This is a genomic window from Deltaproteobacteria bacterium (assembly GCA_016208165.1).
Classification (GTDB): domain Bacteria; phylum Desulfobacterota; class Desulfarculia; order JACQYL01; family JACQYL01; genus JACQYL01.
Genome location: JACQYL010000117.1, coordinates 1 through 57,671, shown reverse-complemented (window position 1 = coordinate 57,671; position 57,671 = coordinate 1). Strand labels below are relative to the sequence as shown.

General features: G+C 54.5%; 44 protein-coding genes (1 of these 44 running past the window's edge). 38 read left to right on the top strand and 6 right to left on the bottom strand.

Annotated features, from left to right (window positions below; translation table 11 throughout):
- The 3 genes in view from HY788_20875 to HY788_20865 are tightly spaced (at most 38 nt apart) and all read right to left on the bottom strand, a layout consistent with a single transcriptional unit that may run on beyond the window.
- A protein-coding gene (locus HY788_20875; protein ID MBI4776597.1) for a chemotaxis response regulator protein-glutamate methylesterase crosses the window boundary here: on the bottom strand, window positions 1-507 show its start. Its footprint begins 519 nt before the window's first position; the window shows 507 of its 1,026 coding nt (coding positions 1-507); the start codon lies at window positions 505-507; its stop codon lies off the left edge, out of view.
- 26 nt (window positions 508-533) lie between these two features.
- Entirely contained in the window at window positions 534-1,373 is an 840-nt protein-coding gene (locus HY788_20870) for a protein-glutamate O-methyltransferase (GenBank protein ID MBI4776596.1), read from the bottom strand.
- Window positions 1,374-1,411: 38 nt separating this feature from the next.
- Window positions 1,412-3,691 carry a chemotaxis protein CheA gene (locus HY788_20865; GenBank protein MBI4776595.1) on the bottom strand — a complete coding sequence of 760 codons (2,280 nt, stop codon included), beginning with the start codon at window positions 3,689-3,691 and terminating at the stop codon, window positions 1,412-1,414.
- A 484-nt stretch (window positions 3,692-4,175) separates the two neighbouring features.
- Here HY788_20865 and HY788_20860 point away from each other — a divergent pair, with 484 nt between their 5' ends.
- The 4 genes from HY788_20860 to HY788_20845 are packed head-to-tail and all read left to right on the top strand — an operon-like array spanning window position 4,176 to window position 7,017.
- The gene (locus tag HY788_20860) at window positions 4,176-4,490 is read left to right on the top strand and encodes a hypothetical protein (protein MBI4776594.1); all 315 of its coding nucleotides are present in this window, start codon (window positions 4,176-4,178) and stop codon (window positions 4,488-4,490) included.
- A gap of 6 nt (window positions 4,491-4,496) precedes the next feature.
- The gene (locus tag HY788_20855; GenBank protein MBI4776593.1) at window positions 4,497-4,955 is read left to right on the top strand and encodes a hypothetical protein; all 459 of its coding nucleotides are present in this window, start codon (window positions 4,497-4,499) and stop codon (window positions 4,953-4,955) included.
- Complete coding sequence (locus tag HY788_20850; protein ID MBI4776592.1) at window positions 4,952-6,715, top strand: flagellar hook-length control protein FliK; 1,764 nt, start codon at window positions 4,952-4,954, stop codon at window positions 6,713-6,715. Before HY788_20855 ends, HY788_20850 begins: the two co-directional genes overlap by 4 nt.
- A gap of 8 nt (window positions 6,716-6,723) precedes the next feature.
- Window positions 6,724-7,017: an EscU/YscU/HrcU family type III secretion system export apparatus switch protein gene (locus tag HY788_20845; GenBank protein ID MBI4776591.1), complete on the top strand. Its 294-nt coding sequence runs from the start codon at window positions 6,724-6,726 to the stop codon at window positions 7,015-7,017.
- Between the two features lie 13 nt (window positions 7,018-7,030).
- Here the strand turns inward: HY788_20845 and HY788_20840 are convergent, their stop codons facing one another.
- Window positions 7,031-8,341, bottom strand: a complete 1,311-nt coding sequence (locus HY788_20840) for a flagellar hook-basal body complex protein (protein ID MBI4776590.1) — start codon at window positions 8,339-8,341, stop codon at window positions 7,031-7,033.
- 533 nt (window positions 8,342-8,874) lie between these two features.
- Between HY788_20840 and HY788_20835 the strand changes: the two genes are divergently transcribed.
- The 19 genes from HY788_20835 to HY788_20745 all read left to right on the top strand — a co-directional run bounded on the left by HY788_20835 (window position 8,875) and on the right by HY788_20745 (window position 30,630).
- Window positions 8,875-9,663, top strand: coding sequence for a flagellar hook-basal body protein (locus HY788_20835; protein MBI4776589.1), 789 nt, complete (start codon window positions 8,875-8,877; stop codon window positions 9,661-9,663).
- Window positions 9,664-9,703: 40 nt separating this feature from the next.
- Window positions 9,704-10,492, top strand: coding sequence for a flagellar basal-body rod protein FlgG (gene flgG / locus HY788_20830; GenBank protein MBI4776588.1), 789 nt, complete (start codon window positions 9,704-9,706; stop codon window positions 10,490-10,492).
- Window positions 10,493-10,518: 26 nt separating this feature from the next.
- Window positions 10,519-11,508: a flagellar basal body P-ring formation protein FlgA gene (gene flgA / locus HY788_20825; GenBank protein MBI4776587.1), complete on the top strand. Its 990-nt coding sequence runs from the start codon at window positions 10,519-10,521 to the stop codon at window positions 11,506-11,508.
- Window positions 11,508-12,227 carry a flagellar basal body L-ring protein FlgH gene (locus HY788_20820; GenBank protein MBI4776586.1) on the top strand — a complete coding sequence of 240 codons (720 nt, stop codon included), beginning with the start codon at window positions 11,508-11,510 and terminating at the stop codon, window positions 12,225-12,227. Before flgA ends, HY788_20820 begins: the two co-directional genes overlap by 1 nt.
- Window positions 12,228-12,255: 28 nt before the next feature.
- Window positions 12,256-12,684, top strand: coding sequence for a hypothetical protein (locus tag HY788_20815; protein ID MBI4776585.1), 429 nt, complete (start codon window positions 12,256-12,258; stop codon window positions 12,682-12,684).
- Between the two features lie 28 nt (window positions 12,685-12,712).
- Complete coding sequence (locus tag HY788_20810) at window positions 12,713-12,943, top strand: hypothetical protein (GenBank protein ID MBI4776584.1); 231 nt, start codon at window positions 12,713-12,715, stop codon at window positions 12,941-12,943.
- Complete coding sequence (locus HY788_20805) at window positions 12,931-13,947, top strand: hypothetical protein (GenBank protein MBI4776583.1); 1,017 nt, start codon at window positions 12,931-12,933, stop codon at window positions 13,945-13,947. The genes HY788_20810 and HY788_20805 overlap by 13 nt, the downstream gene beginning before the upstream one ends.
- Before the next feature lie 70 nt (window positions 13,948-14,017).
- Entirely contained in the window at window positions 14,018-15,934 is a 1,917-nt protein-coding gene (locus tag HY788_20800; protein ID MBI4776582.1) for a hypothetical protein, read from the top strand.
- Window positions 15,935-15,993: 59 nt separating this feature from the next.
- A complete protein-coding gene (locus HY788_20795; protein MBI4776581.1) occupies window positions 15,994-17,142 on the top strand; it encodes a flagellar basal body P-ring protein FlgI in 1,149 nt (382 codons plus the stop codon).
- 22 nt (window positions 17,143-17,164) lie between these two features.
- On the top strand, window positions 17,165-17,524 hold the full coding sequence (locus HY788_20790) for a rod-binding protein (GenBank protein MBI4776580.1): 360 nt from the start codon (window positions 17,165-17,167) through the stop codon (window positions 17,522-17,524).
- A 108-nt stretch (window positions 17,525-17,632) separates the two neighbouring features.
- On the top strand, window positions 17,633-17,947 hold the full coding sequence (gene flgM, locus HY788_20785; GenBank protein ID MBI4776579.1) for a flagellar biosynthesis anti-sigma factor FlgM: 315 nt from the start codon (window positions 17,633-17,635) through the stop codon (window positions 17,945-17,947).
- 55 nt (window positions 17,948-18,002) lie between these two features.
- On the top strand, window positions 18,003-18,506 hold the full coding sequence (locus tag HY788_20780; protein ID MBI4776578.1) for a flagellar protein FlgN: 504 nt from the start codon (window positions 18,003-18,005) through the stop codon (window positions 18,504-18,506).
- 18 nt (window positions 18,507-18,524) lie between these two features.
- The gene (flgK, locus tag HY788_20775; GenBank protein MBI4776577.1) at window positions 18,525-20,252 is read left to right on the top strand and encodes a flagellar hook-associated protein FlgK; all 1,728 of its coding nucleotides are present in this window, start codon (window positions 18,525-18,527) and stop codon (window positions 20,250-20,252) included.
- 21 nt (window positions 20,253-20,273) lie between these two features.
- Complete coding sequence (gene flgL, locus HY788_20770; GenBank protein ID MBI4776576.1) at window positions 20,274-24,551, top strand: flagellar hook-associated protein FlgL; 4,278 nt, start codon at window positions 20,274-20,276, stop codon at window positions 24,549-24,551.
- Window positions 24,552-24,674: 123 nt separating this feature from the next.
- Window positions 24,675-24,932, top strand: coding sequence for a carbon storage regulator CsrA (gene csrA, locus HY788_20765; protein MBI4776575.1), 258 nt, complete (start codon window positions 24,675-24,677; stop codon window positions 24,930-24,932).
- The gene (locus tag HY788_20760; protein ID MBI4776574.1) at window positions 24,922-25,344 is read left to right on the top strand and encodes a flagellar assembly protein FliW; all 423 of its coding nucleotides are present in this window, start codon (window positions 24,922-24,924) and stop codon (window positions 25,342-25,344) included. Before csrA ends, HY788_20760 begins: the two co-directional genes overlap by 11 nt.
- Window positions 25,345-25,354: 10 nt before the next feature.
- Window positions 25,355-26,107 carry a LysM peptidoglycan-binding domain-containing protein gene (locus HY788_20755; GenBank protein MBI4776573.1) on the top strand — a complete coding sequence of 251 codons (753 nt, stop codon included), beginning with the start codon at window positions 25,355-25,357 and terminating at the stop codon, window positions 26,105-26,107.
- 368 nt (window positions 26,108-26,475) lie between these two features.
- Window positions 26,476-27,843: a diguanylate cyclase gene (locus tag HY788_20750; protein MBI4776572.1), complete on the top strand. Its 1,368-nt coding sequence runs from the start codon at window positions 26,476-26,478 to the stop codon at window positions 27,841-27,843.
- 207 nt (window positions 27,844-28,050) lie between these two features.
- Complete coding sequence (locus HY788_20745) at window positions 28,051-30,630, top strand: glycosyltransferase (GenBank protein ID MBI4776571.1); 2,580 nt, start codon at window positions 28,051-28,053, stop codon at window positions 30,628-30,630.
- 170 nt (window positions 30,631-30,800) lie between these two features.
- Here the strand turns inward: HY788_20745 and HY788_20740 are convergent, their stop codons facing one another.
- On the bottom strand, window positions 30,801-32,141 hold the full coding sequence (locus tag HY788_20740) for a radical SAM protein (protein ID MBI4776570.1): 1,341 nt from the start codon (window positions 32,139-32,141) through the stop codon (window positions 30,801-30,803).
- Window positions 32,142-32,717: 576 nt separating this feature from the next.
- Between HY788_20740 and HY788_20735 the strand changes: the two genes are divergently transcribed.
- The 11 genes from HY788_20735 (at window position 32,718) to HY788_20685 (ending at window position 52,585) form a co-directional block, all read left to right on the top strand.
- Window positions 32,718-33,152, top strand: a complete 435-nt coding sequence (locus HY788_20735; GenBank protein ID MBI4776569.1) for a MerR family transcriptional regulator — start codon at window positions 32,718-32,720, stop codon at window positions 33,150-33,152.
- A gap of 103 nt (window positions 33,153-33,255) precedes the next feature.
- Window positions 33,256-35,151, top strand: coding sequence for a tetratricopeptide repeat protein (locus tag HY788_20730; GenBank protein ID MBI4776568.1), 1,896 nt, complete (start codon window positions 33,256-33,258; stop codon window positions 35,149-35,151).
- Between the two features lie 248 nt (window positions 35,152-35,399).
- Entirely contained in the window at window positions 35,400-36,671 is a 1,272-nt protein-coding gene (locus HY788_20725; GenBank protein MBI4776567.1) for an NAD(P)H-dependent oxidoreductase, read from the top strand.
- Window positions 36,671-37,792 (top strand): hypothetical protein, encoded by a 1,122-nt coding sequence (locus HY788_20720; protein ID MBI4776566.1) that lies wholly within the window; start codon window positions 36,671-36,673, stop codon window positions 37,790-37,792. The genes HY788_20725 and HY788_20720 overlap by 1 nt, the downstream gene beginning before the upstream one ends.
- 227 nt (window positions 37,793-38,019) lie before the next feature.
- Complete coding sequence (locus HY788_20715) at window positions 38,020-39,036, top strand: ATP-grasp domain-containing protein (protein MBI4776565.1); 1,017 nt, start codon at window positions 38,020-38,022, stop codon at window positions 39,034-39,036.
- Window positions 39,037-39,158: 122 nt separating this feature from the next.
- The gene (asnB, locus tag HY788_20710; protein MBI4776564.1) at window positions 39,159-41,126 is read left to right on the top strand and encodes an asparagine synthase (glutamine-hydrolyzing); all 1,968 of its coding nucleotides are present in this window, start codon (window positions 39,159-39,161) and stop codon (window positions 41,124-41,126) included.
- Window positions 41,098-42,066, top strand: a complete 969-nt coding sequence (locus tag HY788_20705; protein MBI4776563.1) for a radical SAM protein — start codon at window positions 41,098-41,100, stop codon at window positions 42,064-42,066. The genes asnB and HY788_20705 overlap by 29 nt, the downstream gene beginning before the upstream one ends.
- Before the next feature lie 37 nt (window positions 42,067-42,103).
- Window positions 42,104-43,318: a DegT/DnrJ/EryC1/StrS aminotransferase family protein gene (locus HY788_20700; GenBank protein MBI4776562.1), complete on the top strand. Its 1,215-nt coding sequence runs from the start codon at window positions 42,104-42,106 to the stop codon at window positions 43,316-43,318.
- A gap of 95 nt (window positions 43,319-43,413) precedes the next feature.
- A complete protein-coding gene (locus HY788_20695) occupies window positions 43,414-45,027 on the top strand; it encodes an FAD-binding protein (protein MBI4776561.1) in 1,614 nt (537 codons plus the stop codon).
- Between the two features lie 67 nt (window positions 45,028-45,094).
- Entirely contained in the window at window positions 45,095-48,694 is a 3,600-nt protein-coding gene (locus HY788_20690) for a tetratricopeptide repeat protein (GenBank protein ID MBI4776560.1), read from the top strand.
- A gap of 1,083 nt (window positions 48,695-49,777) precedes the next feature.
- Entirely contained in the window at window positions 49,778-52,585 is a 2,808-nt protein-coding gene (locus tag HY788_20685) for a hypothetical protein (protein MBI4776559.1), read from the top strand.
- A 289-nt stretch (window positions 52,586-52,874) separates the two neighbouring features.
- On the opposite strand, the gene HY788_20680 is transcribed toward HY788_20685, so the two are convergent.
- Window positions 52,875-53,045: a hypothetical protein gene (locus HY788_20680; GenBank protein ID MBI4776558.1), complete on the bottom strand. Its 171-nt coding sequence runs from the start codon at window positions 53,043-53,045 to the stop codon at window positions 52,875-52,877.
- 343 nt (window positions 53,046-53,388) lie between these two features.
- On the opposite strand from HY788_20680, the gene HY788_20675 reads away from it, so the two are divergent.
- From HY788_20675 to HY788_20660, 4 genes are all read left to right on the top strand, one after another.
- The gene (locus tag HY788_20675) at window positions 53,389-54,960 is read left to right on the top strand and encodes a hypothetical protein (protein MBI4776557.1); all 1,572 of its coding nucleotides are present in this window, start codon (window positions 53,389-53,391) and stop codon (window positions 54,958-54,960) included.
- A 15-nt stretch (window positions 54,961-54,975) separates the two neighbouring features.
- Window positions 54,976-55,920 carry a Gfo/Idh/MocA family oxidoreductase gene (locus tag HY788_20670; protein MBI4776556.1) on the top strand — a complete coding sequence of 315 codons (945 nt, stop codon included), beginning with the start codon at window positions 54,976-54,978 and terminating at the stop codon, window positions 55,918-55,920.
- A gap of 16 nt (window positions 55,921-55,936) precedes the next feature.
- Window positions 55,937-56,518 (top strand): N-acetyltransferase, encoded by a 582-nt coding sequence (locus HY788_20665; protein MBI4776555.1) that lies wholly within the window; start codon window positions 55,937-55,939, stop codon window positions 56,516-56,518.
- Window positions 56,519-56,581: 63 nt separating this feature from the next.
- Entirely contained in the window at window positions 56,582-57,295 is a 714-nt protein-coding gene (locus HY788_20660; GenBank protein ID MBI4776554.1) for a TVP38/TMEM64 family protein, read from the top strand.
- Window positions 57,296-57,671 lie beyond the last annotated feature (376 nt).

Here is a 57,671-nt window from a genome sequence, read left to right as displayed (position 1 = left end):
TTCCGTTCCTCCTGTGGACGCTCCGATGGCAATGACTTTGTGAGTGGTTTCAGACATAGCCTTGCTGTAAGCCAGAGGTTTGGAGGGCGGTTCATCCTTGGGACCGGGTCTAACCAGTTTGGCTCTCGCCGCTGCGCGTATTTTATCAGCCAGCTGTTCCGACATCTCCGCCACGGAGAAAGAAGAACCCGGTTTGCTCATGACTTCCACGGCGCCGGCGTTAAGCGCCTCTATACCGGTGACGCTGCCTGCGGGCGTCAGTGAACTCAGGATCACCACGGGCAACGGGTAATATTTCATCAGCTTGCGGAGAAACGTAATTCCGTCCATACGTGGCATCTCGATATCCAGCGTAACGACGTCCGGTTTGAGTTGGACGATTTTGTCTCGCGCCACGTAGGGATCGGGAGCGGTGCCGACCACCTCGATATCGGCTTCTTTGGATAATGACTCAGAAATAACCTTCCTTACAACCGCTGAGTCGTCTACAACCAGAACCTTTATCATACCTTTGAATCCTGCAGCTTTAGTTCCTATTTCCTGTAAATGCTCGGGCCGACGTACTTGAAAGGATGCCGTACGCCCGTCAGACTCTCCGAGTGCCCGACGAAAAAGTATCCTCCGGCAGCGAGAAAATCAAAAAATCGCGAAACCAGTTGTTCCCTGGAAGGCTGATCGAAATAGATCATTACATTTCGACAGAAAATCACATCGAACGGACCCTTCATGGGAAAAGGCTTCATGAGATTGAGTCGAGCGAAATGAACCAATTTTTGGAGTTCGTCCTTAGCCTTGTAAAATCCCCTCTGATTGCTTACGCCTTTTTGAAAATACTTGTGGATCAGGAGCGGATCAATGGTCTGGACTCGCTCTTCCGGATAGACGCCCCTCATCGCGGTTTCCAGAACCCGGGTGGAAATATCGGTAGCCAGAATCTTGAAGTCTCTCAGTAGTTCTGCCTGGAGACCTTCATGAAAAACCATGGCAAGCGTGTAAGGCTCCTCGCCCGTCGAACAGCCTGCGCTCCAAGCTCGAATCCTTCGGGATACCCGGCTTCTGTTCAGCTCCGGAATCACTTCATGAGTTAAGAAGTCGAAGTGCCTGGATTCTCTGTAAAAACTGGTCAGGTTGGTCGATATGGCGTTAATGAGACCAACAACTTCACTTCCGGATTCGTCGCTCAGGACGAACTTGAAGTAATCGTCAAAGCTGCCGAAGCCCTTGAGACGCATCTGTTTTCCCACTCGGGCCCTGACCATCTCCTTTTTGCCCTCGTGGAGGTTGATGCCGCAATATGAGTAGACGAAATCCGAAAAGGTTTTGAATTCAGTATCTGTAATTTCCATTTGTTCCGCGTCGACCGGTTCCGTCATCCTTCCTCATCGTCCTCTGTATCCTACTCGGAAGAATACTAATCATTCTCATGAATGTCCATCACGCCCTTGATGTCCAGAATCAGTCCCACCCGGCCGTCTCCGAGAATCGTTCCACCGCTGAAGCCCTTCACTTTACTCAGGCGGTGTCCCAGACTCTTGATGACGACTTCCTGCTTTCCCACTACGTCATCCACCATAAGGCAGGCTTCTCGGTTTTCGTATTCCACGACCGCGAGAATCGCATCCTCGAGGCTGGTTTTTTCCGTTTTGATATCAAAAATCCGGTGCAGACGGATCAGGCTGAAAATCTTGCCTCGGATGTTTATAGCCTCGCCCTTTCCAGACACGGTAATGTATTGGTCCTTTCGGGCTTGAAGCGATTCCTTCACCGATTGAGCCGGAATAATATATCGTTCTCCCCCTACCATGACAACAATGCCGTCGATGATGGCCAGCGTCAAAGGCAGCTTGATGATGAATGTCGAGCCTCGGCCGGGAGTGGACTTTATCTCCACGATTCCTCGAACTTTTTCGACGAACTTCTTGACCACATCCATTCCCACACCCCTTCCGGAAATGTCGGTGATCCTTTCCGCCGTCGAGAACCCCGGAAGGAATATGAAGTTGAAGACTTCATTATCCGAATAGTCGCCGCCCGGCTTGACGAGTCCTCGGTCAATCGCCTTTTTCAGAATTTTGTCACGATCCAGTCCTCGACCGTCCTCCGCAATCTCGATAAACAGATGGCCTCCCTGATGATAGGCCCTGAGTTGGAGCGCGCCGGAAGGTGATTTCCCTGCCGAGACTCGTTCGTCCGGTGATTCCAGCCCATGATCCATGGCGTTGCGGACCATGTGGACGAGGGGGTCATAGACCTGGTCCACCAAGTTCCGGTCAATCTCCGTGTCCTCGCCCGCCATGGTGAGATCGACCAGTTTGCCGGATTTTCGGGACAGATCACGCACAAGGCGAACCATTTTCTGGAAAGTCTGCCGAATGGGCACCATCCGCATACTCATAGCGGTTTTCTGAAGCTCGGAAGTGATCCTGTTCAACTGGGAGAAGTCCTTGACAAGCTTCTGGTCGCTGGTTTGCTGAATCACCGGATTTTCCGCAACGAGAGCTTGGGCGATGACCAATTCACCTACCATGTCCACAATGTGATCGAGTTTCTCGGTGGCCACCCTGATGGTGGGCTCAGCGGATTTCTGCCGGTTCAGCGCTTCGTCCACGTCTTTGCCGGTGACTTTGCCTTCCGCCGAAAGGATTTCCCCGATCTTCTTGGAGGGAGTTTCCTTCTGCATTTCCAGGGCGGAGTCTATGTCTTCGGGGGTAACCCGCTTCATGTCCACCAAGATCCGGCCGATCGGCTCTCTAACATCCTCGTCCGGCGCGGGAACCTCAGGCTGGTACGTATCCGACAGCAGCGCATGGATGCGTTGTATGCCCGGATCGACATCGTAATCGGGTTCATAGGGGATGCTCTTGTCCAGATTGGCTCGGATCCCCTCGAGCATTTCCCGGAGGAAGTCAAAACCTTCGAAAAGAAAGTCCCCGATTCTCTGGTCGAAGTGAATACGATCGTTTCGAACTTCGTCCAAAAGGTTTTCCGACTCGTGTGTATACCGGTTCATTCGCCGAAGGTTCAGGAAACCGGAGACTCCCTTCGCCGTATGGAAACAGCGGAATATAGCGCCGATGATTTCCTTGTTGGTCGGATCCGACTCCAACTCGACAACGAGGGGTTCCACCTCTTCCAGGTTGGAGAGGGTTTCCGTAATAAATTCATAACACGTGTCGCTGTCGACAATGAGATTTTGTTCCTGAGGCTTTTCGGCCTCTGAGGGCGGTCTCTCTTGGGGCTCTTGTACCTCGGCTTCTTCCACGGCCACCTTTTGAACTTCGTCCGTTTGCGTCTTTTCAGGCGACGAATCCGTCACCTGGGGTTTGCCGCTTTCCACCTCGACACCCAATTCCCTCAGCTCCTCCCAATACGATTCGATGGAGCCGGCAGGCAGTGAGTCGCCGAGTTTCATGCAGCGGAGTCCTTCCTGAAGCAGAGAAACCCCCTTGGCCATCATGCCCATATGGCGGGAAAGATCCTGATCCTGATTCATGATGATCGTCTCGACCAGGCTGCACAGCGACCGGGAGATGATTACAATCACGTTGCCCGGAGATTCATAGCCCAGAAGGGATTCGGTCTGGTTGAGCAGATCGCCCATGCCACCAACATCCGTGGCCTCCAGCATGACCGCTTTTAGCGCCAACTCATCTATTTTGGCAGCAATTTCCTCAATGATTCGGGTGTCCATCTCTCCAAAACCTTGGCTGTAAATTGAATGAATGACCTTGATGAGAGCCCATAAGATATGTTTATCAACTTATCAATCGGTTAGACAGCGATTTTACTTTACAGACTATGGAATGCTTTGTCACGATTTCTGCGCCGAGGACTCGAAAAGGGGACGGAATTCGATTGAATGTGTTCTGTGACCGGCGTTGCGGAGTGCCTTCTCGAACAGTTTGAAACGACAAAGGTATTAACGGTGAGGAGTCCGGGGAGCCTCAATTGTCGGTAAAAACCGGTTGCCGCAGCTAAAGTTCGAAATTCATTAAGCCGATCTAGGAGTTAAACAGGTCCGGCGGTCGCGAGCGGGTAATGGCGTCGAGGACTCCGGCCGTTATGGCCAAAAGCGGTGATCGTTCGCTTTTGGATTCGCCATTCGGTGAATTCTGTATTAAAATAATATAACACCTTGGCGATGCTTCCGGTTAAGAAGCTCAGCGGAGGTCGGCATGATTCGCGCTCTGGATTTACAGTCGGTTTTGAACCAAACCCCAAACGTGGAAAAGGCAGGGCATTCCCAACAGCAGAATAATGATCACCAAGGCCCGAGGTTCAGCATGCAGCTCGAACAGGAGCGGCAGGCTGCTCAGAAGCGTGTAAGCGACTCCGACGACTCTCACGGCGCGCGGAAGCGAGACCGGAGGGAGAAGGACGACAGGGGCAAACAGGCCGACCATGACAGGAAAAGCGACGAAGAGAGCCCCGGAAAAGAGCCTGCGGTGGTAGACCTCTTGAACATACGCCTTCTTGATATTACAATCTGATTCTTGATGAGTTTTTCATACCTCCCTATTTTTCTGTTCATCCAGGCAATAGTAGATTTGTCTCTGATCGGTATCGTGGTCTATTGGTTTTTTTTTCGGGTGCCCAAACGGGAGAAGCGCTTGGAAGCGCTTTTCGAGTCGCTGAGCCGCGTGGTCTCGGAATCGGACAGATCCATGCGTGAATTTGAGGGCGCGATTAAGCAAGAGCAGATGTCCCTCAAAAGGATTCTAGAAATACAAAAAGAGCGCGAGGCGGAGATGCGGTCACTCGTGGCCGAGGCTGAAACTCTTCTTCGACGATTCGAGCAGGTTCGGGCGTTGGGGGCGAGCGGTTCCGAGCTGAAAACGGATGCTTACGGGCAAGTGCTGGAACTGGCTTCCTCCGGAGCGTCCGTGTCGGATATCGCAAAAAGAACAGGCGTGCCCGAAAACGAGGTCAGACTGCTTCTGGATCTTCGCAAATGAAGACGATAATGACGGACCCGTTGTCTGAAACCGCCATGAAATCCGGCAGGGGAGGGCTGCAACAGGATCTGAAGTCCGGGTTCAAGCTGACCCCCGGAAGTACGATCGAAGCAAAGGTCCTCGAGACGGAAACCAACGGCCGACTTCGTATCGAATTTCTGGGAAACACGCGGGTGGCAAGATTGGAGGCAGCCTCCTCGAATCAGGAAATGACCCGCCGGCCCATGATTTCGGCAGGAAAAACCGCGGTCTTTCGCGTTCTAAGCGTCCGCCCCGAGCTGGTGGTGGCAGTGGAGCGGACCGCCGTGGAAGACAAAGGGGCCGATCCGACACGATCTCGGAGCGCGGAAATCCAGAAAGGGAGCAGTGAAAGGCTTCTATCTTCTCCTCAGGCTGTGCGCACCGGCCAAAGTATTCAAGGGAGGCTGGTCGCTGTGGAAGGGTCGCTCGATCCACCGTCGGAAACATCGCCCGGCGGATATCGGGCAGTGGTGGAAGTGAACGGCAAGCAGGCGCCGGTTTGGCTGGACCGACCGTCCGCTGTGGGCGAACAACATCTTTTCAAGGTCCTGCAGGCGAAGCCCGGCCCGTTGCTGTCGCATCAGGGAGTCGTCGCCAACGCCTCGGAGACCCTCCCCGTTCAGACGTTCAACTACCGAAACGACAGTTTGCTTTTCGCTAAAGTGCTTCAAGTCGGCTCCGGAGATCTGAATTCATCTCCGCATCCGCCTGCCAGAGTCGAGATCGGCGGACAGGTCGTGAGCGTGTTGTTGGAACGCCCTTTGAAGGAAGGCGAGACCCATATGTTTCGAGTGATCTCGGACAAGGGCCTTCCTTTGTTGACGCCGGTGCTCGGCGACGAACGGAACGTCGAGATGTCGGCCGCGAGTTTAAGGACCTTTTTGAACGCACAGCAGGCCGGTCCGCACCTGTATGATTCCGTCATTCGGTCGTTAACGGAACTCGGCGCACACGTGAATGCAGATTCTCCGGTGGCCGGAAGCGTCCAGCACGTCCTGAAACTCATTCAGTCGATTACGTACGGCGGGGAACAGGTCGGCAAGGCCGATTTCTTCGATCGCTTTCTGGCCCTCGCCGGCCACACGTTGGAGGCCGGCCTGGCCGGTAAGCAAGGAGGGGCGTCGCAAAGCTCGATTCCTGCGCAGGAGAACCTGAAATCGCTTTTGATCCAATTAGACGGACAACTGTCGGAGATCCTCGAACAAGGGGGCGGGAAGGACGGAGGGTCCGATTTGCAAAACCTGTCCAACCATGCCCAAGGCCCGGTTCGGAATCTGCTGCAACATCTTCTGGCCACCCAAATCGTGAATACCGTGGCGTTTCACGAGGAAGGATCGCTCGCGTTCGAGGTGCCCTTCTCGTGGGCGGGTCAAGTGGAAACCGGCAGGCTGACCGTACGATTCAAATACGAAGATGAAAGCGGCGACAAGAAAGAACGAGAGTCTCCCACCGAAATCATGGTGGTGTTTCTTCTGGACCTCGAAAACATGGGTCCTTTACGTGTAGATGCCTACTTGAAAAAGGAGGATCGGATCTCCGTCACAGTGATGGCGGAGCGTCTCGACGTAGCCGACTATGTGCGGGATCGGCTCTCCGAACTGGGGGTGAACCTGGCGGACCGTGGATTCAAAGTGGAAAGGATCTCGTGCCTGCAGGTCAAGCGGGAACGCATCCAGACAGAAACATCCCCCGAAGTCTCGCAACTGATCGAGAGCGATCGCATGCACATAGTGGCATAGGGAGCGATATGGAGGGAGCCGACAAGAAAAGAATCAAGCAGAAGCAATCGGTGGCTCTGCGTTATCGTCCCGAAAAAGAGCGGGCTCCCCGTGTCGTGGCCAAAGGCAAGGGGCATCTGGCGGAAAAGATTATCGAGATCGCCAAGAAACACGGAGTGCCAATAAAGTACGAACCCGATCTGGTGCAGATTCTGTCAAAGTTGGATCTGGAGCAGGAAGTACCTCCCTCCTTGTACCGGGCTGTGGCCGAAATCTTCGCTTTTGTTTACAAACTGAATCACAATTATCGAAGACCCACATAATACGGCATAGGTGTCAGGTCCTCATCTGGATGGCGGTCTGCAGCATCTGGTTGCTGGTGGATATTGCGTTGGAATTCGCGTTGAAGGCCTGCTGGGCAATGAGTAGCTTGACCAGTTCGTCCGCGAGATTGACGTTGGACTGCTCGATGTTGAACTGCAGCGTTATCCCTCTATTGCTGGAATTTGCCGCTCCGGTTGACGCCTCTCCGGCCGCGTCGGTCGCCTGAAAGAGGGTTTCCCCGATCTTCTCCAATCCTGCAAGGGCGCGAAAAGTGGTTACGGCAATCCGGCCCGGAATGGTGGCGTTGGGGTTGTCGTTGGTGTATTCGGCAAATACAATGCCGTTTTGGTCAATAGTAAAGTTGGCCAGATCGCCGTTGTCGAAACCATCCTGCAGGAGCCCGTCCGAAGATGTGGGAAGCGTGGTGGAGATGATTTCTCCGGGGAGAAATTGATCCGGGTTGTCCGGATCGGTCAAGTTCCAGGAAATATTGTACAACTTACCATCCAGTTCGAGATCGAAGTTGATATCCGACACAAGACCCTCCGATCCGACGCCTGAAAGCGTTCCTCCGGTGAAATAGAAGTCAATGGCCGCCTCCCCGGCTTCCAACGGAGGATCCACCGGCGGGTCGGATGCCTGTGGCACATTGAGGTTGCTGATGCTTCCGAGGGATGGAGAAAGAGTACACCGCCAGGGCGAATCGCCGTTTTGAACGCCCGGATGAAGCGAGAAATCGATCCCTATTTCCGATACGCTTCCCACCACGTCGTCATAAACCGACAGAGTATGCGACAGTGCTTCGCCGGTGCTGAAATCCAAACGGTAATTTTCAATGGAGAATTCGGTGGTGCGCACGCTATGCTGGACGGATGGAATGTTCAGGTCGCTGAGCTCCTCCGCGTACGTTCCGGTTTTCGGATCAAAGGCAAAGCCCTGGAGGCTCATTCCGACATCGTTGACGAAATTGCCGGACCGATCCAGGAAGAAGTTGCCGTTCCTGGTATAGAATATGTTGTCGTTCGGGTCGGCGACATTGAAAAAGCCGTCTCCGATGATGGCCAGACTGGTATCGGATTCCGTTTGCAGCACAGGTCCCTGAAGAAATAAGGTCTGGATACTGGAAACCATGCTTCCGCGGCCGTTCACCGCCGTTGCCACGTCTTGCTTGTTTCTGTTGGTGCCCACCACAAGGTCGGCAAAATTGGTGTCATCCGATTTGAAGCCGTCGGTAGCCACGTTGGCAATGTTGTTGCCAATAACGTTGATGCTCCTTCCGAAGGTGTCCAAACCCAAGAAGGCCGTCCACATCGAAGAAATCATACAGTTTCTCCAGTTATAGTTCATTACCGCCGGCCAACTGGCGATTCGGACCGGCATCACGGGGCGGGCGACCATCCTTCCCGGTTGGTGGTCGCCGCACAACGAATGTAGAGCAACAACCGTGCCGGAATATTGACGCAGATGTAACCTACTGATTTTACAATTAAACAACGGAAAGACGCCGTGGAAAAGCAAGCGAAATCTGCCGGATGCCGCCCGACTTATCGACGGGAAACCGTCGATAAGTCGGGCCGGCTACCTGTGCTTCAAGCCAATCAAATGTAATGTTATCAATGACATATATCATAAGGACTTCATCGGCCGTCGTGAGTGGAAGGACCGTGGCTTGGATAGGCAAATTGTTCTGAATAGGCAGGAACTACCCATTTTTTTCCCGAATCCTTCGCCGCCGAAATCCGCCTCTCAGCGCGTTTCGCGCTCGTCATGCCGTTTGTCCGGCCCCTTCTCCAAATAATCGAATGGCATGTAAATTGCTTCGAAACAGTGCAACGGCGAGCAGGGGGGTAGGAAGTATGGATCGGTCTATCGCGGCGCTTACGGCGGGGTTGTTATCCGAACTGAAGAAATTGGACACGACTTCCAACAATCTGGCCAACTTGAACACTCCCGGATTTGTCCGGGATGAGACGTTCAGCAATTGGATGAGCGTATTCCAGTTGAACGCGCGTATCAACCCAAACCCGGCGGGAAGCGATGCCCTCAGGCTTCAAACCCTGTTGGAAAACAGAAACCAGGACGGGACCTTGGTGGAGGCGATGCCCATCATGGAGCCCGCAGCATTGGAGCACACCGGGGATCCTCTTGATGTCGCCATCAAAGGAGACGGCTTTTTCGTGCTACGGAATGGGGATCAGGAGATTTATACGCGCCGGGGGCGATTTTCTATTGATGGAGAAGGCAACCTGTTGTCAACGGACGGTTTGCCGGTGATGGGCGCTGACGGTCCGATCCGGATTCCGAACGGCGGGGGCGCCCAGCCTAATGAACTCACCATCGAACCGGATGGAGCCATCTTCAATGGCGGCCAGCAGGTGGGTCAACTGAAAGTCGTACGGATGCCGGAAGAAGGGCGATTAAGCAAGGTCGGGGACACGGCTTTCACCATGGGGACGGATGTCCAACCTGCCCCTGCGGGAGAAAAGATGCAAGTTGTCCAGGGCTACTTGGAAAGAAGCAACGTGAGCGTCGTCAAAGAAATGACGGACATGATCAGTTCGATGCGGAGTTTTGAAACCTACCAGAAGGTGGTTCAGATGGTGGATGAACTGAAAGGCAAATTCATACAGACCGTCACAGGATAAAACGATTGATAGCCTTGATAGCCAGGATGGAGAACAAAAAATGATCAGAACCCTGTTTTCGGCGGCAACGGGCATGCAGGCCCAACAGCTCAACATGGACACCATCTCGAACAACTTGGCCAACGTTAATACAACGGGTTTCAAGAAGGGTCGTCCCGATTTCCAGGATCTGATCTACCAGACGTTGCAGTTGGCCGGGATGGCAAGCTCGGCAACAACCGAGGTTCCCACCGGCATGCAGGTGGGCCTGGGTGTCCGTCCCGCAGCCATTCAAAGGCTCTTTATCCAGGGAGATTTCGTCAAGACGGATAACTCATTGGATCTTGCAGTCGAAGGCCAGGGTTTCTTCCAAGTTCAGCACCCCAACGGCGACACCCTCTATTCTCGCTCCGGCGCGTTCAAGCTGGACTCGGACGGCCGGGTGGTAAGCTCGGACGGGTGGCTGCTGTTGCCGGAGATTACCATTCCGGCGGACGCCGAGCAAATCAACGTGGCTTCGGACGGCACCGTCAGCGTCCGTCAGGCGGGTAACACGGCTGCAGTTCAGGTGGGAAATATAGAGTTGGTCACGTTCTCGAATCCCACGGGGCTCGACGGCGCCGGTCGAAACAATTTCAGGGCCACGGACGCTTCGGGCGATCCTATCGCCGGGACGCCGGGAGAAGACGGGCTGGGTGAGATTCAACAAGGCTACTTGGAGCTTTCCAATGTGTCCGTCGTGGACGAAATGGTGGCTATGATCGTGGCCCAGAGGGCGTATGAGGCCAACAGCAAGTCGATTCAGGCCGGCGATCAGATCCTGCAAATGGCAAACAACCTCAGACGATAGCATGCACTGACGCCAAGGAATCGGATTTGAGAGCATCGAGGAAAAACTTCAGGAACAACGTGAGTCTGACCGTTCTGTGCATGTTGGTTTCGGTGGCCTGTTCGGTTGGGGCGTCGCAGCTTCCTTCCATCGAGGTCGCTCTGAAACAAGAGGCGGACGTAACGAGTCACCTGATCCGTCTTTCCGAGGTGGGCGAGGTCATCCTTCAGGAGCCTGAACTTAGGGAAGTTGTTTCGTCCCTCACGATAGGAGTTGCGCCGGCGCTTTGTCGGGACACTTTGCTGCATGCGGACGTGGTCGAGAAGCGATTGCAGGAAGCCTTCCCGAACAGGAGAGTCGAGGTCACAGGCGCGACGATAGTCCGTGTGAAGAGGACCTGCCGCGACATATCCGAAAAAGAGCTAGCGCGCATTGGGGAAGAGTTCATACGGGAACACATGGATTGGCAAGAAGCGGATGTCGAGATCCAAGACGTTAAGACCATCGGTGTCGAGCTACCCGGAGTGGACATTTCATATGCGGTTTCAGCGTCGCCAAACGAAGACTATCTGGGCCCCGTAAGTCTGGAAATCATGCTGAAGCACGACGGAGAAGTGCTGAGGCGGCTCCGTTGGCGGGGATGGGTCGCGGTCATGACGAATGCGGTCGTCGCTTCCAGAACGTTGGATCGGAACGAGATCGTTCGGGACGGCGATGTTCGTATCGACCGATTGGACCTTTCCCGGCTGCATACAAGCACGCTGGCGAGTCTGACGGACGTTGTCGGGAAACGGGTCACGAGGAGAATCGCGGAAGGCGCTGTGTTGACGCCCGACGATCTGGACCGGCCTTTATGGGTGACGCGGGGGGCCAGTGTTCTTATCGTTGCTCAGTCTCCCTGGTTCCGCGTGACGACCAAAGGATTGGCTCGGGAGGACGGAGCGCGGGGGGAAGAGGTTCGAGTGTTGAACATCTCTTCCAAAAGGGAAGTGGTAGGCAAGGTGGTGGGTCCTCAAACCGTAAAGGTGGCGTTTTGATGAAAAAGGAAAACCGTTTCTGCATCCTGTGTCTCCTCGTCCTAGTACTTGTTCAACTCGGTTGCGCGGAAAGGCCGCCCGTACGGGACCGAACCAAATTCTTCGGTCAGGTGCCCGAACCCGTGCTCACGTTGCCTGAAAGGCAGTATCCCGGCTCGCTCTGGCAGGAGCGCAATTCAGAGAGCATCCTGTTCATGGACCATAAGGCGAGCCAGGTGAACGACATTGTGACAGTGCAGATTGTGGAGACGGTAGCCGGAACCGGCGTATCCAACTCAAAATATGAAAAAGAAACCGAACTGGGCTTTCAGGTGGACGCCCTGCTTGGGCTTCCCCAATCGCTGGGCATGAACAACTTTCTGGGATTAGGGGAACCGTTTCAACCGGGGGTGAAAGGGAAAAGCGTCAACGATTTCGAGGGCAAAGGCCAAACCAGGAGGTCCGGAACTCTGTCCGGGACGATCACGTGCAGGGTGGTTGAAGTATTTCAAAACGGCAATATGGAGATCAGGGGGTCGCGGGAAGTCACACTGAACCGCGAACAGCAATTCATCGTTCTGAGCGGCGTCATACGCCAGGAAGACATTACATCTTTCAACACCATCCGATCAGACAATGTTGCCGATGCCCGGATCGAATACTACGGCGAGGGGATTCTGGCAGACAAGGAAAGTCCGGGCTGGCTGGCGCGAGTACTCGACTGGGTCTGGCCGTTTTAGTGCATCACCGGATGTGGAGAACGTTCCAATGAAGTCACAACAACAGAAACACATTTGTATAGCGTGCGCGTTGATACTGGCGGCCGCAACATTCATGCTCTCCGGTTGCAGCGGAGGAGGCGTAAGCGCCCAGACTGGAAACGACGGTGAAAACACCCTTCAATTGACGGTTGTTCCGGATCGTCTCAATGTGACCGATAGCGGGAGCTGTACGGTCAAAGTGGTGTTGTGGGACGCCAACGGTGAACCGCTGGAGGGAACCGTGGCCCTCAGCACGACCCTTGGGAGCCTGGGCAGCTCCTCCCTGAGCACGGCCTCCAATCCGGACGGGGCTACAGCCGGCGCTACGACCACGTTAACAGCCAATAATGCCGACACGGTGGGAAACGCCGTAGTTACGGCCACGTTTGGAACCATTCAGGTGTGGGTCACGGTGGAATTTTACAAAACCCTTTAAACCCCTTGGTTCTTCCGTTCGAGGAAACATGATGAAGCTCAAGGTTCAGTGGATATTGATTGCGGTTCTTTCATTGGTTTGGATTCTGGCGGCGGCATGCGGCGGCGGATCGAGTGGCTCCGCTTCCGTAACAGTACGGTCTGTGAAGGTCAATCCTGAGCAGGCTTCCCTGTATTTTGGCGACGAGCTTCTGTTGACGGCCATAGGAGGAACGCCTCCGTATGCCTGGTCATCGGAGAACCTGACGTGCTCCAGGTAACTCCAAGTCAGGCGACGATCGCCCTGGACACATTGAGCACGCCGACGATGCGTCTTTTTGCCTCCGGAGGCGATGGGCCGTTCTTCTGGTCCGCGGATAAGCCGTATCTGGCCGATCTGTTCTTAAACAGCGACGGGTCGATGGCTACCCTGATTCCGAAATTGGCTGGTACGCTAACGCTCACCGTTCGCGATTCCCGCAATGTTCAAAATACGGCGGTGATTACGATTCTCGAGCAGAATCCGAACATCACTCCCTCGGTGGTAACCGTGTCCAACGAATCGACGGTGTCCTTTCGTCTGTCCGACGGCACCCCCCCGTACACATTGTATGTCTCGGATCCCAATATCATCCAGCTTGGCGACTTCGACGGCAGCGCGACGACTGTTGATGTCACCGCTCTTAATGCGGGTATGTCGGATCTCGTACTCGAGGACAGCGCCGGCCTGAAAGCCGTGGCGAGCGTTACGGTAACGGAGCTTCAGGACGAAATCGCCATCAGCCCATCGGCCGCGGTGCTCGGACGAAATGATTTTGTGACTTTGACGGTGCGATATGGCTTGAGTCCGTATTTCTGGACCAACGAAAACCCCCAACTGGGGGATCTTATTCCCATCGGGGAAGACGATCTCTCGGCGATCTTTCAGACGGGTAACGACCCGGGCGTTGCGACCGTGGTGGTGGAAGACGCACGGCAGGTGAATGCAGTGGCGAGGATTACCATTGCGGACGCGCTGAGGGTTCTTCCCGGCAGCGTGACCGCCATGCAGGGCAGCACGGGACTGACATTCCTGGTGCAGGGAGGTATTCCTCCGTATTCGGCGCTGTTGAAAGATTACCGCTTCGGTACGGTGACTCAGCCGGTTCTCAGCCAGACGAGCGGTCAATATGAATTCACTGCGAGCGTTGACGCCGCGGCGGAGGCGACAACGTGGACGGACGTGATCGAGATTTATGATGTAGGCGGATTGAAGGCCGCGGTGGATGTCGTGGTAGCGAACTGACGTACGTCCGAATGATAACGATGGAGACGGGTGCTACTCGGCTCTCCGGATCAACGAAGCAGGGGAAGCAATGAAAAAAGCGATGTTCCATGGGTGGGTGTTTCTCGTCGCCGTTCTGATGATGGGATGTGGCGGAGGCGGCGGCTCCGACGGATCCTCGAACCAGGACCCTTCCGGGCCCGCGGGTCCCATTCTGGCCATCCATTCCCCGGACGGTGTGTCGTTGTTTTATGGGGAAGATCTTCATCTGAGCGTGACCGGCGGTTCCCCCAAGTATTTCTGGTCACTCCGCAGCAGCGGAGACCAGACGTGGTCCAGCTTTGACGAGAGTCGCACCGCTCCCGACGGATCAAGCACTTACCTGGTGGCTTCGGACTATCTCTGGGGTATCGGGCCTACGCGCGAAGTAACCATTTGGGTCACGGACAGCGCCGGCAACTGGGGAAGCCTCGAAATCACTATAACCGATCTGTTTCCCACCATAAGCCCGCCCAAGGCAACGGTGCCCCTGGACATCGAACCGACGCCGACCATGCGTTTTGTGGGATCGGGCGGAACTCCCCCCTACTTCTGGACGCTGGATAAACCATACCTGGCGCAAGTCGTACCTGACGGCTCGGGAAAGAACCTTTTTGTAATGCCCTTGGCCGCCGGCAAGCTGAAGATCACGGTGTTCGATTCCAAGAACCTGGCCGCTGCGGCAACTCTGGACATCGTGGCCGGAGAGCCGAAGATCGTTCCGAATAGGGTCACGTTAAGTTTGGGTGAATCGATCACGTTAAGAGCCAACGGCGGAACTCCGCCCTATTTTGACTGGCATCTGTCGGACCCCTCCGTCGGAGTCCTCAGCGCTCCCCCCGGAGGTTGGGCTGACAACGACGAGGCGGTATTCACCGCTTTTCAGTTAGGAACAACAGAAGCCATCGTCGACGACGACAACGACACCCAGGGCTATTCCACCATAACCGTCATCCAGAACCGCACCATGATTACTCCCAGCGAGGCCAATCTGCTTCCCGGAGAGGAACTCATTCTCACGGCGAATTACGGGTTGCCGCCGTACTTCTTTTTCAACGGCGATCAAAGCGTGGGCGCCTTGGAGGAGCTGTCGTTTAACCGGGTTCGTTTTACGGCTCAGAATGAAGGAATCACCGTGATACGAATCGAAGACAGCCGCGGTGACGAAGATACGTGTCGTATCATGGTCAGCAAGGCTTTCCAGATATATCCCCTGAGTCAGAAGGGCCAGAAAGAAGATACGATCGTGTTCTTCCTTTTCGGAGGAACGCCGCCATACGAAGCATTGGTGAACAATGCTTCCGTTGGTTCGGCGGTCATCCGGAACGGAAATGAAGTCCACTTCACGATTTCGGCCAACCCGGCCGAGGAGGACACTTCGTATCCGGAAGTGGTCGAAGTATACGACGCCAACGGCCTCCGGGTATTCGGGGAAGTCGTGGTTGCCGGAACCGGCTGCGCCTTTAAGACGGAACCCGGAACAGCCTCGGGCAGTGCGGGAAACCAACTCAGGTACCTGGTGTTCTGCGGTGTGGAACCGTATCAGGTAACGGTCATGGATACGACGCTCATAGATGTCGCGAGCCTGAGCGTCAGCGGAAACGTGATCACCATGACGATTGCGAGTGACGCAGTGGAAGGGACCTATTCGGACGTGATTCGAATCGTGGACGCCAACAATCAGACACTCACGGCCGGCGTTACGATACTGAGAGAACCGGAGATGCTGGCGATTACTCCGAGTTCTCTGTCAGCAGCGGCGGGCGATCTGCTGACCTTCCTGGTAACGGGAGGCGTACCGCCGTACAGCGCTCAGGTGACGAACAACTCCGTGGCTTCTGCCGCGGTGAACGGAAACCAGGTTACCGTAACTGTCGATCCTACGGCCGTGGCCGGGACGTATACCGGACTCCTGGTCGTATACGATTCGGACAGCCAGCTGGCGAGCGCTACGGTCATCGTTAATTGACCGTAGGGTCCTATTGCGGGCAAACCACGAGCCGTGAACAGGAAGGAACGTTGGTAGGCATGACGGGAGAAACGGGAAGAGCCTTTAATAAGCTTCGAGTGAAACGGGCGTTGACCGCCGCCTTCATAACAGGATGGTTCGTCCTTTTTCAGGCGCCTTGGGCATCTGCCAATGTCAGAATAAAGGACATTGCCAATTTTGAAGGTTTTCGTGCGAATCAGCTCATCGGATACGGCATCGTCGTCGGTTTGAACGGTACCGGGGACGGGACCCGCGCCGAATTCACAAAGCAGATCCTGTCGAACATGTTGTACAAATTGGGCGTGACCATTTCCCCCAGCGCGATTCGTGTGAAAAACACGGCAACGGTTATGGTCACGGCGGAACTTCCTCCCTTCGCCAAAGCGGGGACGCGTCTGGATGTTCTGGTCTCCTCTTTGGGAGATGCGAAGAGTCTGCAGGGAGGGACTCTGTTGTTGACTCCCCTTCGAGCTCCAAACCGAGAGATCTATGCGGTGGGCCAGGGGCCCGTGTCCGTGGGCGGGTTCGGAGCCGGGGGCGCAGGCGCCTCAGTCCAGCAGAATCATCTGACTGTGGGGACGGTGATCAATGGTGGGCTGGTCGAAAAGGATCTCCCGCTGTCGATCGCACATGCTAGAAAGGTTAGGCTTAACCTGTACAAAGCCGATTTCACCACAGCCTATCGAATGGCGGAAAGGATCAACGAACACTTCGGATCGGCGGTGGCGAAACCGATAGATGCGAGTGCGGTGAGTGTGGATGTTCCGGAAAGGGACCAGGCCGACGTGGTCGAGTTCCTCTACCAGGTCGAAAACGTGAACGTCAGGCCGGACGCCAAGGCCGTAGTCATTTTGAACGAGCGCACCGGCACTGTGGTGATGGGAGAAAACGTCCGGGTATCCACTGTGGCCGTTGCTCATGGAAATCTGAACATCGTGATCCGAGAGACCCCGGAGGTGTCCCAACCGGAGCCTTTTTCCGAAAGAGGCCGAACGGTGGTGGTTCCGAGGACGGATGTGTACGTGAACGAGGAAGAAAACAAATTGCTGCTTCTTCCGGAGGGAGTAACGATCGGAGAAGTGGTCCGGGCGCTGAACGCCATCGGCGTGTCGCCGAGAGACCTCATTTCGGTGCTCATGGCGATCAAGGAAGCCGGAGCATTACAGGCTGATTTAAGACTTTTGTAGGATACAGAGGGAAGACACGGGAATGGGGCATTTTGACTTTTTGTTGCACTTGAACCCTCAGACGGTTGAGGGCCCGAAAGCCGATAAAAAGGTGCTCAAACAAGCATGCGAAGAGTTCGAAGCCCTGTTTTGGGAACAATTGTTGAAAGGCATGAGGAAAACCATCCCCAAGAGCGAATTTTGGGGAAATCGGAGGGAAGAGGAGCTGTACACTTCGCTGTACGATCAGGGTTTATCGGTCGTGTTGAGTGAACGGGGAGGCTTGGGGCTGGCTGAGATGCTGATGAAACAGATGGAGCCGGCTGCCGAGCATTCATCGACGGGAACGGAGGGGGAGGAAGCAGCGGCTGACGGAACGCAGGCGGGAGAAGAACCGGAATGAGTTTCAAGAATCCTATGATTTTATTGATATCGCCTGCAAAACAGGCTAAAGTTCTGACATCTGCTGCCGATAAAATCGATGAATACTCCAAAGGAGGCGATCAATCTTATGCGGATTGATAAAACGACCAGCCAACAGGCGGAATTACTCAAGCAGATGAAAACCGCGGACACGGAGCGGGCTCAGGAGCAACAAAGTCATGAGCGCGCCGAGAAACCTTCGGGTGCGAGGGAGAGTGTAGAGATCTCCAGCCGAGCCCAGGAAATGAAAAGTGCCCGCGACGCTCTTGAGGCGCAGCCCGACGTACGAGCAGAGAAGGTGGAGCAAGTCAAGTCACGGATTGAGCAGGGAACCTACCAGGTAAACGGTAGTCAAATCGCCGAAAAAATCATTCGCGATTCCCTCTTCAACTTTATGGCTTAGTTGATTTGTCCATCGACCATCCTCTTCCCCTCCGTACCATCAGGAGGGGTTTGGTGTGGAAGATCTGATTTGCGATCTTTTCGGGATTTTAACCCGAGAAGCGGACTGCTACGAGACACTCGCCGATACCATTCGGGCGGAACGGACGTTCCTGACCCGTTTGGCGTCGGACGAACTCGGACTAAACAACGACTCAAAAAGTCGACTGATCGAAGACATCCGCAGGTTCGAAGCAGAGCGTCAAAGGATTGCCCTCGAACTAGCGGGAGCCCTGAAACTACCTTCCGAGTCGGCCAATCTTTCCAGCATAGCGGCAGTGGCCCCTCCCCCATGGAACCATCGTCTGAACGAGGTTCGCATCCGTTTACAGCATCTAACTCGAGCCGTTCTGTCAGCCAACGAGCAAAACCGTAGATTGGTCGAGCATTCCCGCCGTCACTTCAAGCGGTTTTTGCTGACGTTGATCCCGAACCGTAACGAGACCGAGACGTACAGATCGTCCGGTATCATGCGGAACATTCAACCGAATAGCGGAAGACTCGTTTCTAGAAACGCATAAACCCCGAGGGAGGGTGTCATGAATTTAAACTCATTGCTGGGACTGGCGGCCAACGCACTGCTACGTAACCAAGTGGCGCTGGGTGTCGCCGGCCACAACGTGGCCAACGTGAACACGGAAGGATACTCGCGTCAGAGAGTGGTGTTCACAAGTGAACGTCCATCGGAAGCCGCCTTCGGGCAACTGGGAAATGGTGTTAACATTCAGTCCATCCGGCGCCAAGTGGACACCTTTCTTTACCGTGAAACGAATCGGGAAAGCCAGTTTCAGTCTCGCTGGGAAGCCCAAAATCGGGTTCTCAACGAGGTGGAGACCATTCTTACCGAGAACGAAGAGTATGGGATTAACAAGTCCTTGAACGACTTCTGGAACGCATGGTCCGACCTTGCCAACGAGCCCGGCGGATACACCGAAAGAAACGCCGTGGTCTCCGCTGCGAACAAACTGGCCCAGGCCTTTGAATCCAGAAGCGACGCCCTCAACCAGACGAGGCGTTCCCTGGATGTTCAGATTCAGGGCGCCATAGCGGAAGTCAATAGTATAACGGAGCGAATACGAGAACTAAACAGCCTCATCCAATCCGCTGAAACGGGCCGGGACGTTGTGGCCAACGATTTGAGGGATAAGAGGGACCAACTCGTCGATGAGTTGGCCACGTATCTGGATATCGAGTATCTCGAGGAGTCCGGCCCCAGCGGGGAGCCCGTATTTCATGTCTTCTTGTCGGGCGGAAGTCCGTTGGTGTCGGGGCAACATAAATGGGATCTCTCAGCGGACGACCTGCTGTCGGAGTCGGAATTCCACGACATAAAATATATGGGTGGGAGCAATCAGGACAGCGTCATGCCGAATATTTCGAAGGGGAAGCTGGCTGCGTGGCTGACTCTGCGTGACGAGACCATTCCGGGAATCCTGGAAGACCTGGACCTGCTGGCCGCGAGCGTGGTCAATGAAGTCAACAAGCTGCACTATAGCGGATATGGACTCGACGGAACCAGCGGTAATCGGTTCTTCGAGATTCTCCCGCCCACCATACAGAGTGACGACCGGAACGCGGGCCATCTAACCCTCGAAGGCTCGGTATTTGACATAACTGCCCTGACCATGGACGATTATAGGATCGAGTTTATTTCGGGAACCGAGTTCAGGATTGTCAACGAACGGACGGGGGACGAACTCAAGGATCCCACGGGCGCGCCCGGTGATTATGTCTGGACCTATGCCAGCGGTATTCCGATCCGCTTCGACGGAATGCAGATCACCATAGCGGACGGCACCACTCCTCCGTTCAATCCGCCGTTGGTCCCTCAGCCCGGGGACACGTATCATATAAGCGGCTCGCAGGGTATGGCTTCCAAAATGGCGGTGGCCTCGGAAGTGGTGGCGAACACGGACAAGATCGCTGCAGGGGAATCTCCGGACGCGGGCGACAATAGTGTGGCGTTGCGTATCAACGAGTTGCAGATGGGCAACGTCATGAACGGAGGAACGGCTACCTTTGAAACCTATTTCGGGGAAATCGTAGGTCGCGTTGGGGTCATCAAACTGGAGGCCGAGACCAATGAACAACATTACAGCAGTATCGTGGAGCAGCTGGAAGTACTCAAATCTTCGGTTTCCGGAGTATCCCTGGACGAAGAGATGACCCAGATAATGAAGTTCCAATATGCCTTTCAAGCGAGCAGCAAGCTGATCACCGTAACGGATCAGCTCTTTCAGACTCTTCTGGATACACTCCGAAGGTAATCAGCGGGAGGATACCGGCTCATGCGAGTAACCCAAAACATGATTTACCAGTCCATACTTGGCGGCATCCTGAACAATCAAGAACGCCTGCTCGAATATCAAACCCAGGTGAGCACCGGAAAACAGGTGCTCAAGGCTTCGGACGGGCCGCTGGATATGGGGCGCATCCTGTCTTACAGGGAAGTGATTTCGAGGACCGAACAATATCCTCGAAACATAGTGCGTGCGGATTCCTGGTTGTCCACCACGGAGAGCGTGCTGCAGGAAGCGTCGAATCTGCTTCAGGGGGCCAAAACGTTGGCGGTCCAACAGGCCAATGGAACTCAAAGCGCGGAAAGCCGGCAGGCCGCTGTGACGGAGATAGAAGGTGTAATCGAGAGCTTGATTCGTCTGGGCAACACGCGAGTCGGCAATTCCTACATTTTCGGCGGCACCCGGACCGCATATGCGCCATTCAATGCCGACGGCACATACAACGGGAATGGCAAGAGCATACAGGCGGAAATAAACGACGGGGTTTTCCAGGCCTACAACCTCCCGGGAAGTGACTTCCTGGTGGCGGATCTGAACCCGGTCATCGCCGAGCCCCATAATAACACCGGGAAACTGGCGTATGCGTATAGTGGTATGGCCACGGGACAACAGGCGCAACTGAACAACTGGGTGTTATCCAACCCCGCCGATAATAGCACCTACGACATCACGATCACGCTGGATGACGGCGTGGATCACACGGTTTCTTATACCACCAGTGCTTCGGCAACCCAGGATGAACTCGGACGCGGCCTGGTGCGAGCCGTCCGGCACGACCTTGATCTCAACGACGCCGTCGACGCCACATACGAAGACGGTGTCTTCAGCCTCACGGCCAAAGCTTCGGACGAAACGGGCAATAGTTATAAGATGAGGACCGTCACCACGCCGTTCAGCACCAGTCACAGCCGGTTCTCCGGCGCCGTGGCTGAAGTCGATTCCGGATTTGTGTTTGACGATACCAACGACTCGCTGGTGTTCGTGGAAACGGGCTATGCGGCGGTGAACACCGTTTCGGCGGCGCTGGGGGACACCACGTACTCGATCAACTTCCAATTTGGGAATACGGAAGAAACCATAACCGTGAACTATGGCGTTCCCCCTACCCAGGACGCGTTGGGGGCCGATCTGGCGGACGCCGTCAATGGAAATACGGTGCTTTCGCAATGGCTCACAGCGCGTTACGACGCGACCACCGATGAACTGACGGTAGCGGCCAAAGCGGGCGTGCCGGGTTCGGATACGTTCACCGCCACGGAGACGGCCGGTACGGCGTTCGATCAAACGCAGGTGGAATCAACGTTTAACCGGAAGGATTTTACCGTCACGGCGGATCTCCTGGCGGACAGTGATGCGGTTCGAGGAGTCGTGTACGACGGAAAAGAGGTGGCGCGTTTTGTTGCACAGGCGATGGAAGCCAAGAGCGCGGCTTCCGGATTCTCGTTTGAGTACAGCGTGGAGTACGACTTTATCGACGATCAGGAGACACTGAACCGGTTCACCATAACGAACAATCAGTCGAACAACTCCGACATGCAATTGCTGTGGACGGCCAGCGAGATCAGGGAGACGCTCGCATTTGCGAATCGGGATCCGAATCCGTTGAACGCCGGCGATGTGGTCACCAGCGAGGAAGAGGTCGAATTCACGATACTTAGCGGTGTCAACGACCGGTTCCGGATCAACGTGGACGGCGGGGGGGTTACGGAGATCACTCTGGCCGCCGGTGCATATACCGCTGAAGAGCTGGCCGATCACATGCAGTCCAGGATCAACGCGGCCACCAACGCCGTGAAAGTCGATTATTCCGAAAGCCGGGGGGGCCAGTTTGCCATTACTTCCCAAAGCTCGGGCATGACGTCCACCATTCGACTGATGGCCGGTGAGGGCCCTGAGAGGCAAAGCGATTTCTTGAGAACGATCGGGTTTTCCACTGAAGCCGGAATTACGATCGCAGGAAGCGGGCCGGGGAGTTTGGATTCGACGACACTGCTGAATCTGGATTCCATCCTGAATCCGTCGAATCACCAAATCGATCTCACACTCCAGGCGGGCGGAACCTGGGCCATTGCCGACAACGGCGGTTTTCCGTCCCTATCCGTAACTTCATCCAATGCTTCCAGTATCGAGTTGGATTTCGATGGCGACCTGGTGGGGGATCTGCACCTGGACGTTTCGGGATGGGCGGCCGGACAGACGCTGTCTCTCGATCTGGCGCGCGAGTATCGGGAAAATTCCTACTATGACGACGGTACGGACTCCGTTTTTGTAAAGGATCTGAATGGGGGAGCGGGTATTCGTATGGAAGCCCCGCCGCAATACGTGGTGGATGCCTTCAACAACTCGATCAGCTACAACAGCGATCTGGGAGGAGGAGTCCTTGCCATCCCTTCCGGGACCTACACCGGCGAGGAGTTGGCGGCCGTGATAGAACAGGAATTCAATAACGCGACAGCGTCCATGGACTTTTCGGTTAACTACTCCGACGGACGATTCAGCATAGCGAAGCGCGGAGGCTCCCTCGACCTAGATTGGGCGGATCCGGCCTCAACCGCTCTGGGACTGTTGGGTTTCAGACCGTATGCTACATCCGGAGCCCTTTCGTACACGAGTGACTACGCCGTACAAACTTACCACGTCAGCGCGATGGATCGAGCCGGAAACCTGGCCCGGATCGATATGGCGCCTTTCGAAGTGATCGGGGGCGGCGCAAACCGGAACAACATCATTCGATTCAATGACGGAGGGGTGGCGCAGGTGGAAATACCGCCGGGTTTCTATGACGGGGCCCAGCTGGCGCAGGCGATTGAAAGCCGGATGGAGGCGGAATCCCTGGCTTCCGGCGGCGGTCATGACTACACCGTGGAGTTCCGGGATGGAACCTTCACATTTATCAATGAAGACGGAGCGCCGCCGGTAACGCTCGATTGGACCGTGGCGGGGAACGCTTCGGATCTTCTGGGATTCGTCAATGGTTCGACGCTGGTGGGCGAAGTGTCCTACACCAGTCAATTTGTCATCCCGGATCTTACGGTGCATGATTTCGTAGAGCGCATGAACGCGGGTTTTGCTTCGGCCGGAGTGAACATCACGGTGCTGATGAACGGGGAAGGCAACGGTCTCGAGCTGATCGACACCAACGACCCGAGGGATCGCGTGACGAACATGCGGGTTTTCATGTCGGATACGGCGCGGGATCTGGGAATCTACAAAGAGGATCGCCTGATTACGATCGATGACAACATCAATACCGTCTATTTCAGCATACCTTCGGCAGCGTCCGGGACGACCTACCAGGCGACGCTGACTCCGGGGACGTATAACGGCAATCAGATGGCGAAAGCGTTGAAAAACGTCCTCGAGCAGGCTTTGGACATTACGGATCCCACGAACGAGACCACTGCCACGTTCCAGGTGGATTACTCGCCGGATAGGGGCGTGTTCGCCATAACCCCATCCACGGAGATGGAAATCCATTGGGTTACGAGCCCGCTGCCCGCCGGCGCCGGGTCATCCGCGGCATCCGTTCTGGGCATTACAACCGATTGGGTGTTTTCCGGAGCCGGTCCGTTTTCGCCCCAATACTCGGACGAAACCGCAGGGGCGGAGGGTATGCCGAGCAGTATTACGGGCACGGACCTCAATCCTCTGCTGAAGGCGTACACCGGGGTCGGAGACCTTTACGGTGGAGCAGGCGTGGATCCGGGTAAGATAGAAATCGTCAACGGCTCCAAACGGGTTGAAGTGGATCTGGAAGGCGTCCGGAACATGCGTGAACTGATGGCCCGAATCAATTCGGCCGACGTTGAAGTGCGATCGAAATTCAATAAGAATTCAACGGCGCTCAAACTGGAATCACTGATTGACGGCGCCGTACCCGTGGTGTTAAGCGTAGATGACGATACTGCGCAACTCCTGGGCCTTTCGGCCGGTCGGGACATATTGGATACCCTGTATGATTTCAAACAGGCTCTGATGAATAACGATTCCGAATCGCTCGAGAACGTAGCCGCAAACCTGCAGGCAGGCATGGACCGGTTTTCGGAGCATTTGGTGGAATCAGGAGCGAGACTCCAGATCGTCGATCAAACACAGCAGTACATCGAGCAGTATAGTCTGGAACTCAAAGGACTGCTGTCGGAAGCGGAAGACGTAGACATCACGGAGGCTATAACGCGTTTGCTCAACCAGGAACAAGCGGTTCAGGCGACGTTGCAGTCTGCTTCACGTCTGGTATCTCTCAGTCTGTTGGACTTCTTGGATTAGCAGGCGATTAGACGTTACGTCCGGTGGTTTGGCGGGAACCGTTGGAGAGGATCGGTTGACTGAATATTCGGCAGGATTTTAGAGCGAAACCATGTACAGGGCCTGAAGCCACGGAGGGCGAACGTGCTCGTACTTACCCGGAAAGAGGGCCAGACGATCACCATTGGAGATGATATCCGCATCACGATCATGGAGATCAAAAGCGGACAGGTCAAACTGGGTATCGATGCACCCAAAAGCGTATCCATATATCGGGAAGAGATCTATCTGAAGGTAAGGCAAGAGAACATCCTAGCGGCCAAGGCCGGAGTTCCGGATTTGCAGCGAGTCACAGAGGCCTGGCTGAAGCGCAGCCCCGGAAAAGATGACCATGAAAGTTAGCACGACCCGTTTTGGTGACCTAGACGTCGAAGAGACGGCCATAATGTCGGTGAAAGAGGGCATTCTCGGATTTTCCGGTTTTGAGCGGTATTTCTTTCTCGAATCGGACAAATCGAGTCCGTTTAAGTGGCTCCAGTCCGCTGAAGACCCGGAATTGGCCTTTGTGGTCGTTGATCCACGGTCCATAGAACCGGATTACAGGATCGCTTTGGAGCCGGAAGACGCCGCGGCGATTTCTATCGAAAACGTGGAGGATTGTGTGGTGTACTGTATTGTCACCGTGGGGCAGGATCCTTCCCGGATTACAGCGAATCTCGCGGGTCCCATACTGATCAACACGAAAATCAACGTGGCAAAACAGCTGGTTTTGACGGATTCGGATTATTCGACCCGTCACAGATTCCTGGGATAGAGACGCGGTTATGGTCGAGTACGTTGTCCAGAAGCACGACACCATTACGGCCATTAAAGAGCGGTTTAACGTAACGTGGAAGCAAATTCAACGTCAGAATCCTCACGCCGTGGGGAAATTGGGGGAGTCGGGGCGCTGGTTTCTGAAAGAGGGGGCCGGACTGACATTTGAAGACGAGGCCTCCGGAACGGATGCGGCCACATTTCAGGACCAACTGAAACTCTCGAGTCAACGCCTGGTACATACAGTTTGCTCGGGTGATACGCTCTGGGGGTTATCCAAGGCTTACGGAGTGGATGTGAAGGCCATTGCGGATTTGAACGGCCTGGAGAATCCCGACCTGATTCAGGTAGGACAGAGCCTGTCTATTCCCGAAATCCAGAGCTCCAAGCCAGAAAAAGACACGGAAACCCGGCAATCGCTTTCTTCCGAGTCCACCGCCTTGAAAGCCGGTGAAGAAAACGCTGATTCGCCGGACGCCCGCTCCGTGGAAAAGGAATGTCTCGACGCCCTTGCCCGGGACAGTATGCCCATGCCGCTGTATACCGGCGAGCTGAGCATCCCGGAATATGGGCCGACAGACTCGATCTCCGCTGAAAACGCAGTGGCGGACGGTCTGACCCTGAACGTTGTTGAGACGAATGCGGCAGTAGCATCTACGGCGCCGGGTGCTCCTGTGGAGGTCGGAAACGAGATGCTCCACCGTTTTCAGATACGGTCGGTCCTGATTCAGTTCGGCTTTCCGTCGCCTCCCACCGATTAGATGGTTCGAACCGGAACCAAATTCGCATCCAGTATCGACCTACCCAAGATACGAAGTTTTTTTTGGGATTGGACCTTGACCGCTATCGGAAGTCCGCCTACGTGGACAAAGAGAGCGATCCCGATCTCTCCGTCCTCGTGGGGATTTCACTGGATTTCTGACAGTGTTTCCGGGTTACTCATGGCGACTCAGCCGCTGCCGGCCGGTTCGTACATGACCGGTCGATGGGGATCGGACTCTTCACCAACCGCCATTCTCTCGTCTTAACTGTCCGCCCCCGTAGTTCTCCGGGTTTCCGGCGCAGCTGAAATCGCCATCATGTTCACCGAAGGGCCGAGGCTAGAATTTCCTTCGCAGAGAAACGGACTATGGATTCTGAAAATTTGAGAGACGATCTTCCGGAAAAGGATCGCGGAATCCTTAAAAGCGCGGTGTCTCTGATTCCGGGAGAAACCTTGGTGAGTGACGCTGCGCGAAATCACATGAGCGAGCTTAAACGGGAACTGAATCAGGACCGACCGTATCTGAAAACGGTGGAGCATCTCGTTTCCGACCTGCGGGAAAGCGTGTTTCAGCAGGAGGTGCAGAAAGAGCCCCCTGAAAAAACGACGGGAGGATTCGGTCTTTCGATCGAGGAGGTTGAAAACAGATATCTGGAACTCATGGCCGAGTTGCTGATACAGGTCTGCGGCCAATTCGCTCTGTATTGGCCGGGTGAACTCAGGAACAAGGCCGGCGGAGTGGCGACACAGATCAGGCAAAAGTTTGATCAGGACGTCTACTACAAGTATCTAGAGAACATTTTTTCTCTTTTTGCGTCGTTGCGCGAGCACGTCGATATCGAAAATCGCTCTCGAAATGAATTGATAAAGAGCATTACGTTCCAGCTCCTGAAGTTCGAGGAGGAATTCCTGAGCAGTGTCGGCGGCGCGGATGAAGCCGAACGGGCCCAGGGGGAACAAGCTTTTCAGGAACGTATGCGAGAGGACATCGTCCAGATCGAAACCGCTTTTCGCCTCAATCTGGACCTCAACCATATCCAGCAACGGGTCATGCAGAAAATAAACGACATCAGGGCGGCCCTTACCGAGAAGAGGAAAACGGAAGACGATCGATCCCGGAAGATGGCAGTGAGGATGGAAAAACTGCAGAAGAAACTGGAGGCGACCAAAGAAAAATTTCAGCGAGTAAAGGCGCAATCCAAGAAGGCTGAGGAAGAAGCCAAGCTGTTTAAACTTCGCTCCATGGTGGATCCCCTGACAAAAGCGTTCAACCGCGGAGCGATTGACAAAATGCTCGAAACGTTGATGGCTCAGGACAACGCATCGGCCGTCATGATGATATTTGACATAGATCACTTCAAACGCATCAACGATACCCACGGGCACAAGACCGGCGATCGAGTACTGCAAAAGGTGGTTGAGATTGCCCGTTCCAGCATACGGAAAGATGACTTTCTCGGCCGGCTGGGAGGGGACGAGTTCCTCATTCTGTTTAAAGATATGCCTGAAGAGAAGGCCCGGAAGTTGGGTCGCGAGATTGTCGCCGCGGTGGGGTCGAAGCCTTTCAAGCTTCACAAAGACGCGGACACCTACGTGGAAGTGTCGCTGAGCCTGGGGTTGGCTTCTTTGAAAGCCGCCGATACCGCTGCATCGTTTTTCGAGCGAGCCGATCAGGCGTTGTATAGAGCCAAAACAGGAGGCAGGAACAGAATGGTGGCGGAAGATGACCGGTAGTGCATCCCCTTCCCATCGGGAAGTCCGTCATCGGGCACCTGTCCGGATGCGCCCTTAAAGGCCAAAGAGGATTTTTTTCGGCGTCAACAAAGGAAACCTGGAACGTCGGAAGTATGGCTCCATCCAGATCCCGGACCCTTTTCAATCTCCAAGTGTCGGGCGACCGCGTCCCAATTCCCCTATCTGTAAGATGAGTTCGGTTGTTCTATGAGATTTGCACTCCTGAGAACCTCGGACGACTTCATTATTTCCGAACTTTCCCGATCCATACGTTTGCGGAACCATGACCTGAAAGAGATCCACCTGGACACGCGAAAGCAGGAGGGCGACGAGTGGGTTCTGTACGACTACAAGCGCGTGCTGAAGGAACTGATCGAGTTCAAGCCCGATGCGGCTTTGTCCTTGAATCATCGAGGGCTGAACGATCCTTTGGGAAGGCTTGCCCGCGTATTGGCCCTCCTCAAGATCCCCACTCTATCCTGGCATCTGGACAGCCCGTTCTGGAATTTGGACCCTATCCGCCGTACGGACAACCCCTACCAGACGATCTTCTGCTTTGACCAGGCCTACATACAGCCATTGAAGGAGCATCTCGAGGCGTCCTCCGTGGTCTACCTGCCCAACGCCACGGACCCGGACCTTTTTCGCCCTGCGCCGGAAGCTAAACGAGACCAGCAGGACGTGACCTTCGTGGGTAGTCTGTGTTTGGGTTCATTTCGCTCCTTATCCCGCAAGACATTGGACATCGGGGAGGGCCGGCTTCCTCAACTGATCCGTTTTTTCGAGGAGGCTGAGCGGAAATCCTGGGATCCGGAAGAGATGGTCGTCGAGGCGCGAAAAAAGCTGAGCGGAGCTACGGAAAGTGTGGATCGGGACGCCTTGTGCCGCCTCGCTGACGAGTATCGGGCATACCGGTACCGGGCGGGCATGATCGCGCAGGTAATGGATTTCGACCTGACGTTGTATGGGGACGAGGACTGGCTCGAGTTGGTTCGGCCCGAACAATTCGGTGGAAGGGCGCAATATTACGGAGACCTGCCGGGCATCTACGGAACTTCGGCGATCAACTTGAATCTTTCCCGACCTCAGGTTCGAACCGGACTGAATCAGCGGTTTTTCGACGTACCGGCAGCGGAAGGTTTTCTCTTGACGGATTTCCGCGAAGACATCCTTGATTTGTTCGAGGAAGGCGAAGAAATCGCCGTCTTCCGTTCCGGGCCGGAATTGAAGGACATGGTTCGGAGGTTTCTTGGCGATGCTCGCCGGAGAAGGCAGATGGCCGGCCGCGCCCGACGGAAGGTATTGGACCGGCATACGTACGTGCATCGAGTGGACGCCATATCCGCTTATCTTCAAGCCCTTCGGCCGTTGTTGGCGAAAATGGACTTTTTTTTCCTGCAGCGCTTCTGGGGAACGGACCCGGGATTTGTCGAATCCTGTCGCCTTCTGGGGCAGGTTCTCTTTTCCATGGGAGATCACAGGGGTGGCCGGTTTTTGTACGAGCGGTTGGCCGAAATGGGAGTAGGCGACGGAGAAATCCGGGTGAGGCTGGGGGCGCTGGCCTCGAGTGTCGGGAATACGAAAGAAAGCGAGGAGCACATTCGGAAGGCGCTGGAACTGAACCGCGATGATGCTGCGGCCCATTCCGTTGCCGCGGTCAACGCCCAAAAACAGGGAAAACCGGCATTAGCTCTGCGTCATTTCCGGCGTTCCATCGATTTGGGAAACCGGGACCCCAATGTGCTGGAACGGGCTGTCTCGCTTCGAGACCAACTGCAGGTTCCGTTTCCAACGGACTCTCGAAAACCGGCCATAGCCATCCTCCTCGAGAGCGCCAACCAGCCGTTCGGGGGCGTACGAGTTCTGTTGGAATACGCCCATCGGTTGGCCGGAAAGAAGTACCCCGTATTCCTGCTTGCGTGGCAACCGCAATATTCGGACTGGTTCGAACTTGGGGCGCCCGTGATCGGACCCGAGCGGTGGGATGAAGTTCTGAACCGGGTCCAGGTGGCCGTGTTCAGCCAACACCGGCTGATCGGCGGGATACCCGTTCGCGATGGCCTCAGGCGAGTATTTCTGGCCCAGCATTTCTTCAGCGATCCAAACGAGGAAACGGATTCGGAACGGACCTACAGGGACGGATCCATGGAGCTGATCGCCGTATCGTCACATGTGCAAAGAGCCGTCATGGAGCGTTTCGGGAGGTCGGTGCGGCTCGTTCACAGCGGCATCGATCGCCGGGTTTTCCACCCGACACCGGATTTGAGGCGGCCGACGGATCCCCTTCGCATGCTGTACTGCTATTCCTCGCATCCTTTGAAAGGCGGAGCATCCGGATTGGAGACCCTGAAACGCGTGAAAAGCCGATTTCCGGAAGTGAGGATCGCGCTTTTCGGTATGGGGCCGCGGCCCGAGTTTGACCTCGAGTTTCTCTATTACCGCAACCCGGAGCAGGACGAACTGGCCCGGCTGTACGCGTCTTCCCACATCTTCCTTTCCACCTCCAAAGAGGAGGGGTTCGGGCTCACGGGACTCGAGGCCATGGCGTGCGCTTCGGCCCTGGTGAGCACGCGCAACGGAGGCAATGAAGACTACTGTTGGGACGGAGAAAACGCCCTTCTCTGTACCTACGGAGATGTTTCCGAATTGTCGGGAGCTGTCGAACGATTGCTCGAAGACGCGGACTTGCGTTCCCGGCTGGTCGAATGCGGGCTCGAAACCGCGGCCCGATTCGACTGGGAGGACAGCGTGGTTCGGTTCGAGGAGATGATAGTCAAGGGCGCATAAAGAGCGACACCCGTGGCTGATCGCAGTTCAAAAATCGACGGTTCCGGCGTGCAACGGTCCTGCTGACCATCCTATCCCGGCCGACGGGTCGCGCTGTGTGGGTGGAGCCGTTTCGGGGTTCAAGGGAACGCCGGCCGTGTGTTGTAAGGATCCAACAATGGCGCCGCGCTCTACGATCTATTTGCCGCTCTGTGTCTTTCCATCTCATTAACCCTGGAACTGAGCTTTCGCGCCGCTTCCTGCAGCTGACCCGTATCGAGATAGTTCGTCTTGCTGACGATCGTATTCTTGTTCCGATCCTGCCAGTCGGAAAACCTATTCCTTCTTTCCAGGATGCCTTCCTGAATGAGCAGCTTCTCCACCGGCAGACCGGAATAGGGTATGAGTTTGCTGAGGGACACCCTCTTGCAGTGTGTATCGGATCCAAGCCGGGTCACCTGATGTCTCAGCTCTTCATGGTATGCGCCGTCTTCCCAGGGGAAACCTATGATGTAGGCGAGAATGAAATTCAGATCCGCTTCTTTCGTGATTTCCAATGCGTTGCGGATGTGATCGTCTTCGATGGGTTTCGCGATTCTTCTGCGTGTTTCCTCGGTGGCGCACTCGATACCGAAATATAGTGAGGTAAGGCCCGTTGCCTTAAGGTTTTTCAACAATCCGATGTCATTGACAAATTCCGCCCTGGCTCCCGTGCCCCAACCGATTTTGACTCCCTTGGATAGAATCAAAGAGGAAAAGGATTCGAGAAAAGCCGGTTCTCTGAAGGACTCGAGAATCGTCGTTCCGGTCGCTTCATAGCCCAGAAGCCGCTGAATCAATAGGAACTCGTCGAGCACGGTGTCCGGGTCCCGATACCTCGATTGCGTATGCCTCAAGGGACAGAAGATACAGTCTCCCGCACATCCCCTTTGGATCAGGACGCCTACTTTGTTGAAACTGCCCTCGGGGTACTGTTTGAGAAACAAAGCCAAATCCGGTCCGAAATAAGGTAAATGAGACAGGTCGTCGCAAAACGGCCGCTTTCCTCCGGACCTGGGAACTCCATCCAGATCACGGAACGCGATTCCCGATTGCTCCCCAAAACCATCGGTGCAGCGAGGGGCTCCATGATCGAGGATAACGCCTGCCGAAATCTCCTTTTCATTCGGCAACACTGCATAATCGATGTCCGGACACTCGACCATGGCCTCGAGTTCAAAGTCGACCAATGATTCGTACATGACGAGAATAGTTGTCGAATTCGGGAACTGTCTTTTGAAAGCTTGAAAGACCGGAGCGGACCATTGCCTGAAACCGTTCCAGGGCGTGTAGACCATCAGGGCGTCCGGAACCTTTGGAAAAGAGAGATTCAAATCGTCCCCATAGATGTGTACGGTTGGACGATGGCCGAGTTTTCGCAGATAGGCGGACATGACCAGAGCCGCCGTGGGAGCCTGCTTCTCGGCCGGATTCACGCAGCATTCATCTATATACCAGCCTTGGGGAACAAGGATCAGAACGTCACGTCCCATAATATCTCCTGCATATCCGAGTAGGAAATTACAGAATTGTCCAGTTGTCCTCAACTTCCGTCCGCGGGCACGCATGGCCGTTGTTTGCGTGGACATCTTTCATGTCCTGTATTCGAAGAGAATATCATGCTTGGCGGTGCAAAAGGCATGCCTCGATCGATTCCTGGTATTACTGCGTTCCCTGGAACGGCCCGGCTTGCGCAAATCCCCTCTTTGAGGGCGGTTCGGAGGGTCAAACGTCGTCTCCGGCGGTTCTTCCCGGAAACCCGCCCGTGGAACAGAGCGGAGGATTCGGGCTCCGGAAAAATCGTGCAGGCTCCTGGATGCGTCCATCCCTTTTGGAAGGCCGCCTCTCCGGGATGGACTCGAAAAATGGAGGGCGAGAGGCCCTTTTTGCCTAGCTTAAAGTGGAGATTTGGGCATTTTGTTCCTTCGTTTCAGAAGGGCTATAACGGGTAACACATTGAACATACCTCTATTTTGATCGAGCGCCACCTGGCATGACTGTTGCTAAAGTTAAACCTAAAGCTAATGTTCAATTATGCCGATCCACCTAATGCTATGCGGAGAAATGATTTGTTCACCATAAAGCAGGTCAGCGAGATGACGGACACTCCTCCGCACACGCTACGATTTTGGGAGAAGGAATTCGAAGGAATTTTGACACCCATGCGAACCAAGGGAGGGCAACGGCGGTACGGCAGCGAAGAAATCTCGGTCATTGGAAGAATCAAGGAATTGAAGGATCAGGGAATTTCCTTGGATCGCATCAAGAGATCGCTATCCTCCGAGGGGGCCGGGGTGGGTTCCTCTGTCTCGCATGTCCTCGAGGATCTTGTCGATCGTTTGACGGAGATCATAAGGACCGAGATCTACGAGAGCTTCAGGAAGTTGAACGGAAGACCGAGCGAACATATCGATCGGGTTCCCGCGACGGCCGACGCGGAACGAGAGACGGATGCCGGGGCCGACTCGGAAGCCTCGACCCCGATGCCGAAGGCCGATGGATAAAGCTTAAGAATTTTAAGGAAAGCCGGCGAAAAATCTCCAATGGCTTGTTTAAACAAAGAAAAAACACTTATGACAACACTCACGAGTATTTAATGGTTAAACGATGACGTACGACCATCAGATTGATCGGGCTGAAGAGCTTTTCAACAGAGGCCATGTGGATGAAGCCGGAGAGATTTTCAAACTCCTGATTCAGCTCGACCCGGACAATGTCAGGGCATTGAACAATTACGGAGTCGTGCTCTTCCGGCAAGGAGACCTCAAAAGAGCGGAAGAATTCTTTCTGCAGGCCGTTGCCCGGACCAGGGATCACCAGGGCGCCATTGCGAATCTTGCGGATGTGTATCGCGCCTCCGGCCGCCATGAGGAGGCGGATCGAATTCTGAGAGAAAATTATGATGCCTTTTCTGACGTACTCAGGCCATCCCTACAGGGTAAGCCCTGTGAGCATACTCCTTCCGGCGCTTCGCCGAACGTGTTTGGAAGTTCCGAGCCGGCTCATACGGATTCGGAGTCTCGGTTAGGGTTGATCCAGGACGCATGTGTTGAAAAAGAGAGCGTGGCGATGCGTCAAGATAGCGAAAAGCCGGTTTTAAACTTGGATGAAGAAGACGGCGAGAGGAGACCAGAGCCGGCAGCGCCTCCTGTCGAAAAACCGGGAGGGCCTCACCAAGAGTGGTCGGCTACCTCCAAAGATACCGGCGCACGTTTCGTACGGGACCATTGCGGGTCTGTCACCGTCGACGAGGATGTCTCCAGAAAAACCGAAGATAAGATTCTGACCGAGCGTCTCGATATTCTATCGGACAAAAAGATATTGCATGCGCCTTTTGAAATTGCGGGCAATATGGCGCGCATCTGCCGTTTTCTTCGCCGATACGGACTGGACGCCACGGATGTCAACTATCACGATACGTGGCTGAAGTACGAATGTTCCGTGAATTTGAAGGTGAACGAACTACCGGAGAAAGAGCAATTTCGTGTAATAGACAGTTTTGCCAGAGAGGCGATAGAAAAGTACGACATTTTTCATTTCCATTTCGGTCGATCCCTTTATCCGGATTACAGAGACCTGGAGATACTGAAATCGAAAGGAAAGAAGATTCTTTTCTCGTTCTGGGGAAGTGAGCAGCGTGGACCGGAATGGATTCTGTATCACCAGGCCCGATTTCTGGGGCACAAGCCGCCAAAGCCGTACTACCTCACATTGGAGCACTATCGACTGCACAAGCTGATTAACCGGTACGCGGACGTGATGTTCGGACTGACGTGTATCCCCCGAGGCCTCTTTCTAGGCGGACTGATCGACATGGCGGAGTGGGATCCGCCTGAGAAAATAAGGATAGCGGGGCAATTTCCCGTGAAGAAAGACCCTGATAAAACGTACTTCCTCCACGCGGCCACGACGAACTGGAAGAAAGGATCCTATGTAATCAATCGGCTTATCGAAGAATGCAAGGCAGAGGGAATGCCGATTGAAATACTGACTGTGAGTGGTTTGCCGCCCCAAGAAGCCAAGCGGATTTACGCCCACGCCGACTATGCCCTCGAACAGGTTGCCGTGGGCGGCTTCGGCTTGTTCGGCCTGGAAATGATGAGCTGGGAGATACCGATTCTGGTTTACCAGAGCGACCTGATGGATCGCCTGCGCGGCTATCCACCCGTGCTCCGGATTACGAAGCAGAACTTCAAGAGCCAAGTGGAAGCGGCTATTCGGATGAAAAGAAACGGGGGTAGAGAAAAGATCGCCCGAGAAAGCCGCAAGTGGGTTGCAGAACGGGCAGATATGTCGCTTTGGATCGAGAAATACATCGAGGTTTATGCAAACCTGTCCGCCTCCAAGCCGGTGAAACAGTTTATCAATTTGAGCTGGTATGAGCAGGAACATCTACTACAAAGTGGATCTAAATCCGACTTCTATCGATACATGATAGAACATGATGTTTTCAAAGAGCTTGGTATGGATGTGCCCAAGTACGACAGAAGAATATATAATTGACCGAAGTTCCTGCTATCTGACTTTTGTATCATAGCTTAATGTGTACGAATAACATAATTTATTCTATTCTATGGTTTCTATTTTACGGACCCTAATTCCGACAATGGAAAGATCGAGTGCTAAGTAGAATAGCAGTCAGTGAAGAAGTAGTGATGCCATCAACAGTGGGTATGAGCGTGATCATTCGAGCAAGGCTGGCTTCTAATAGGGCTACCTTACCACCGATGCTTCAATGAAGGAAGATCGCAATGCGGAAACGCACAACAAAGGTCACGGCTTTATCCGGGAGTATCCGCAGCAGGTACCCGGTCGAGCATTTCAACAGAAAACTGCCGCAGCTCAAAAGTTTTGCGGGAGTGTACGAACATATTTACTCGCTGTCTTCTAAGAACAGCATCAGCAACACGGAAGGCATCGTGATCGCCGCTTCTTTCGGCGCGATGGAACAGGGCTGTGATATTGACTTGTTTCGATTGGTAGACTTGTTTCCACGAGAACCGGATCGGCCGATATCTCCTGACGCCTGTCCGAGCCTGGAAAGCTCCATCAGAGCCTGTCAGGGATTGATCATCGGTACACCAGTGTACTTCGGAGACAGATCTTCTTTGGTTGAATCCGCCTTTGATCTGATTGCCGGGTTGGGCTACCTCCCGCTCAAAGGTAAGGTGGCCGGGTTCGTGTCCGTCGGGGCAAAGCGAAACGGCGGACAGGAAACCACAAACGTTCTCGGACTTCAGGTTTGCCTGTCCTTGGGAGCAAACCTGGTTGGAAACGGCCCGCCCACAAGTCAGTACGGTGGAACAGCCGTGGCGGGAAACCCGGGCGCCATTCTGGACGATAATTTCGGGCTTCAAACTTCTTATGGAACCGGCAGTAGGGTCGCAGTCCTGTCACAAATCCTCCCCATTCACGAGTTGCCTTCGTATAAACCCAGAGTCATGGTCCTTTACCCCAAGAGGCCGACGGTGGAAATTCAGGAGCGAATAGAGCATCTGGTTTCCGTAAACGCGGAGATAGATGCGGTGTTTTTAGAGGATTTCAAGCTGGGCAGATGTCTGGGTTGCATTGCGTGCCCGAATCCCACGCCCAATGAGTCTGTGTGTGTACAGACCGACGATATGGTCGAAATCCGAGAGCGGATGCTGAGAAGCGAGGGCATGTTAATAGTGGATGCGCCGGGTCGGCGGATCGATGGGGCAAAATACCAGATTTTCGTGGAAAGAACACGCTCCATGCGTAGAAACAACTTTGAACTCTCCAACTTACCTATTGGCTTGATCCAATTCTCTTCGGTCTTTTCAGGATCCCTCTTTTTTCTCAGAGGAACGAACTTTGCCTTGCGCCACAATGCAATCATGATTGGTCCCGGTTTCAGGGGCACTCCTCCGAATCACCGGTGCGATGACAACGACGAGCTGGCCGGATACATAGATCACTTTGTCGATCAAGTGATTCGGTATCGGCCCATGCGTTTAGACTGCTTAAGCAATTTACGCTACGAAGCGGTAGGTTACCTTTAATGAGCGATCCGATTAATCTGGAGAAATGCGCTTCCTGGGTTGGGTTGGACAGGATCAGGCGAGCGAGTATTTACTATGTTCGAATACCCCTGAAGAGGCCTTATTCTCTCAGTTTCAGTACCCTGTACGTCTTTAATACCATTCTGTGTATGCTAGAGACGGAAGAATCCATGCTGTGGGGAGAGAGTACTCCCTTGCCGGGATATGGCTGGGAAGGTCCGGAAGACGTGTGGGAGAGAAGTTTGAAGGCTGCGGAAGAGATTATCGGCCTGAGAGCAGACGAGGCTTTTCTGAAGCTTTACCGTATCTCCGAGATTACCCCATTCAGTATGGCTGCTCTTATGGGGGCGCTCGAGCAGAAGGCCCTGTATGCCTATCTTGACCATGCTTTTGCCGTGCGGACCATCGGAATGCTCCTTGCGGAAACGCGGGAGGCCCTTGGCGAAGAAGTGACGTCTTTGGCAGAGTCGGGTTTCGACACGCTGAAGATTAAGGTGGGAAGAGATGTTAACTTTGATATTCAGAGAATCGAAACGGTGTTGGACCATTTGGATGCTGCACAACATCTGAGGATCGATGCGAACCAGGGATTGGACAGAGAAGGAGCGGTGCGACTCTGGGATGCCTCGAACCATTCCAATGTGGAGTATTTGGAGCAACCTTTTCCCTCACAGGATTGGGAAAGCATTGTGCGTCTCCTGAAGCTGCGCCCGGACGTCCGCATTTGCCTGGACGAGTCTGTCTGGCTGGATGATGACCTTAAGACCGTCGAACAACTCGACGGAGACGTTTCCGTCAAGTTAAAACTGATGAAACATGCTTCCGCCATGAGGACATGGTCCATGGCTCGTCGTTTGCAGAAATCCAATCTTCGGGTCACGTTGGGAAACGGTGTTCAAGGCGAGCTAGGGGCATTGGCCGAAATCGGCCTTTATCGTATGCTCGGTCTGGATTCCCCGGCCGAATCCAACGGATTCGCAAAGCAGTCGACAAGCATAGTGAAAGACTATCCGATGCGCATCAGCAAGGGACGTATCATCCACTCTCAATGGGACAGAGAGATCACTTTAGCCGATGATTTTCAGCGGCGGCTGGTACGGAGTTGGCAAAGGCCCGAATGACACGATACCCGGGACTCAAAACCACATGCGTTTGCCAAATACAAGCTATTTTAGCCCCATACAGAAATGGCCGGCGGAGCTGTGTTCGAAAGACGTTATTCTCCCAATGTCATAATGGCATTCAGATCTACTAAGTGACCTGATTTTCTTGAGTTACTATAAGAGAACCAGGAAAGGTATATATAAGAGTATAGGACTATCATTTCGAAATAGGAAGGCCACTTGATATGAGACTTCTATTGCCAACTGCTGGAAACCGATCAATCATATTGGACATATGGAGAAAGACGTCTAATGTAGAAAAAGTGATCACTACCGAAATCGATCCGTTGGCTCCGGGGATTCTTTGTGCTGACAAGTGTTATCAGGTGTCGAGATCGGATAGTGCCGAATTCGCAGATGAAGTAAATGCAATCTGCCGAATGGAATCGATCGATTTGATTGTTCCAATGGCGGATCTAGATCTGATTTTCTTTTCCAGAGAAAGAGAAAGGTTCCTTGGTTCAGGCACAGACATTCTTGTTGCCGGCAAGAAGGCGATTGACATCTCCGTCGACAAACTGAAGACATTCGAATTCTTTGAAAGCCTTGGCATACCCACTCCGTCTACGATTCTATTACGCGACGGCCTCGAGAACATAGGCTCGATCCATTATCCGCAATATCTGAAACCACGATATGTATCCATGAAGAATTCTTCAAGATACCTGTTTGCACTTATAGAAAACAGCTATGACCTCGAATACTACGGAAGAAAACTGAACGCCGAGCACGATTCGTATTTGCTTCAGGAATATCTTGGATTTGGAAAAGAAATTAATGTCGACTTCTTTGTCCAAGATACTGAACTCAAGCGGATCGTTACCTTATATCGCCTAAAAGCCGGGCAAGGTGGTGGCATAACCAGAGGACAAACCATACCGTGTCACCCAAGAATAATGGGGTTTGTGGAGAATATATTGGATTATATGGGTTTCTTCGGGCCAGCCAACATACAGGTATATGATTTGGGAAACGGATCTTTCAAAGTTACTGAAATTAATCCAAGATTTTCCAATTCGGCGGCACTATGCGTCCATGCCGCCGGCGTGGATTATTTTGATCTAACCGTTAGAATGCTGAACGGAGAGAGGATTGTTCCCGAGTTCGATAATTATAAAATGATATATGCAACGACAGGATTACATAGACTCGTTGTAGAAAAGCCGGAATTTGAAGGAGGCAGGAATGATAAGGACGCATGAACAGATGCTGTTGAAAGTCGGACTTCGATTTATATCGGTGAATGAAGAGTACACAAGGTGATTCACCGTCATATGCCTTTTTTCAATACGTATAATGGGCAAACATTACTTGGAGATGGCCGATGTGCGCGATTGCCGGCATGTACCACTTGCAGAGTGAGCCCGTCCCCTCCTATTGCCTGAAGAAAATGTGCGACGTTATGGAGCACCGGGGACCCGACGACGAAGGGTACGTCTTCTTTCATGTGGAGAACGAACCCTACAGAGAAGAGGGCTACTGGGTTGAAAAGGGTCCGGACATGCCCGACCTTTCCTCCCGCGAGAGCTGGCGCTCGGCCTTTGAAGGCAATGGTGATTTCAATCTCGCATTGGGGCACCGCAGGTTATCGATCATCGATCTTACTGCCGGAGGCCACCAGCCCATGTCCAGCCGCGCCAACGGCATCTGGGTCACCTACAACGGGGAGATCTACAACTTCAAAGATCTGCGAAGGGAATTGCTGGGCAAAGGACATCGTTTCTTTTCCAATTCGGACACGGAAGTCATTATTCATTTGTACGAAGAGTACGGAGAAGAAGCGATCGGGCGCCTGAACGGCATGTTCGCTTTTGCACTCTGGGACGGTCGAAAGAACCGGCTCCTTCTGGCCCGGGATCGCTACGGCATCAAACCCCTGTATTATACGGTGGTCAACGGGATTCTCAGTTTTGCCTCCGAAATCAAAGCGTTGCTGCAAGTGGAGGGAGTGGAGGCACAGACGGACTATGAGGCTCTCAACGATTATTTCACCTTTCAGAACACCTTCGGCGAAACCACCTTGTTCAAAGGAATCAAGATCTTGGAACCGGGGTGCTATCTGGTTGTCCAGAGGGGACAAATCGTCAAAAACCGGTATTGGGATTTCTGTTTCGAAGAGCGGAACGAAGGGGATGAAAAAGCCTATGTCGGGCTGTTCAGGGAATGCTTTGCCGAGGTCATGCGCCGCCAGTTGGTGGCCGACGTGCCGGTCGGGAGCTATCTGAGTGGAGGTCTGGATTCAGGGAGTATCGTAGCTTTCGCGTCAAAAAACATTCCACGTATGATGACGTTTACCGGAGGTTTTGACGTAGCTACTGCGGTGAGCATCGAAAACTTCTTCGATGAACGAGACAAGGCCGAACTGATCTCCAGGGAATTGGGTACGGAACACTATCAGATGGTCATCCACGCCGGCGACTTGGAGTGGGCTCTGCCGAAAGTGATCTGGCACATGGAAGACCTGCGGGTGGGCATGTCCTATCCGCATTTCTTCCTTTCCCGATTGGCCGGCAAATTCGTAAAAGTGGTGCTTGCTGGAGCGGGTGGAGACGAAACCTTGGCGGGGTATCCCTGGCGATACAAATTGGTCAGGGAATGCGCATCCCCTGAGGAGTTCGAACAGGTAACGTACGACTACTGGTCGAGACTTGTTAAAGACAGAGACAAACAGAAATTCTTTTCCGCCCAAGCCCTTCGCAAGATCGGCGGGTATTCTTCCCTCGATACGCTCCGGCGGGCCATCAATGGCTCATCGAACGACAATTATATTAAAAAGGCGCTTCGATTTGACGCGAAAACGTTCTTGCACGGAATTCTGGTCGTGGAAGACAAACTGAGCATGGCTCATTCCCTGGAATCACGAGTGCCGTTCCTGGACAACGAGTTGGTGGATTTCACGACAAAAATCCCCTGCAAATATCTTTTGAACGATTCTTGGATCGAGTCCGCCAGAACAGACATCAACCTTTCCGGGAAATACTTGCTGCGGAAAGGCATGGAGGGGATTCTTCCCAAAGAGATCATAGAAAACCGCAAACAGGGATTCAGCGCTCCGGACCAATCCTGGTACATGCAACAACTCGTACAGTTCATACGAAATCTTATCCTTTCTGATCGGAGTCTGGACAGGGGTTATTTCAACAAGGAATACATCGAAACGACCCTCGATGAGCATCTGCGGGGCAAAGCCAACCATCGGCTCCTGATCTGGTCGCTGCTCAGCTTCGAATGGTGGAACCGGATCTTTATTGACGGAGAACACATTGAAACGGAACAACGTCAGGGAAATTGAAACGAACAGCCGTCTTAACCTCGAGATCCAAGCTCTGCATTTTCCGGATCGCATCACCGTGGAATTGACCAACCACTGTAATCTCGAGTGTGTCATGTGTCCCCGCGAACACATGACCGGCTCCAAAGGTTACATGGAAGTTGCACTGTTCAGGAAGATCGTGGACGAAATGGTTTCCTTCGGTCGCACGGCGCTGGTGCCCTTCTTTAGAGGGGAGACGTTGCTTCATCCAAGGTGGATCGAGATGCTCGGATACGCCAAAGAGCGGGGAATCGGACCCATTCAGTTCGCCACCAACGCCACGCTTATGAGCGAGAAAGCGGCTCGCGCCCTTTTGGATCTCGAGTTGGATTTTGTATCGTTCAGCCTGGACTCCATCGATCCCGACATCTATCGAACGGTACGAAGAGGCGCCGAGTTGGAAGTCGTACTAAGAAACATCGAGGTTTTTTGCGATCTGAAAAAGAGAAGGAAGATCGATAAACCCGAGATCCAGGTGTCGGTGGTGCGAACGGAAAATACAGCGTCCGGAGTGGAAGATTTCGTTGCGTACTGGAGTAACCGCGTGGATCGGGTCCGAGTATACGAACAGCACTCACGGGACGGTCGGTTCGGCTCATTGAAAAAGGAGTCAGGGAGCGAGTCCTGCGAAACCAGAACCCCCTGCTTTAAGCCGTTCAGAGATATGGTGATCTATTGGAACGGCCGGGTTGCGCTATGCAACCATGACTGGGATCGGATTCGTCCGCTGGGCGATGTGAACGTCGAGTCCATGGAGCGGATCTGGCGCGGAGACGCCTACCGGCGGGTTCGAAAGGCCCATATCGATAACGGAGATGGGCTGGACCAGCCGTGTTCCGGCTGCGACCATTGGAGGACGTTCTCCGAACCGGAAAGGAAAGTCGGGGAGCTTTTTGAAAGGATGACTGAACGTGGATAGACCCGTGGCGACACCCATTCCTATTACCCGGCCTTGGATGGACGAACAGGAAGAGAAGGCCGTCCTGAATGTATTGCGGAGCGGGTGGCTGGTTCAAGGACCTAACGTGGCGGAGTTCGAGAACAGGTTCAAGACATTTGCCGGCGTTCGCAATGCCATTGCCGTTACATCCTGTACGACCGCTCTTCATTTGGCTCTGCTGGCGGCGGGAATCGGACCGGGAGACGAGGTGCTGGTTCCGTCCTTTACGTTTCTGGCGACGGCCAACGCGGTGGAGTATACCGGCGCCAAACCCGTATTCGTCGACGTGGGTCCCCGGACCTTCAACATGAACCCGGAAGAGATCGGCAGGTTCGCGTCAGAAAAGGCCAAGGTGGGCGGCGCTCTCCCCAAATGCATCTTGCCGGTGTCTCTTTTCGGCCTGTGCGCGGATATGGAAACCATACACGAAATTGCGTCCCGATATGGGATGAAGGTAGTCGAGGATGCGGCTTGCGGTCTGGGCGCTTATCGAAACGAACATCACGCCGGCGCCGAGGCGTTGCTGGGCTGTTTCAGCTTTCATCCCCGGAAGTCGATAACTACCGGCGAGGGGGGCATGGTGGTCACGGACGATGACGAACTTGCAGACAAGATCCGGAGGCTGAGGGATCACGGGGCGGCCAAGACGGATCTCGAGAGACATCTCAGCCAAGGTGGATCCCTTCTTCCCGCTTACGACGTTTTAGGCTTCAACTATCGGATGACGGATCTTCAGGGCGCCCTGGGCGTGGCCCAGATGTCTAAACTCCCTCAAATACTGGAAGCAAGAAGGGCGGCAGCCGCCCGATACGACAACCTTCTGGAGGGGATTCCCGAAATCCTGCCTCCATGGGCCCCCCCAGGTTACCGTCATGCCTACCAGTCGTACGTGTGTCTTTACCTGCCCGACTCTACAGACATGAGAGCCGGCGGGATTCCCGCATGGGACCGGATCGGCGCTTGGAACCGGGAGCGAAACCGCATTATGGCGTACATGGAAAGACAGGGTATTTCCGTGCGTCAGGGAACCCACGCCGTGCATACCCTGGGCTATTACCAGCGGAAATACGGTCTTAGGGACGAGGATTTCGCGGTATCGTATATGGCCGACCGGCTCTCCATTACACTGCCGTTGTATGTCGGAATCAGTGTGGAGGATCAGGAGAGAGTGATACGCACATTGATAGAAGGGATAAAGATCTCTCAAGCGTCGGCGGCTCCGGAGTACTGATGCGCGCGCTTGACCGGGATACCGATTCAGTCTTCCATGTTCTTCATCGAAATTGCCGCGATATCGCTATTGCTGCTTGAAGCCGGAGTGCCGCCGTGAATGAGCGCCGCAGAAGTATCGACCAACGCATGGAATCGGATGTTCTGGTTATCGGCGCCGGAGCCGCCGGCATCAGAGCGACCCTCGCGGCCGCCGACGCGGGAGCGGAGGTGATCCTGGCGTGCAAAGGACCGTTTCTGCGCTACGGCTCCACATTCGGAAAGACCTCGTCCTCCTGGGGGATCCAAGCCGCCTGGGATAGCGGGGCGCCCGGCGACACGGTGGAGGATCACTACGGGGAAAGCTTCGAGGCCGGATTGGGCGAAGCGAATCCGGCTCTGGTGGAAATTCTGGCCTCGTACGCCCCCGAGCGTCTTCGTGACTTGATGAAATGGGGAGTTCGGTTTCGCAGAGAATCCGATGGCGGCTTTGTCCGGGTGAGAGCGTGCTTTGGAAACTACGCACGGGCGTTCGTGCTGGTGAGTTCCGACCAGTACCGCAAATGCATGCTGGAGCAGATCCGCCGACGGCCCATCCGGACATTGGACGATTTTCAGGCCGTGGGACTCGAAGTGTCCGAGGGGATGTGTGTCGGAGCTCGAGGGTTGAGGGCGTCGGTCTCACCGTGGCGCATTCGGGCGGGTTCCACGGTGCTCGCCTGCGGCGGCGGGGCGAGCGCCTTCAGGATGACTATGGCCCATCCATCCTTGGTGGGAAGTGCATACGCTCTGGCCTACGACGCCGGAGTCGAAGTGGTGCATATGGAGTTTATCCAGTTCGTTCTGGGAACTGTTTGGCCGCATCGAGGTTCCTTTTTCCCTCTCTACCGATTGGATCGTTTGATTCCCGTCCGAAACAAGACACGCGACAATGTGTGGGACAAATGTGGGTTGACGGACGATCTTCTAGATGAAGCAATCCGTCTGAGACCCTCCCACATCCCCTTTAGCTGCAGAGACGTGTCGGGAATGATCGACGTGGCTCTGGCTCTGGAACTGCTGGAAGGCGGCGGGCTTGATCGAGGCGGCCTGGAAACGAGCCTGGAAGGATATCGATGCGGAATAGAGCATTTCGCCCACGCTTTTAACGGCGGCGTTCGTATCGACGAACGGGCGGAAACGTCTTTGCCCGGCCTTTTCGCGGCCGGTGAAGCGGCCGGGGGCATACACGGGGCGGACCGGCTGGGAGGAAACATGATGGCGGCCACCCAGGTATTCGGAGCCATCGCCGGAGTCGAAGCCGCGCGCCGCGCGATAACCCTCAAAGGAACGCTGCCATCGTCTCCCGTCCGGTCCGGCAAGATACAGGCCCGACAGGGGGGAAAAACCAGACTGGAATGGTTTAGCTTCGAGCTCGACGATTGCGCCGCGGCGATCGGCGTGGTTCGGGAGCCGCGTGAAATGGCCCGAACCCTTGAACGCATCGCCGAATTGCTGGATGAATTGGAAACCGAGTTCCAACTAGAAAAGGTGGATGCGGAAACGTATTATTTTCTCACCCAAAGGGCCCGCACCATAGAGCGGGTGGCCACTTTCGGGTTGAAGCGTTCCGCCAGTCTGGGAAGCCATTTCCGTCTGGATGATCCGCCCAAGAACTGGTCCGCCGCTTGGCAAGGGACCGCTATCGAATCGGAGGCTTGGGCGGGATCTCGTGACGAATCGCCCGGATGACCGGACAATCGTAGATTGGAAGCCAACAAACAAGAACTGAACGACAGTAAATGCCTGCGAGAGAACGATGAAAATTTCGGCTTGCATGATGGTGAAGAATGAAGAAGAGATGCTGCCTCGTGCTCTGGAGAGCATAAAGGACGAGGTAGATGAAATCGTGGTCGTGGATACCGGCTCCACGGACCGGACGGTCGAGATCGCTCGCCAATACACGGATCGGATCTACTACCACGAATGGTTCGATGATTTTTCCGGCATGCGCAACATTACCTTGTCTTACGTAACGGGGGATTTCATTCTCATTCTGGACGCGGACGATGAGTTCCGCCGGCAGAGAGCGGATCTCAGCCTCAAAGCATTCCTGGAAAAACCGCTGTGCAACATTTATCGTTTTCAATTGGAAAACGTACGTAGAACCAACGTTCCGTGCAGCACGTTCAATCAGATCCGGCTGTTCAGAAACCATATGGGATTCAGCTACCGGGGAATCGTTCATAACCAGTTCGACGCCAAGGGTGAACGGATCGGTACGGCTCCTTTTCTCATTCTGCACTACGGGTATGGTCTGGACGAAGAAAAAATGGAGCTGAAGCGCCAACGGAGCGAGCGGCTGCTCGAAAAAATGATCGAGCAGGGAGACAACGTTGCGTTTGCGCACTATCAGCTCGCCAAGATCCATGCGAGCCGGAAGGATTCCCGCAAGTCCCTCGAGTCCGCCCTCAAGGCGCATCAGGTCATGGGAGAAGATCCGAAGCAGCTTATCTATCAGGACGTTCATTACCTGATTGCGGCGAATGCGTTTAACCTGGACGATCTGGAAACCGCCTTTGAAGAGACCCGCAAAATGCTGAACGTGGATCCGAACAATATGGACGCCGCGTTCATTCTTCTGGGCTATTACTATGAAAAAAAAGATTGGGAAAATCTCCTGGAGTATTACCCGATCTATTTGAAGGGCAGGAAGACCTATGTGGAACATCCGGAATCGTTTCCTTATATCATCAACATGGGGGATCACCACCCGGATGCGGTGTACATGTACGCTGAGGCCCTCATTCGCTCCGGACGAGTGGAAAACCTGGAAGATGAGATCAAGGATTTGATCGAGGATTCCAAAAGAGCTCCGTACTTTCTGAACTTATTGGCGGCGGTGCTGTTGGAGTGCGGGAAACGCGGCAAGGCCGAGTCCTTGTTGGAAACAGCCCTACGACTTAATCCTGGTTTCGACCCGGCTCGAAACAATCTGGCGGCTTTGCGCCGGAAAGAAGAAACGGAAGATAAGGTCCTGGAGGGTCCGGTGAAGTTCCATCTCCAGGGAGTTCCGCTGTTCAAGGCCCGGCAACGGCTGGAAGTGGGGGCTAAACACTTGGGCGCCGGCCAGTTCGATGCAGCCGAACCTTGCCTCGTGTCGGTATTGGAGATTGTGGAAAAGGGCGAAGTCATCGACCCCGATCGGGCGGGGTTGTTGGCTCCCGCATTTGAAGGGCTGGCCGTGATTGCAAGGAAGCGGGGCGATAACGAACGATCCCTGGAGTATTTCTCCAAGGCGCTCAAGCTGGAGCCGAACCGACTGGATGCGCGCCTCCAGTTGGCGGAGCTTCTGAAATCGAAGAAGAAATTCAATGAGGCCCTCGAACATGCAAAGGCGGCTGTGGTCCTCGCCCCTGAATCCTCCAATGCGCTCCTGACCAGGGCCTTGGTGCATCGGGAAGCGGGAAACCTCAGGGAGGCGGAAAAAGACCTTTTAACGTTGGTAAAGATGCATCCCGAATTCCCTCTGGGCGCGTTCAATCTGGGCAGCTTGTACTGGGCGGTCGGACGGAGGCTGGATGCTCTTCACCGGCTGGGAAAAGCCATGCGAACGGCGCCGGAACAGCCGGAGTATGCCCGCGCTTATTTCGACGCCCAGCGGGGCGTGAAACGCTACCCCACGATTTCGTTATGTATGATGGTAAAAAACGAAGAGACTCATCTCGAGGAATGCTTGGCCAGTGTTGTGGGCGCCGTGGACGAAATCGTCGTGGTGGATACCGGGTCGGAAGATCGAACCGTGGAAATCGCCCAGAGTTACGGCGCTCGAGTGTATCACCATCCCTGGTTTGACGATTTCTCCGGCATGCGGAACATTACGCTGAGTTACGCCCGAGGAGAGTGGATATTGATCATGGACGGAGATGAGTCGCTCGAACCGGAAGACGCGGATCAGTTGCGCAAGGAAGCGGGAGATCTCTCCAGGCAGGTGGTGACTTTAAGGGTCCTGAACTACCTGGACTGTAAGAAACGGGTGGCGGAGCAGAACTCGATTCGGCTGATCCGCAACACCATGGGATTCCACTACCGCGGCATCGTACACAACGAGCTCTGGTATTACGGCGCCGGGGGCGCGTCTAAAGTCCGGATTCACCATTACGGGTATGACATATCTCCGGAAAAGAAACAGCAAAAGTTCGATCGGACGGCGTCCCTGTTGGAGAAACGGATTCAGCGGAATCCCGACGACCTGGACGCCCACTATTACCTGATCAGTTCCTACCGATCCGTCGGGCGTTTGGACGACGCTCTGCGGGAAGGATATCAAGTTCTGCAACTGTCAAAACAGAGGGGAGTAGACCTCCGCAACCAGTTCTACGCGGATGTGTACCCCCATTTGGGGTTTCTTCATATCGTCAAAGGGGATTGGCAAAAGGCATTACCCGTACTGGAGGAAGGACTGGAGGTCTGTCCTGAACACCCTGAACTCCAGGTGGATCTGGCCTACTGCCGTTTCCAGGCCGGAAACTACGATGCGGCTCTTTCCCATCTTGAGAAGGCGTATGACCTGTACCTGAAATTCCGGCTGGGAGAAATTCGTCCTTTTTACAGCGTCACTCTCAACGACACCCAAGTCGTGGGGAACATCGCCAACATTCTGCTTGAAATGAACCGCGAACCGGAAGCCATGGACAAGGTGGAGAACATCTGCCGAGCGGTGGAAGATATGCCTCAGCGCGGCCTGGAGAACGTCTCCAGCAAGGTTGAAAAGGATGATTTGGACGGGGCCCGATGGGAACTCCGGTGGTTACGGTTGGCCAAACCGACGGAGCATGGTTTTGTAGAAAAAGTCGGAGAATGGACGATTAAGCTCGGTCAGGCCCGGGAAGCGTCGCTTTACTTCGACCGTCTTCAGCGAGTTGGGTGGGAGCTATCGGGCATCTCGAGAGCGCTGTGGGGCCTGGCTCTTGCTGCGGGAGGGGAGATGGATCGGGCCGAAAAAGAGGCCCGGCGCGCTGTGGAACTCCTTCCGAACGTTTCCGAACCGCTTCTGGCCCTGACGCAGGTTCTCGAGGGCAAGGGGCAATATGAAGAGGCGGCGGAGACCCTGGTTCGGTTATCGGAGATCCATCCGGACGAACCCCACATATTTAACCGAATCGGCGAAAACTACTACCTGGCCCATCGATTCGATCTGGCTGAACGTTTTTTCGTGCGCGAGCTTAAAGAAGGAGGAGGGTCCGCCGACCCTCTCAACAACTTAGGCGTCCTGTATATGGGACAGCGGGACTTCGAACGGGCGCGGGATCACTTTGAGCGCTGTCTCGTGCTGGATCCCCGCCACACTGAAGCTATGCAGAATCTCGAGGTTTGCCTGCGGGTGAAACAAGCCGGCAAGCGGGAATCTCAACCGTGAGAGGCTTCAACGGCGACCGCAAAGGGAGATATTCTTCAACGACAGCTGCCGGAAGGAACATCATTTCTTTCGAGTACGGGAAACTTTGGAACGTTTCCCTTGGAATCCGTTCACATTACCAGAGCCTTGCCGTACCGCCCTCGGCAGAATGACCGAAAGGTCTCACGCAATTTGAACTTCCGGGACAACGCGGATGTATCATCTGACAGCGGGGCGCTTAGGTTGCCTCTCCTTTCGAGTGATCACGGCACAAGTCTGAAATCCCCGAATCCGTCGGACCAACGTTCGAGTGGGAACGCTTGAGCACATCCCCCAATCTTTTTCCCGTCGTCCGAGCGCTGCTTTTTTTGAGAACGAACATGGTGCTACGATTTGATGAATAAAAGGGATGTAATACAGCCATAAAATAGGCATATATGGCTGTAGAAAGATGGTTACATTAGAAAAACCCGGTCATGAAATGCATACAACAAGGGTCTCGAAAGATTCTTTTGAGGTAGATCGTTATGTAACCATTTGAAGTTTATGTTAAATTTACAAATCAACAAATTTGGTTATTTTTTTAATCTAATTCTAAAGTAATTCAGCCAATTGACGATATTAAAAGCAAACAGTAGATGCCAGTTTTAAACTCCTTCGTAACGCTTTGAGGTACATGGTTCGCTTCACGTGGTACCGGCACACCCGTGAAGCGCCGGAACTCGGAAATCGTTGAAACCCGAACCACTCAACATGGAAACAATGCACTGACACAAGTTCCCGAGCCGCCATAAAACGTCCTTCACCTGCTTGTCAGGCGCCCCCCGATCTTCCTCCGAGGACGCCTTTCGAAAAAAAAATAGGTCTATTCTATTTTTGCCTTAAGTTTTCTTTTCGTTCTACCGATGTTTCAATCGACCCATGACCAGGATTTGTAGGTTCCGTGCCGGGAACCTGACTCAAATGCTGACCAAACAGGGAAAGGAGGGACAGGATTCAGACAGGCTGACTCCGCCGAGATAGCGGACGTCAGCGAACGGCAATCTACAGATTTAGGGGAACGGATTCCCCCAAAGCGTTACATCAATCAAGGAGGATTGAAACATGGCATTGTCAGTTGTCAATAACATTGTTGCGTTTCAAGCGCAGCAATCCTTATCCGTAAATACCAATAAACTTCAGAATGCGCTTTCCAACCTTTCCACCGGTCTTCGAATCAACTCCGCATCGGACGATCCCTCCGGACTGGCCATTTCGGAACGATTTCGCACCCAGATTCGAGGCTTGGCGCGAGCTACGTCCAATGCCATGGACGCTCAGTCCATGCTGCAAACGGCTGAAGGTTCCTTGAGCGAGACCCACAACATTCTTCAGAGAATGCGCGAGCTGGCCGTGCAAGCGGCCAACGGCGTGCTGACGTCCAGCGACCGCCAGGAACTGCAGCGTGAAATGGATCAGCTCAAGGAGGAAATCGATCGGATCGCGACCTCGACCGAGTTCAACACCAAGAAACTGTTGGACGGTTCGGCCAGTGCGTTGTGGAGCGCGGACAATTCCGACATCACGGCCATCATCCGCGGCCAGGTGGCGGAAGGGAACTACAAGCTGGAGAAAAGCGCCGAGCCTCTGGCCAATCACGTCCTGAAGACGGACATTTTCAGGGTGAAAGACGGCGCTATTTCTCAGATCGAGGACGGAAGCCCGAGCCAGTTCCGTTTTAACCTGGGGGGAGCGGACGGCAATGTTACGGAGGCCACCACCACCGGAAACCTCAACCTGATCTTCAGCTTCGACGGCGGCGCGACCACTTTTTCCGTATCCGTCAACACCGGTTCGGGTGAGACTGCGGGATTCACCGATGCGGAAGCGCTGGCGCGCAGCATCAATGCGGACACCGACATCAGCCAGTATGTGGAAGCGGAACTGGTCAGCGGCGGAGACATCATCATCCGGGCCAAGGACGTGACGGCGGAGACCGACCTGTATCGACTGTCCATGACGGTCACCGGAGGTGGTCAAACCACAACTTGGGCGGGAGAAATCGCCGATTGGACGGGCGCTAACATTGCCACCGATTCGGCCATTTTGAACGGCGGCGTCGCGTTCACCGGTTTCGATACTCTTACCGTGCAGGGCGGAACCGCCGGAACGTTAGGCGATGACCGGCAGTTGGCCACGGACAACGCCACCATAGCCAAGGTGTACGACGCCGAAGGGCTCACGGCCGGCGATTACGACCTGGTGACCGCCGCGGGCAGCGCCACCAGAACTCTGGATCTCGAGACCGACAGCGGCATGGTGCTGGGAGCGTTCAGGACCTCCGAGTCCACCGGTGAAATCACTAACATAACCGGCGAGGCTCTGACAGCGAACGCTTACGTGATCATCGAAGTGGTGGGCGCCGGTGGAGACGACGCGGTGGATTTCAAAGTTTCCTGGGATGAGGGATCCACATGGACGAACTACTTCGATTACGACAGCGCCAACGACGCCATTCAGAAGGTGGCCGGTGACGCCACCAACCAGTTCACCCTGACCTTTACCGGATCGTTCGAGGTGGGCGACAAGTTCCTCCTGGGTATGCAGAACGCCATCACGGATGAACACGGCGCCGTACGTCTATCCGGTTCCGCTAACGACTGGACCAACGTGTTGAACAGCGACGGCGACTGGAATGCCAGGGAAGGGCTCGCCGGCGCGGATTATCCGACGTTCAACCACGGGCTGTGGGAGGATCTGGGTACGACCCCCGAAAACACCTCGGCCACGGTGACGTTCGCCCGGATGGATGACGAAGGGCGCGTCGAATTCGGAACCATGGAAATGGATTTCGGCGCTACGTTTGAAGACAGGAGCACCAACGTGCGCGTGCTGGGCGCCGGCGATGTGGCGGGCCCGGATACGCTCCTTTCCAAGGTGGACCGGTTCTACGACGCCAACGGCAACTTCGCGTTGGGCGAGAACGGGAAGTGGATCAATATCTACACCGGAGACGGGGAAAACGCGTCGTTCTATGTGGATGGAGGCGACACGATTCAGGAACTGGCGGACAAGATGGAGCAGATCATCAGCCTGGATGCGACCGATCAGGGTTGGACCGGGCTCGGCTTGGGTCAGGTCCTGGACAGCGCCGACGTCAACCATGTGACCGACTACGTGATGAACCCCACGGAAAACTCCGATGAGGCGGTCAAAGGAACGATCGTGATCCGTTCGCCCAAGCAGGGTACGGGCGGCTACCTGTACTTCAGCGCTGAAGAAGACGTGCTGAAAGCCTTGAGCCTCGCCACGATCCAGGATCCGGCGGACGAGACGGACCCCTTGACCGTGACCGTTTACGACGCCCATACGGGAGAACTGGTGGGTTCGGATACGGTGAGCGACAACATACTGCACGGTGTGATCAGCGGTGTGGATGTGATGGTGGACTCGAATGTGGATATCTCCTCCTCGTGGAATTCCTCGAGCAAGCAGATCGAGTTCTACAGCTCTCCCGGAACCGAGGTGGAATACCTCCATCTGGTGAGTTCGGCCATCGATTTCCAGATCGGAGCCAATCCGGGGCAGACCATGAACGCGTACATCGCCCAGATGGACACGGTGGCCCTCGGGGTGAACAATGCGCTCGTGGTGAATCAGCAGACATCGTTCCAGGCCATGGACCGAATCGACAACGCGATTCAGACGGTTTCCTCTGAACGGGCCAGAATCGGCGCGTACATCAACCGTCTGGACCATACGCTCTCGAACCTCGCGGTTCAGGAGGAGAACCAGACCGCGGCCGAATCGACCATCCGCGACCTGAACATGGCCAAGGCGATCTCCGAGATGACCACGTACCAGATTCTGCAGCAGGTTGACGTGGCGATGCTGGGCCAGGCGAACTCCTTGCCCCAGACCTTGCTGACGTGAGGTTCCTCCCGAGGACATCGTGAAACTGGGTCAAAGAATGAAGAGATTATCGGGTATACTTCTTGACAAGAAGATATGAGGCGGGTCTCGTTTTTCTCTTATTTGACCACGGAAACGACTACTGGAATTTGAACTTGCCACGCCTCGCCCCAATCCTAGAGCAGTTTTCGGTCGATTCTCGACGTTAGGCCGGTCCATCGGATCGGCTTCGGGGGGAAGTTCGCCCGCCGTCAAGGGCCGGCGCCCGAGTGGATCGCCGGCCTGGGACGAGACCGGAGCCACAAGGCCTTCAGCGATACTTTTCCTTAAGCTTCTTTCTGATCATCAGGTAGCCTAGAACCAGGCAGGGCAAGCCTGCCAGGAACACGACGTCGTTTTCCTTAAGCATTCCGTATAAGACGGCGACGCTTCCCGCGGCAATGAGAGCCGGCGCGAGGAACTTCCATTTTGAGGAGTGCATTTCGATCTCCTTCGGGGATCGCCGTGCGAGGACATGCCTCGCTTCACGGGTTGGAAAAACTTGAAGTCGTCCACGGAACCACCGTTTCCGCTCCGGTTGTCCGACGCCGCACGTCCGAACAAAGCTCCGATGTCCGAAATCCAAATAGCATTTTCAGAATCATGTTTCATTCCTTGATGTTAATCCCTTGAATAGCCCCATTCCGTTTGATATACGATACAAACCTGCCGATTGGTTCCCCACCTGAGCCGATCGTTCCATACTATGGATGGGGGGGCGGTCTATTTTTTGTTTTTTTGAAACTGGAGTACGAATACTCCGTCATTGGATCGAAGGGACCTAAATGGAGGCAAAGGACATTTCCAACCCCGCTGCATCGCCGCCGGTTGGACTAGAGGACGAACTCACCTTTCTGGACGTGGTGCGGTTTTTTCGGAGGTCATGGAAGCTCATTGCCGGTTTGGCCTTGGGTGCCGGATTGGTTGCGGGCGTGGCTCTTTGGTATTTGTTACCGTACAAATGGGAAGCCTCGGCGACCCTCGTGGTCATGAGTTCGAGGTTTACGTCCGGTCTCAGGCCTCCTACCCTGACGGTGCAGGGATACCAGAAATTGCTCGAGTCGGACGCGGTCGTCTCTGAAACCAAAGATCGGTTGATCGAGAAGGGCGGCCTGGACAAGAACAGCCGCCTGCGCGTCGGTGGAAATCTAAAGACGCTCATTTTTGTTTCACGCAGAGCCGAGGAAACATCTCTGGCTCCGATGGTCCAGGCCATAGCCTATGGAGAGACTGCGGAACGGGCCGCAAGTATCGTTAATACGTGGGTAGAGGTCTTTCTCCAACGGGTAAGCCAAATCAATGAGGGAACAACGGCCGCCACAGTCAAGTTTATCGATGAACAATATCCCCAGATTCGTGACACCCTGATCGACAGCGAAAACGATCGAGTGGCTGCCGAAAAGGACTATCAAAGAAGATACAATGAGGCTACAGCGAAATGGAATCAGAGAATAACCGATTTTAAGGCCGAGCGGGCGGAAAAAACCAACAACTATCACGCGGAGACCAGACGGATCTCGGACGAGTTCCGCAGCCAGAGAAATCTTTCAACCCGGCGGGCGCGTTTGAACGCCATGCAAGCCGCTTTTGGCGAGATGCAGGACGAGCAGTCTAAAGTCAGTACAACGCTCAAACAGAAAGTTCTGGAGTTGGAGGCGGCTCGAAAGGAGCTTGTAGAGACGCCCGTCCACATCACGTTGTATAAGGCGATTACAGATGATGCTCTATGGCGAAGGATGACAGAGAACAACACTCGCCAAGCGGACTGGGAGAAATTAAGGAAGGAAGGTTTGGCAACCCAGGAGATCAATCCGGTTTATGTGGAACTCAGTTCAAGAACTTCCAGGGTGGCCATGGAAGTCAACGCCCTTAGCCCGCGTTCCACCCAGATGGCGGATGAACTCAACCGAATGGTTGCGGAAATCAAGACACTGGAAGTTGCCTTGAGCAGCGATGAAGCGTCGCTGGAAAAGCTCGAAAGGGACAGGAACTCCGGTTTGGTCAAATTGGAGGAGGGACTCCAGAACGACCTCGAGGAACTGCTCCGCAACAAAGAGCAAGAACTGAATGCGATCCAAGTGGAATGGGAAGCGAGAAACGGGCAGATGACCCGGGACATCTCCAACTTGAGGAAGCTCTTTGAAGAATTGGCGTCAAGATACAACCAGGCCTTACTGGCGAAAGCGGAACAGGGCATCGAGGATATAAGCCTCGGTTCACCGGCGGTACCGCCCGATTTGCCCGTTTCACGCGGGATCCTCGTCAAGGCGCTTATGGCTGCTATTTTTGGGGGTCTGCTGGGATTCTGCATAGCCTTGATAAGGACTGCGGGCGGAAACGTTTCATCCGAAAGCTAAACAGAGGAGTCGAAGATGAAGAATTTCGCGCTCATAGGCTCGGGCGGATTCGTCGCGCCTCGGCATTTGAAGGCCATCCACGATACGAAATGCAGACTCCTTGCAGCGGTGGATCCCAACGATTCGGTGGGAGTGTTGGATCAGTATTTTTCAGAATGTCGATTCTTCACCGAAATCGAGCGGTTCGATCGCCATCTCGAGAAGCTTCGCCGCCAATCGGACGATGCAAGGGTCCATTATATCGGCATCTGTTCGCCGAACTATCTGCACGACGCCCATGTGCGACTGGCGCTTCGCGTGAATGCGCATGCCATATGCGAAAAGCCGTTGGTGATCAATCCATGGAACCTCGAAGCCCTGGCTGAAATCGAAGCGGAGTCCGAGTGCAGGGTCTATACGATTCTGCAGCTGCGCTTGCACCCTTCCCTCATGGAGCTTAAGCGGAAACTTGAAAGCACCGGCAGGCGCGAGCGAGCCGACGTATGCCTCACCTACATCACTCGACGCGGACCATGGTATCTCATTTCCTGGAAAGGTTCGGAAGAAAAATCCGGCGGACTCGCCATGAATATCGGGATTCATTTCTTCGATCTGTTGCTCTGGCTGTTCGGTTCGTTCGAGAAGAGCGTGTTGCACCTGAACACACCCACTAAGATGGCCGGTGCTCTCGATTTGGAGTGGGCCCGTGTTCGATGGTTTCTGTCCGTCGATGGCGGCGATTTACCCGACGGATACCTCGAGAGCGGACGTCCCGCTTTCCGATCCATCACCATTGACGGCGAAGAAATCGAGTTTTCCGGGGGCTTTACCGACTTACATACCATCGTTTATCAAGACATACTGGATGGCGGCGGATTCGGGATCGAGGACGCCCGCTCCTCCATCGACCTCGTGTACCGTATCCGACACAGCGAGATCGAATCGGATCGAACCCTTGCGCATCCCATGATCAGACGGTAACCATGCGGAGTGGGAATTGACGGACTACTTTGTTCACGAATCCGCCGTTGTGGATGCCGGGGCCGCCATCGGCGAGGCGACCCGTATCTGGCATTTCTGCCACGTCATGTCCGGGGCGCGCATCGGAACACATTGTTCACTCGGCCAGAACGTATTTGTCGCAAGCGGTGTAACCATCGGTAACCACGTGAAGATACAGAACAACGTTTCCGTTTACGAAGGGGTAATCCTGGAAGACTACGTGTTTTGCGGCCCCAGCATGGTGTTCACCAATGTCAAAACGCCGCGGTCCGCCTATCCTCGAAACACGAGCGAGGACTATGAGACGATTTTGGTGAAGCATGGAGCGACCATCGGGGCCAACGCCACCGTGGTGTGCGGGATCACTCTCGGGGAATGGGCTTTTGTGGCCGCGGGAGCCGTCGTGACAAAGGACGTTCCACCCTATGCTCTCGTGGCCGGAGTCCCGGCTCGCATCATAGGATGGGCCTGCGAATGCGGGTTGGCGCTCCGATTCGATGAAGGTCGGGCTTCATGTCGGGAGTGCGGCAAGGAATATCGAAAGGAAGATGAGACACATATCCGTATGTCGAGGTGAATCCACGTACTCACGCCTTTCATTGAATCCTTGAATCCCAGGGGTCGGACCGTAGAGGACGCTATGAGCCGAAAAAACGTGCAGCGGCTTGCGATTGTGCTGGTCGTGATCGCTTTGATTGTCGTGTTCAAAGTATTCGAACTGGAACGCTATTTCACACTGACCTACATAAAGTCCCAGCAGCAGCAGTTCGCCCAACTGTATGCTGAAAATACCTTTCTCGTACTCGGAATCTACACGGGCGTCTACATTGTGGCCACGGCCCTCTCGCTGCCCGGAGCGGTGGTCCTCACCTTGGCCGGAGGCGCGCTGTTCGGCTTCTGGGCGGCCCTGGTGGTGGTTTCCTTCGCCAGCAGCATAGGGGCTACGCTGGCCTGCTTCGTTTCCCGTTTTCTGTTGCGGGAGTGGGTGCAGAACAGATTCGGAGAAAGACTCAAAACCGTCAATCAAGGTATCGAAAGGGAAGGGGCCTTTTATCTTTTTACCGTGCGGCTGATCCCCGTGTTCCCTTTTTTCGTCATCAACCTGGTCATGGGTCTGACCGGAATGCCGTTGAGGACGTTCTATTGGGTGTCCCAACTGGGAATGTTGCCCGGGACCGCCGTGTTCGTGAACGCCGGGAAGCAGTTGGGGGAAATCCAATCCGCAAGCGGCATTCTGTCGCCGAGCCTGCTGATTTCGTTTGCCATCCTTGGGCTGTTCCCCATAACGGTCAAGAAACTCATGCGTTGGTACCGATCCAGAAAAGGGAAGAAACCCCTCCCTGCAGCGGAATAGCGTTGGGCCGCGAAAGCGGGATTGATGTTGCTCTACCGAGCGATGCGCGATGGAAACAGGGTTGAAAAGTTGTAAGTATTCACGGGGGGAAAACTTTTGACAAAGTTTTCCCCCCGTACCCTCCTTTCAAAACGTTTAGGGCCGGCGCCACCCTGCGGGAGGCGCCCAGGTGGAAATTGGGCCGTGAGGGAAGTCTCTGACACGGCGCTTTGGATCGCCTTTTTCGTCCGTGGAGACTGGATCCGCCCTCCCGGGTCATTCCGGCGTAAGCCGGAATGACCCCTGGACTTTGGCCCTTTGTGATACTGGTTGGTGCATGGTTAGTAAGAATTACCTAATTAATTGCATATAATACAGCGGATTCGAGATTGGGTCT

What these genes read in the sequence shown, in the direction of transcription:
- flgK (MBI4776577.1), top strand. Translation starts at nt 18,525, where the DNA reads ATGAATTTAAACTCATTGCTGGGACTGGCGGCCAACGCACTGCTACGT.
- flgG (MBI4776588.1), top strand. Translation starts at nt 9,704, where the DNA reads ATGATCAGAACCCTGTTTTCGGCGGCAACGGGCATGCAGGCCCAACAG.
- HY788_20760 (MBI4776574.1), top strand. Translation starts at nt 24,922, where the DNA reads ATGAAAGTTAGCACGACCCGTTTTGGTGACCTAGACGTCGAAGAGACG.
- asnB (MBI4776564.1), top strand. Translation starts at nt 39,159, where the DNA reads ATGTGCGCGATTGCCGGCATGTACCACTTGCAGAGTGAGCCCGTCCCC.
- HY788_20690 (MBI4776560.1), top strand. Translation starts at nt 45,095, where the DNA reads ATGAAAATTTCGGCTTGCATGATGGTGAAGAATGAAGAAGAGATGCTG.
- HY788_20790 (MBI4776580.1), top strand. Translation starts at nt 17,165, where the DNA reads ATGGGGCATTTTGACTTTTTGTTGCACTTGAACCCTCAGACGGTTGAG.
- HY788_20795 (MBI4776581.1), top strand. Translation starts at nt 15,994, where the DNA reads ATGACGGGAGAAACGGGAAGAGCCTTTAATAAGCTTCGAGTGAAACGG.
- HY788_20700 (MBI4776562.1), top strand. Translation starts at nt 42,104, where the DNA reads ATGGACGAACAGGAAGAGAAGGCCGTCCTGAATGTATTGCGGAGCGGG.
- HY788_20745 (MBI4776571.1), top strand. Translation starts at nt 28,051, where the DNA reads ATGAGATTTGCACTCCTGAGAACCTCGGACGACTTCATTATTTCCGAA.
- HY788_20685 (MBI4776559.1), top strand. Translation starts at nt 49,778, where the DNA reads ATGGCATTGTCAGTTGTCAATAACATTGTTGCGTTTCAAGCGCAGCAA.
- flgM (MBI4776579.1), top strand. Translation starts at nt 17,633, where the DNA reads ATGCGGATTGATAAAACGACCAGCCAACAGGCGGAATTACTCAAGCAG.
- HY788_20675 (MBI4776557.1), top strand. Translation starts at nt 53,389, where the DNA reads ATGGAGGCAAAGGACATTTCCAACCCCGCTGCATCGCCGCCGGTTGGA.
- HY788_20670 (MBI4776556.1), top strand. Translation starts at nt 54,976, where the DNA reads ATGAAGAATTTCGCGCTCATAGGCTCGGGCGGATTCGTCGCGCCTCGG.
- HY788_20840 (MBI4776590.1), bottom strand. Translation starts at nt 8,341, where the DNA reads ATGATTTCTTCGATGTGGACGGCCTTCTTGGGTTTGGACACCTTCGGA.
- HY788_20800 (MBI4776582.1), top strand. Translation starts at nt 14,018, where the DNA reads ATGAAAAAAGCGATGTTCCATGGGTGGGTGTTTCTCGTCGCCGTTCTG.
- HY788_20715 (MBI4776565.1), top strand. Translation starts at nt 38,020, where the DNA reads ATGAGACTTCTATTGCCAACTGCTGGAAACCGATCAATCATATTGGAC.
- HY788_20820 (MBI4776586.1), top strand. Translation starts at nt 11,508, where the DNA reads ATGAAAAAGGAAAACCGTTTCTGCATCCTGTGTCTCCTCGTCCTAGTA.
- HY788_20835 (MBI4776589.1), top strand. Translation starts at nt 8,875, where the DNA reads ATGGATCGGTCTATCGCGGCGCTTACGGCGGGGTTGTTATCCGAACTG.
- HY788_20850 (MBI4776592.1), top strand. Translation starts at nt 4,952, where the DNA reads ATGAAGACGATAATGACGGACCCGTTGTCTGAAACCGCCATGAAATCC.
- HY788_20730 (MBI4776568.1), top strand. Translation starts at nt 33,256, where the DNA reads ATGACGTACGACCATCAGATTGATCGGGCTGAAGAGCTTTTCAACAGA.
- HY788_20810 (MBI4776584.1), top strand. Translation starts at nt 12,713, where the DNA reads ATGATGAAGCTCAAGGTTCAGTGGATATTGATTGCGGTTCTTTCATTG.
- HY788_20740 (MBI4776570.1), bottom strand. Translation starts at nt 32,141, where the DNA reads ATGGGACGTGACGTTCTGATCCTTGTTCCCCAAGGCTGGTATATAGAT.
- HY788_20870 (MBI4776596.1), bottom strand. Translation starts at nt 1,373, where the DNA reads ATGACGGAACCGGTCGACGCGGAACAAATGGAAATTACAGATACTGAA.
- HY788_20845 (MBI4776591.1), top strand. Translation starts at nt 6,724, where the DNA reads ATGGAGGGAGCCGACAAGAAAAGAATCAAGCAGAAGCAATCGGTGGCT.
- HY788_20755 (MBI4776573.1), top strand. Translation starts at nt 25,355, where the DNA reads ATGGTCGAGTACGTTGTCCAGAAGCACGACACCATTACGGCCATTAAA.
- HY788_20680 (MBI4776558.1), bottom strand. Translation starts at nt 53,045, where the DNA reads ATGCACTCCTCAAAATGGAAGTTCCTCGCGCCGGCTCTCATTGCCGCG.
- HY788_20865 (MBI4776595.1), bottom strand. Translation starts at nt 3,691, where the DNA reads ATGGACACCCGAATCATTGAGGAAATTGCTGCCAAAATAGATGAGTTG.
- HY788_20725 (MBI4776567.1), top strand. Translation starts at nt 35,400, where the DNA reads ATGCGGAAACGCACAACAAAGGTCACGGCTTTATCCGGGAGTATCCGC.
- HY788_20660 (MBI4776554.1), top strand. Translation starts at nt 56,582, where the DNA reads ATGAGCCGAAAAAACGTGCAGCGGCTTGCGATTGTGCTGGTCGTGATC.
- HY788_20855 (MBI4776593.1), top strand. Translation starts at nt 4,497, where the DNA reads ATGAGTTTTTCATACCTCCCTATTTTTCTGTTCATCCAGGCAATAGTA.
- HY788_20860 (MBI4776594.1), top strand. Translation starts at nt 4,176, where the DNA reads ATGATTCGCGCTCTGGATTTACAGTCGGTTTTGAACCAAACCCCAAAC.
- HY788_20720 (MBI4776566.1), top strand. Translation starts at nt 36,671, where the DNA reads ATGAGCGATCCGATTAATCTGGAGAAATGCGCTTCCTGGGTTGGGTTG.
- HY788_20750 (MBI4776572.1), top strand. Translation starts at nt 26,476, where the DNA reads ATGGATTCTGAAAATTTGAGAGACGATCTTCCGGAAAAGGATCGCGGA.
- flgL (MBI4776576.1), top strand. Translation starts at nt 20,274, where the DNA reads ATGCGAGTAACCCAAAACATGATTTACCAGTCCATACTTGGCGGCATC.
- HY788_20815 (MBI4776585.1), top strand. Translation starts at nt 12,256, where the DNA reads ATGAAGTCACAACAACAGAAACACATTTGTATAGCGTGCGCGTTGATA.